We start from the raw sequence: 57,671 nt of genomic DNA on the forward strand, positions 1-57,671 counted from the left end.
TCGGCCATGCGCCCGGCCAGGCGAAGACCGTTGCCGGCGGTATGCCTGCGGTGCGTCCGGCCGCGCGCAAACAGACCGGGCCGGAGCCTGCGACCCGATTCTCTGCCGCGCAAGCAGCACCTGGCTCACGCCCCAGCCCCCTCCGGGAAGCCTTCACCGATTCTTGACCCGCCTAGGAGTACATGCATGAATCGTGACAACCCACCCATGAAGCTTTATTGGCCCATCGGACTGAGCAAGTCCATGCCCAACCGCACCTCGCGCGGTGAACTACTCGATGAAACCCTGCGCGACTACACGCGCCACGTCATGGGGCCCGACGTCGAGGTGGAAATCGGCTGGTTGGAAAAAACCACCTCGCTATTGACTTCGACCTACCTGGGCATGATCAACGATGTCCATGTCATCAACGACATCCTGAAGGCCGAAGCCCGCGGATTCGACGGTGCCATCGTCGGCGGCCATTGGGATCCCGGTCTATATGCCGCGCGGGAAGCCGCCGAGATTCCGGTGGCGGGGCCAGGTGAATCAGCCATGATGCTGGCCGCAACGCTAGGCCGGAAGTTCGCCATGCTGACCGTAATGGACGGCTACGTTCCCGTCATCGAAAACAACATCCGCACCTATGGACTAGAAGCCCGGGCGATCACGCGCAATCCCGTACGCAAGTTCGGCATGACCTACGAAAACTTCGTCCGCTGCCTGGAAGGCAAGGATGACGAGTTTTTGGTGGCCTTCGAGAAGACCGCCAGGGAGTGCATTGCCGACGGCGCCGACGTAGTGATTGCCGGAGGGCAGTTGTTCGGGCCGGCATTCGTGCGCCATGGCTTCCACACCATAGGCAACACCGGCGTTCCCGTGATCGAGACCACGGCTTGCGGCTTGAAATTCGCGCAGACCCTGGTGAGCCTGAAGCGCTCGATCGGGTTGAAAAAGAGTGAGCATATCCACGCACCGTTCCATACGCCGCCACGCGATGTGCTCAACGAAGTGCGTGCGACATTCGGGCTGAGCTGACCCGCCGGCCGGCCACCGCATCCAACAAGACAACGGAGCTATCCATGATCAAGAAACTGCTTGTCACGGCATCCGCAGCCGTGGCTCTGCTAGGCGGGCTGCCCGCCCACGCTGCCAGCAAAGACGCGCCCTCCAACGAGCCAATACGGCTGGTGCTGGGATTCGCCGCAGGCGGCTCCAACGACATCGTCGCCCGTATATTCGCCCATAAGGCAGGCGATATTCTCGGCACGCCGATCATTGTCGAAAACAAGCCCGGCGCCAACGGATCCATCGCTTCCGAATACGTAGCCAAGGCACCTGCCGACGGCCATACCCTGTTGCTGGGCAGCGCCAGCACACTGGCCATCAACCCCCACACCGTCGCCGGCCTGCGCTACGATCCACTGCGGGATTTCGTCGGCGTCGCGCGCATAGCCATGACTCCCGAAGTCATCGCCATCAACCCGCAGGTCAAGGCCAAGACGCTGGCCGATTTCGCGGCACTGGCCAAACAACGGACGGTGTCCATGGCGTCGTCGGGATATGGTGGCTTGCCTCACCTTGCCATCGAGCTGCTGAAAACATCGGCAGGCCTGAAAATCAACCACATCCCCTACAAAGGAGGCGCACCGGCCGCCACCGACACCGTCGGAGGCCATGTGGACGGCATCATCATGGATCTCACCCCCCTGCAGGCCTTCATCAAAGACGGGCGCCTGCGCGCGCTTGCCGTCGCCAGCAAGACACGCTCTACATTCCTACCTGACGTGCCCACCACCGCCGAGCTCGGCTATCCCAGCGTAGAGGCCGTCAACTGGTTTGCAATCGTCGCGCCGAAGGGAACCCCTGCAGCCGTTGCCGACCGCCTGCACGCCGTATTCAGCCAAACAGCCAAAGACCCCGGCGTCATGGCCCAGCTCGGCCAGTCCGGCATCGAGCCTTACACGACGCAAACTCGAGGCGAGCTCACTGCGTTTCTCAAGTCCGAGTCCGAGCGCTGGAAAGCCGTGGCGGCAGCAGCCGGCGTAGAAGCCCACTGACCTGGCATCCTCGCTGCCGGCCGGGCGGGTTCGCACCGCCCGGCACGCTACTCGGGCGTGGAGATCGAACGCCTGGGCGCCGACACCGCCGGCAGCGCACCGTTGCCTGGCATGCAAAGCCCAAGAAGTGAAAAACCCCGCGGCTTGCGCAGCGGGGTTTTTCGCATCAGACAGGCCCGCGGAACAACCACGGGTCTCGGTCGCATATTGGCCGGCGCTACGGCCAGGCTTCAGCCGTGCATCATGCGAGTATCGAACTGGCCCAGTTCAAAAGAGGGCTCGGCTGCCGCCCTGACCTCTTCTTCGTAGGCCGAATCGACCCGCTCGCGCAATTCCTTGCCGGCCTTGAAGTGCGGCACCTGTTTACCAGGCACCAGCACTTTCTCGCCCGACTTGGGGTTGCGGCCCACCCGCGGCGAACGCTCGGACAGGGAAAAGCTGCCGAAGCCGCGGATCTCGATGCGCTGACCGCTGGCCAGAGCCTGGGTCATCGCCTCGAGTACCGTCTTGACGGCGTAATCCGTGTCGCGCGCTGCCAGTTGCGGGTAGCGGCTTGCCAGTATCGCGATCAGCTCTGACTTAGTCACGCCTATTAACCATCGTCGCGTTGTTGATCGAGCTTGGCCTTCAGCAGGGCACCCAGGTTGGTGGTGCCCGACGAAGCACTGGCTTCGGACATACGTTGGATGGTATCGGCGGTCTCGGCGTTGTCGCGGGCGCGGATCGAAAGCTGGATCGAACGCGACTTGCGGTCGATGTTGACGATCATGGCTTCGACGTTCTCGCCGGCCTTCAGCACCGTGGTGGCGTCCTCGACGCGGCCCGCCGAGATCTCGGAGGCGCGCAGGTAGCCTTCGACGTCCACCGACAGGGTCACGACGGCGCCCTTGGGTTCGACCGACTTGATCACCCCCGGAACGATCGCGCCCTTGTCGTAGGTGGCCACGAAGTTGTTGAACGGATCGCCTTCGAGCTGCTTGATGCCCAGCGAGATGCGTTCCTTGTCGGTGTCGATGCCCAGAACCACGGCGTCGATCTCGTCGCCCTTCTTGAAGCCGCGCACGGCCTCTTCGCCCGATTCGGTCCAGGACAGGTCGGACAAGTGCACCAGGCCGTCGATGCCGCCGGGCAGGCCGACGAACACACCGAAGTCGGTGATGGACTTGATGGCACCGCGCACCTTGTCGCCGCGCTTGAAGTTGACGGCGAATTCTTCCCAGGGATTGGGGCGGCATTGCTTCATGCCCAGCGAGATGCGGCGACGGTCTTCGTCGATCTCGAGCACCATGACTTCGACTTCTTCACCCAGGGTAACCACCTTGCGCGGGTCGACGTTCTTGTTGGTCCAATCCATTTCGGAGACGTGCACCAGGCCTTCGATGCCGGCCTCGACCTCGACGAACGCACCGTAGTCGGTCAGGTTGGTGACCTTGCCGAACAGGCGGGTGCCTTGCGGGTAGCGACGCGCCAGGCCGACCCAGGGGTCTTCGCCCAGCTGCTTGACGCCCAGCGAGACACGGCTCTTTTCCTGGTCGAACTTGAGCACTTTGGCTTCGATTTCCTGGCCCACTTGCAGGACTTCGGAAGGATGACGGACACGGCGCCAGGCCATGTCGGTGATGTGCAGCAGGCCGTCGATGCCGCCCAGGTCGACGAACGCACCGTAATCGGTGATGTTCTTGACCACGCCCTTGACCACCGCACCCTCGGTGAGGGTTTCCAGCAGCTTCTGGCGTTCTTCGCCCATGCTGGCCTCGAGCACCGCGCGGCGCGACAGCACCACGTTGTTGCGCTTGCGGTCGAGCTTGATGACCTTGAATTCGAGGGTCTTGCCCTCGTAGGGGGTGGTGTCCTTGACCGGACGCAGGTCGACCAGCGAGCCGGGCAGGAAGGCGCGGATGCCGTTGGTCATGACGGTGAGGCCGCCCTTGACCTTGCCGGTGATGGTGCCGTTGACCAGTTCGCCGGATTCCAGGGCCTGTTCGAGCTGCAGCCAGGCCGACAGGCGCTTGGCGCGGTCGCGCGACAGGATGGTGTCGCCGTAGCCGTTTTCGAGCGAATCAATGGCGACGGAAACGAAGTCGCCGGCATTGACTTCGAGCTCGCCCTGATCGTTCAGGAATTCATCGATGGGAATAAGGGCTTCGGACTTCAGGCCGGCATTGACCACGACGAAATTGTGGTCGACGCGCACGACTTCCGCGGAAATGACCTCACCGGACTTCATGTCCTGGTTCTTGATGCTTTCAGCGAAAAGGTCGGCAAAACTCTCGCCGCCGGTAGCGGCGGCAATGGAGGGGATGGAAGACATTAAGTTGAATCCATGTGGCCGCAAGGGCCGTTAAATAACACGCCCAGGTATCGCGCATACCCGGCGGAGTGAACAAAACCCCGGCCCAGCCGGCGCCGCGAGCGCCTTCAGGTTCGGGTACCCAGGCTCGACCAGAGGTCGAGCACCTGCTTGACTGTTGCTTCGACGGATAGGTTCGATGAATCGATCGTCCGGGCGTCCGGCGCCGCGACCAGCGGCGCGTGGGCCCGGTTGCGATCGCGCGCATCGCGCTCTCGCATGTCTTGCAACAGATCCGCTAGATTAGCAGAAAACCCCTTTTCCTTCAACTGCTTACAGCGCCTCTGCGCTCGTGCCTCGACGTCCGCGACGAGAAAAATCTTCAGGGGCGCATCGGCGAATACCACGGTTCCCATGTCGCGCCCGTCGGCCACCAGCCCGGGGGGCCGGCGGAAGGCCCGCTGGCGCTCGAGCAAGGCCTGGCGCAGCGCCGGATAGGCCGCGATCTTCGAGGCCAGATTGCCCACTCTTTCTTCGCGGATGCGCGCCGCCACGTCGGCGCCGCCCATCCAGATGCGGTCTGCGTCGAAGCGCACGTCCAGGCCTTGCGCGGCCCTGGCCACCGCGGCCTGGTCGCCCGGATCGATGCCGCCGTCGATCACCGCCAGCGCCGCCAGCCGGTACAGCGCGCCGCTGTCCAATACCGCCCAGCCCAGGGCCTGGGCCACCCGGTGGGCGATCGTGCCCTTGCCCGAGGCCGTGGGCCCATCGATCGTGATCATAGGAATTGCGCTCATATCGGTCGTATCAGTCGTTTGCCGCGTGTCCGGCCCAAGTATTGACATTTCTTCGCGAGGCGGCCGACGCCGCATCAGGCGAGTACCAGGAACTCAGTAAACATCGTTCTAAACATCGTTCACTTCAATTCCGCCCAGGCGAAACCAGAGCCTGCTCACCCTAACAGAGCCGCCGCTTCTAGCGCGAACAACCCCTGGCGCTAATCCCGCAGCAGGCCCTGGAATACCGTGAAGTAATCGGGAAATGTCTTGCTGACACAGCCCGGATCCAAGATGGTGACCGGCACCGGCCCGAACGCCGCCAGCGAAAAGCACATGGCCATGCGATGATCGTCGTAGGTAGCGATGGAGGCCGGGCGCCACTGCCCCGGCTGCACCGGGTGCACGCGCAGCCAGTCCGGCCCCGACTCCACTTGCGCGCCGAGCTTGGCCAGCTCGGTATGCATGGCATGGATGCGGTCGGTTTCCTTGACGCGCCAGCTACCTATGTTGCGCAGGGTGCAGGGGCCGTCGGCATACAGCGCCAGCGCCGCGGCGGTCATGGCCGCATCGGGTATCAGGTTGAAGTCCAGGTCGAAGGCCCGCAGCCGGCCGCCCTCGGCCACGCAGACGCCTTCGGCCTCGATGGAATCGGCATCGCGGCGGATGCGCGCGCCCATGGCTTGCAGCGTATCGGCAAACGCAATATCGCCCTGGATGCTGGCGGCGCCCACGCCGCGGATGCGCACCGGGCCGCCCGCGATCGCTCCCAGCGCCATGAAATAAGAGGCCGAAGAAGCGTCGCCTTCGATCGGCAGCGTGCCGGGAGAGCGATAAGCCGCGCCGGCGGGTACGACGTAGCGGTTCCAGCCTTCGCGCCGCACCTCGACGCCGAAGCGCGCCATCAGGTTCAGCGTGATCAGGATATAGGGCTTGGAAATCAGTTCGCCCTCGACCTCTATGACGAGATCCACGCCCGCTTGGCTTGCCAGCATGGGCGCGGCCATCAGCAGCGCCGTCAGGAACTGGCTGGACACCGAACCCTTGACCCGCACCGGCCCGTCCACCCGCAGGCTGCCGCGGCCTATGGCCAGCGGCGGATAGCCTTCGTTGCCGGTATAGCGGATGTCGGCCCCCAGGGCGCGCAGCCCGTCGACCAGGTCGCCGATGGGCCGTTCATGCATGCGCGGCACGCCGGAGAGCCGGTAGTCGCCGCCCATCACGGCCAGCGCCGCGGTCATCGGCCGAAACGCGGTACCCGCATTGCCCAGGAACAGCTCGGCCTGGCGCGCCGGAAAGGGGCATACACCCTCGATCTCGACCTCGGTGGGGCCGATGCTGCGCACCGCCACGCCAAGCTGGCGCAAGGCGGCCAGCATGACGCGCGTGTCGTCGGAATCGAGCAGCCCCTGCAGCCGCGTGCGGCCCTGCGCCAGCGCGGCCAGCAGCAGCGCGCGGTTGGAAATGCTCTTGGAACCGGGCAGCACGACTGCACCCGCGGCACGGCGCGCCGGCGCCAGGGTCAGGCTCTCGGCCGTGGTCATTGCACTACTCTCCTGTCGCCACGCGACATTATTCCCAGGGAAAGGCGTGCGCCCTGCGTGCGGCCGCACGGCGTCTTTTGCAACGGCATCATGACAGTCCGCTCCGGCTGCCCCACAGCCGGCGCGCCAGCGCGGCGCGCTCGAGCCAGTCGTACAAACTCTGGCCGTCCTCGCGTTCCAGGGCCTGCTCGGCCTGTGCCAGGGCCTGCCGGATTTCAGCCAGCTCGGACAATACGGCGCTGCGGTTGGCCAGGAAAATATCGCGCCACATTTCGGCCGAGCCCGCCGCGATGCGCGTGAAGTCGCGAAAGCCGGTGCCGGCCAGGCTCATGCGCACATCGGAATCGCGCGCCGCAGCCACCTGCTCCATATAGACCGAGGCCAGGAAATGCGGCACGTGGCTGACCGAGGCCAGCACCACGTCGTGCGCCTCGGGCTCCATGGTCAGGACGCGGGCGCCGCAGCTTTCCCACAAGCCGGTCAGCCGCAGGCGCGCATCCAGGGAATTTTCCGCCAAAGGCGTAAGCACCACATTGCGGCCGCGGTACAGGGCCGCGTCGGCGGCTTCCGGGCCGGTGCGCTCGGCCCCGGCGATGGGATGGCCCGGCACGAACTGCGCGGCGCCTTCGCCCAGGACGGCACACGCCGTGCGCGCCACGTCGGCCTTGGTGCTGCCGACGTCGGTGAGCAATGTTTCCGCACGCAGATGGGGCTTCAGTTCAGACAATATGCGGCCCATCGCGCCCACCGGGGTGGCCAGCATGATCAGGTCGGCGCTCGCAGCCGCCTGGCGCAGATCGACGGCCTCGTCGATGAGCCCGAGGCGGCGCGCCTGCCGCAGTGTGTGGGCATGGCGCCCCACCCCGAGCACGCGCCCGACCTTGCCCGCGGCGCGCAGCGCCGCGGCGAACGAGCCGCCGATGAGCCCCACCCCGACGACCGCAAGCACCTCTACCCGGGCCGGCCCGGGAGCCTCGGCCGCGCTGCTCATTGGCCCGAGAGCACCGCGGCAAGCGCCTCGATGAAGCGGGCGTTCTCTTGCGGCAGGCCGATCGACACGCGCAGCCATTCGGGCAGGCCGTCGCCGGCCACCGGGCGCACGATGACGCCGCGCTTGAGCAGTTCCAGGTTGATGCGCGCCGCATCGCCCACGCGCACCAGCACGAAGTTGCCGTAGCTGGGCACATACTGCAGTCCGAGCTTGTCGAAGGCTTCGGCCAGCTGCCGCTTGCCCGCCTTGTTGGTCTCGTAGGCGCGCTGCAGGAATTCCTGGTCGTGCAGCGCGGCGATGGCCGCCGCCTGCGCCAGGGTATTGACGTTGAAGGGCTGGCGCACGCGGTTCAGCAGATCGGTCAGGCGCGGCTGCGCCATCGCGAAGCCCACGCGCAGCCCGGCCAGGCCGTAGGCCTTGGAAAAGGTGCGCACCACGATCAGGTTGGGAAAGCGCCGCACCCAGGCGGAACTGTCGAAACGCAGCTCGGGATCCAGATATTCGTTGTAGGCCTCGTCCAGCACTACGGTGACGCGCTCGCCATGGGCCGCGTGCACTGCTGCCAGGAAGGCCTCTACCCTGGCGGACGGCAGGAAGGTGCCGGTGGGGTTGTTCGGGTTGGCCACGAACAGCAGGCGGGTATCGGCATCGATGGCTGCCAGCATGGCATCGAGATCGTGGCCGTAGTCCAGGGCCGGCACCATGAGGTGGCGCGCGCCGCGCGCCTGGGTGGCCAGGCGGTAAACCGTAAAGGCATGCTGCGCATAGACGCAGGACGAACCCGGCGCCAGAAAGGCGAGCGAGGCAAGTTCCAGCAGGTCGTTCGAGCCGTTGCCCAGGGTCAGCCAGGACGCCGGCACCTGATAGTGCTCGGCCAGCGCGGCCTTCAGGTCGAAGCCATTGGGATCCGGGTAGCGGGCCAGCGTACCGGCCGCCTCTATCATGGCCCGCTGCGCCGACGGCGGCAGGCCCAGTGGGTTCTCGTTGGAGGCCAGCTTGACGATGCCGGCGGGGTCGAGCCCGAACTCGCGGGCCAGTTCTTCGATGGGCTTGCCGGCCTGATAAGGCGCGATGTCCAGAATGTACGAAGGCACCTGTGCATCCCGCCCCAGGTTTTGGGCGTCGTTGGCGTTCATTGCGTGCGTGTCCTTATTGGGCCGGATAGGAGCCCAGCACCTTGAAAAAGGCAACTTGTTTCTTCAATGCGGCCAGGGCCTGCGCCACCGGCGGATCGTCGCGATGGCCCAGCAGGTCGACATAGAAATAGTATTCCCACTGGCCGGTGCGCGCCGGCCTGGATTCCAGCCGCGTCATGGACACGCGATGCTCGGCCAGCGGCGCCAGCATCTCGTAGACCGCGCCGGCGCGGTTGGGCACCGCCAGAATCACGCTGGTCTTGTCGTGGCCGCTGGGCAGAGTGTCCATGGCGCCCACGGCCAGGAAGCGGGTGCGGTTCTGCGGGTCGTCCTGGATGCCCGAGGCGACAACGCCCAGGTTCCAGGCGGTGGCCGCCGTGGTGCCGGCGATGGCCGCCACGGTGGAATCGCCGGCAGCAACCCGCGCCGCCTCGGCATTGCTGGAGGCCGCGTCGCGCGCCAGCCCCGGGCAATGCTGCGTCAGCCAGGCCTGGCACTGCGCCAGCGCTTGCGGGTGCGCCATGACGCGCCGCACGCCTTCCAGCGTGCCGGTGCGCGTCATGAGGCAATGGTGAATCTTGATGGAACGCTCGCCCAGCACCTTCAGGGGCGAATTCAGCAGCAGATCCAGGGTGCGGTTGACGGCGCCTTCGGTGGAATTCTCGACCGGCACCATGCCGGCATCGGCCTGCCCGGCCTCGATGGCGCGGAACACCTCGTCGAAGCTATTGCAGCGCAGCGGGGTGATGATGCGCCCGAAGTGCTCGTAGGCGGCCTGTTCGGAAAACGAGCCCTGCGGCCCCAGGTAGGCCACCGTCAGCGCGCTTTCCAGCCCGCGGCAGGCCGAGATGATCTGCGTCCAGACGGCGTCCACGGCCTGGTCGGTGAAGGGGCCGGGGTTTGCTTCCTGCAGGCGGCGCACCACCATGGCCTCGCGCTCGGGTTTGAAGACCGGGCCGTCGGCGTCGAAATCGTGCTTGACTACGCCGACTTCCTGCGCGGCCCGGGCGCGCTGGTTCAGCAGCTCGAGTATCTGTTCATCCAGCGAGTCGATGCGCTCGCGCAGCGGCCGCAAGCGTTCGGTGAGGGAATCATCCATGGCGCCGTTCGAAGTCCTGCATGAAATTGATGAGGGCCCGCACCCCTTCCAGGGGCATGGCATTGTATATAGAGGCACGCATTCCGCCCACGCTCTTGTGCCCCTTGAGCTGCAGCAGGCCGGCGGCCTGCGATTCAGCCAGAAAGTCGGCATTGAGCGATTCGTCGGCGAGGAAGAACGGCGCGTTCATGCGCGAACGCCAGCGCGGATGCACCAGCGCGCGGTAGAACTGCGAACCGTCAAGGCTGGCATACAGTTCCGCAGCCTTGGCGATATTGGCGCGTTCCAGCGCCTGCACCCCGCCCTGGCGCTTGATCCACTTGAACACTAGCCCGGCGATATAGATGGCATAGGTGGGCGGCGTGTTGAACATGGACTGGTTCTTGGCCACATTGGTGTAGTCGAAGGCCGAGGGGCACATCGGCAGCGCGTGGCCGATCATGTCGCGGCGCGCGATGACTACCGTCACGCCGGCCGGGCCGGCGTTCTTTTGCGCCCCGGCATACACCAGCGCGGCCTTGGAAAAGTCGATGGGCCGCGACAGGAAGTGCGAAGACGCGTCCACCACCAGCGGCACGTCGGCGGCGCCCAGCGCGGCCATGTCGGGCCAGTCGGCGAATTCGACGCCGCCTATGGTCTCGTTGCTGCATACGTGCACATAAGCCGCATCGGCGCGCACGCGCCAGGTCTGCGGCTCGGGAAACCAGGTCCAGGCCTGCTGCTGGCGCCCGTCGATCTGCGCGGCCTCGCCGCTGGAAGCCGCCACGGCGATGTCGCCGTAGCGCTGTGCTTCTTTATGCGATTTGTTCGACCAGATGCCCGCCAGCACATAGTCGGCGCGGCCGCTGCCGGCCCGGCCCAGCAGGTTCATGGGCACGATGGCGTTCTCGGCGGTGGCCCCGCCCTGCATGAACATGACTTCGTAGTCGTCGGGCACGCCCAGCAGCTCGCGCAGGTCGGCCTCGGCCTCGTCGCGTATCTGCATGAACTGCTTGCCACGATGGCTCATTTCCATCACGGACATGCCGCAGCCATGCCAGTCGGTCATTTCGGCCGCGGCCTGTTCAAGCACTTCAAGAGGCAGGGCCGAAGGCCCCGCCGAGAAATTCCAGGGCCGCGTCATGAGGGCTCCTCGGTCGGTTCTGCACCGGCATCGCCGCCGGCCTGGCTGGCGTCCGTCTGCGCCTGTTCATCGGATTCGTCTTCGTCGGCATCGCTCTCGACCACGCGCCGCACGCCCGACAGCGTGCTGTCTTCGTCGACGTTGATCAGGGTCACGCCCTGCGTGGCGCGGCCCATCTCGCGGATCTCGGACACACGGGTGCGCACCAGCACGCCGCCGGTGGTGATCAGCATGATTTCATCATCCGGGCGCACCAGCACGGCGCCCACCACCTTGCCGTTGCGCGCGCTGGTCTGGATGGCGATCATACCCTTGGTGCCGCGCCCGTGGCGCGTGTATTCGACGATGGAAGTGCGCTTGCCGAAGCCGTTCTCGGTGGCCGTGAGCACACTATGGGTTTCGTCGCCGGCCACCAGCAGCGCGATCACCGACTGGCCGTCTTCCAGCGTCATGCCGCGCACGCCGCGCGCAGTGCGGCCCATGGGGCGCACGTCGTTCTCGTCGAAACGCACCGCCTTGCCGGCGTCGGAAAACAGCATCACGTCGTGCTCGCCGTCGGTAAGATCGGCGCCGATGAGGAAGTCGCCGTCATCCAGCGCCACCGCGATAATGCCGGCCTTGCGCGGGTTGGAAAAGTCGGACAGCGGCGTCTTCTTGACCGTGCCGCGCGAGGTGGCCATGAACACGTAGTGGTCGTCGCTGAATTCCTTGACCGACAGCACTACGGTGATCTTCTCGCCGTCGGCCAGCGGGAACATATTGACGATGGGCCGGCCGCGCGAATTGCGGGTGCCCTGGGGCACTTCCCAGACCTTCAGCCAATACACCCGGCCGCGATCCGAGAAGCACAGCAAGTAGTCGTGGGTATTGGCGATGAACAGCTGGTCGACGAAGTCGTTTTCCTTCATGGCCGTGGCCTGCTTGCCGCGGCCGCCGCGCTTCTGCGCCCGGTATTCCGACAGCGGCTGGCTCTTGATGTAGCCGGTCTGCGACAGCGTCACCACCATGTCCATGGGGGTGATCAGGTCTTCGGTGTCCAGTTCGGTGGCGTTGTGCTCGATCTCGGAGCGGCGCGTGTCCTTGGCGCTGGTGGAGAATTCGGCCTTGATGGCCAGCAGCTCGTCGCCGATGATGGTGGTGATGCGTTCGGGCCGCGCCAGGATATCCAGCAGGTCGGCGATCGCCGCCATCACGTCCTTGTACTCGCCGACGATCTTGTCCTGCTCCAGGCCGGTCAGGCGCTGCAGCCGCATGTTCAGGATTTCCTGCGCCTGTACGTCGCTCAGGCGGTACAGGCCGTCGTCCTGCAGGCCGTAGCTCGGATCCAGCCCGTCGGGGCGATAGGAGGCGCGCCCGCCCGGCGTCGTGCCGTCGTCGGCGCGGGCCAGCATCTCGCGCACCAGGGAAGAATCCCAGCTGCGCGCCATCAATTCCTGGCGCGCCACCGGCGGCGTGGGCGCCGCCTTGATGATGGCGATGAAATCGTCGATATTGGCCAGGGCCACCGCCAGGCCTTCCAGCACGTGGCCGCGCTCGCGCGCCTTGCGCAGCTGGAATATGGTGCGGCGCGTAACCACTTCGCGCCGGTGCGCCAGAAAATATTCCACCATCTGCTTCAGATTCAGCAGGCGCGGCTGGCCGTCGACCAGTGCCACCATGTTCATGCCGAAGGTATCTTGCAGCTGGGTGTTCTTGTACAGATTGTTCAGCACCACCTCGGGCACTTCGCCGCGCTTGAGCTCTATGACCAGGCGCATGCCGTCCTTGTCGGACTCGTCGCGGATGTCGGATATGCCCTCGATTTTCTTTTCGTTGACCAGCTCGGCGATGCGTTCCTGCAGCGACTTCTTGTTGACCTGGTAGGGTATGGCATCGACCACGATGGCCTGGCGATGCCCCTTGTCCATGTCTTCGAAGTGCGCCTTGGCGCGCATGACCACGCGGCCGCGGCCGGTGCGATAGCCCTCGCGCACCCCCGACATGCCGTAGATGATGCCGCCGGTGGGAAAGTCGGGCGCCGGGATCAGCTCGATCAGCTCGTCGACCGTGCACTGCGGGTGGCGCAGGCAGTACAGGCAGCCGTCGATCACCTCGGCCAGGTTGTGCGGCGGAATATTGGTGGCCATGCCCACGGCGATACCCGAGCTGCCGTTGACCAGCAGATTGGGCAGGCGCGACGGCAGCAGCAGCGGCTCTTGTTCGCTGCCATCGTAATTGGGGCCGAAATCCACGGTTTCCTGGTCGATGTCGGCCAGCAGTTCGTGGGCGATCTTGGACAGGCGGATCTCGGTATACCGCATGGCAGCCGGGTTGTCGCCGTCTACGGAGCCGAAATTGCCCTGGCCGTCGACCAGCATGTAGCGCAGGGAAAAGTCCTGGGCCATGCGCACGATGGTGTCGTACACCGCCGAGTCGCCGTGGGGGTGGTATTTACCGATGACATCGCCGACGATACGCGCGGATTTCTTGTAGGCCCGGTTCCAGTCATTGTTCAGCTCGTGCATGGCGTACAGCACGCGCCGGTGCACGGGTTTCAGGCCATCGCGCACGTCCGGCAGCGCCCGGCCGACGATGACGCTCATCGCGTAGTCGAGGTAGCTGCGGCGCATCTCCTCTTCCAGAGAAATCGGAAGAGTCTCCTTGGCGAAGGAATCCATAGGCATCCAAACGTTGTAACGGTGTTTCGGTAAAAAACCGGGGTCGGGCGAATAGGAAATTCTAGCATCCCGCCCCCCGGGCACCGACTGGGGCCGCCACTCCGGTTCCGGGGCGCCGCGCCCGCCGCCGCCCCCCTTTTCCGATCGAGCCAGGGCCCGCCCACACCCAAAGCGGCACCGCTACTTACCCCGTAGAGCGGACGGGCCTTACGGGCGGGTCTTACACGGACGGGTCTTACGGGCGGGTCTGACTTAGGGCGGGCCTTACGCTTTACGGGGCGGGTCTTACTTAACTTAATTACCTGCTGACTTACCTGCTGACCCTAGGTATTCCGTAAGACTTGCCCGCTGGCCCACGGTATTCCCTAAGACGCACTGCACAAGAACCATTTCGGCCGGCCTGGGCGGGATGCCGCAGGGCATTGCCCACGCGCCGCGCCGAGCCTGTTCCCTCTACGACTTCAGAAACCACTTTAAAGCCGTGAGCCTTGTTGTCAAAAACCAACAATAACCGGCCGACAGACGTAGAAATCCGAATATCTATGCATCCAGCGTAAAACCCGCTTAACTAAGCACATGGAAATGCCTTAAGATTCCCTCAACACGCATGAAACCCAGCGCGATTATTTGATTGACTTCACGGCGTTGCTATACTGGCTACGTTTTCCTGATATGCGGCGGGGGTTCGCTGCGGTCACTTACCAGCATTAAGCTCAACGAGGAGAAATATGAACAAACCCTCCAAATTCGCACTAGCGTTTGCCCTTGCCACAGTCACGGTCTCTGGTGCTGTATCCGCTCAAACCGTAGACAACTGGCGTAATCCGTTCGGCGACGTCTGGAAAAACGGTACCCGCGAACTCTGCTGGCGCGACAACTTCTGGACGCCCGCCACGGGTATCGCCGGCTGCGACGGCGTGCCGGTTGCCCAGGCTCCCGTTGCCGCCCCGACCGCAACCAAGGTGGTTTTGAACGCCGACGCCTTCTTCGACTTCGACAAGGCTACCCTGAAGCCGGCCGGCCGTCAGATGCTTGACCAAGTCGCCGACCAGGTCAAGTCCATCAACCTCGAAACCCTCATCGCCACCGGCTACACCGATTCCATCGGTAGCGTTGCCTACAACCTGAAGCTGTCGCAGCGCCGTGCTGACGCTGTCAAGTCTTACTTGGTCAGCCGTGGTGTGGATCCCAACCACATCTACGCCGAAGGCAAGGGCAAGACGAACTTCGTCGCCAGCAACAAGACCGCTGCCGGCCGTGCGAAGAACCGTCGCGTGGAAGTCGAAATCGTCGGCACCCGCAAGTAATTACGGCCGTTTCAATAGCCGTTACAATGAAGGCCCCGTTCGCGGGGCCTTCGTTTTTTGGCCGGCGGGCCGCGGGGCTCACAGCCAGGCAGCGTAGGCATTGCAACAATAGTACTGTTCACCGTTCCCGCATATTTCCTGCTGCATCGGTTACAGTGCCTGCGAGTATTTCATCATGACCACTGCGACATCCACCTCCGGTGCAGCCTCCGCCGGCTCCGCGCCCCCCTCCAGGCCCCAGGGGGCCGCCAACGTCGACCAGGCCGAGATCGACAAGTTCAGCGCGCTGGCGGCACGCTGGTGGGATCCCAACAGTGAATTCAAGCCCCTGCACGCCATCAACCCGCTGCGCCTGGACTGGGTGCGCGGCCTGGCCGGCCCGCTGGCCGGCAAGCACGTGCTGGACGTAGGCTGTGGCGGCGGCATATTGGCCGAGAGCATGGCCGCCGACGGGGCCGTGGTCACCGGCATAGACCTGGCCGAGAAATCACTGCAGGTGGCGCGCCTGCACGGGCTGGAATCCGGCGTCACCGCCACCTACCGCGCAATCAGCGCCGAGCAGCTGGCGGCCGAAGAGCCAGGCGCCTACGACATCGTCACCTGCATGGAAATGCTCGAGCATGTGCCCGAGCCCGCCTCGGTGGTGGCGGCCTGCGCACAGCTGGCCAAGCCGGGCGCCTGGGTGTTCTTCTCTACCTTGAACCGCAACTTCAAGTCTTTCGTACAGGCTATACTGGCGGCCGAATACGTGCTGCGCCTGCTGCCGCGCGGCACCCACAGCTACGAAAACTTCATCAAGCCCAGCGAGCTGGCCAGCTGCGCCCGCCATGCGGGGCTGGACGTGTTGCGCATGACGGGCATGCGCTACAACCCCGTCACCGAGCACTACAGCCTGGGCAGCGACACTTCGGTCAATTATCTGCTGGCCACGCGGCGCGTAGCCTAGTACCCTTTTTGCCTGATTCGCATCAAAAGGATGCTGGCGGCCAGCCGTACCTCCTGAAATTTCATGAAAAAACTCATACTGTTCGATTTCGACGGCACCCTGGCCGACACCGCGCCCGACCTGGCCGCCGCCGCCAACAAGCTGCGTGTCCGGCAGGGCCTTGCGCCCCTGCCCTACGAGGCGCTGCGCCCCATGGCCTCGCAAGGCGCGCGCGGCCTGATCAAGGCCGGCCTCGGCATGGATCCCGATCATCCCGAGTACGCGCGCTGGCGCCAGCAATTCCTGGACGACTACGAACAGGACATGACCTCGCGCACCGAGCTGTTTCCCGGCGTCACTGCCTTGCTCGACACTTTGAAAAACCACGGCTACGCCTGGGGCATCGTCACCAATAAGGTGGAATACCTGGCCCTGCCGCTGGTGCGGCACCTGGGCCTGGATCGCGATTCCGCCGTTACCGTGGGCGGCGACACCACAGCACATACCAAACCGCATCCCGAGCCCTTGCTGCACGCGGCGCGCAGCGCCGGCGTCGACCCCGCGCGGTGCGTTTACGTAGGCGACGACCAGCGCGACATCATCGCCGGCCGCGCCGCCGGCATGCGCACCATCGTGGCGGCCTACGGCTACTGCGGCCAGGGCTCCGCCACCGACGACTGGAACGCCGACGCCATCGCCCACAGCCCGGCGGAAATCTGGCCGGCCGTGCAGCAGCTGACTGCGATGGCCTGAGGCCCTGCGCGCGAGCGCCCGGTAGACAGGCCCCACCCCCAGCGAGGCTATGGTTCTCGCGACAGGTGGGCTCATTACCCTACGCTAGCGCATTTTCGGCTCAAAATGTTTACGGATTTGCCGCGATACTTGTCCGAGCCCACGCCTCGACGGGTGTAAAGGCCTGAGCCAAACATGCTCTAGCGCGTAGGCGGCTTACACCAGTAGCATCTCGGGCACCAGCCCGGACAGATCCGCATAGCCTTCCTGTTCGCGCGCGCGCGTATTAGTGATCAGCAAGCCCATGCGCTGGGCCGGGCAATAGCTGATGCGGCTGCGCCGGCCTATTTTGCTGTAGTCGGCCAGTATCCATGTGGCGGCAGCGCTTTCGACCATGGCCTGCGCGATTACCGCTTCGTCGTGCTCGAAACTGGTGGCGCCGTAGGCGGCGTCCACAGCCACCGGCGACAGCAGCGCCAGATCGACGCTATAGCGACCGATCTCGGCCACGGTGGCGGCACCGCAAGTGGCGGCCAGGTGCGGACTGAGTTCGCCGCCCAGCAGGGTGACACGATTGCCGTGCGCCGCCCCCTCGCCCTGCGCGTTGAAGCAGAGCGCCGCATCCAGGGAATTGGTAATGACAGCCAGATTGGACAACTTGGCCAGCTCCTGGGCCACCAACGTGGTAGTGCTGCCCGCATCGATGAACAGCGTCATGTCGCGTTCGACGCGCTGAGCCACGGCGCGCGCAATGGCCTGCTTGTACTTGACACGCGTAGCCAAGCGCTGGCCGATGGGCGGCTCGGACGAAATACGTATCGCGCCGCCATGCACGCGCTTGAGCACACCGCGCGCCTCGAGTTCGACCAGGTCGCGGCGCACCGTCTCACGCGACACGCCCAGTTCTTCGACGATGCGGTCAGTGGTAACGCGCCCCAGCCTGTCAAGCAGCGATTGAATTCTTTGATGGCGGGCTTCCAGCCACATTCACTGCACCTCCGTACTAGTGCCTGGCTTGACCCGAGCGAGCACGATCTTCATGGTGACCAGTGCCCCCATCGCCACCAGCATGATAATAATGGGGGAAAATGCCGCCGCCTGCGATACGAAGCCCGCCTCGTTCAGATGCATTACCAAGGCAGTGGCCAGGGCCAGCAGGTGTCCAATCTTCATTTCTTCTGCTTTTTCCGAAAAAAACCGGAAGGCCTCAGCCTCCGGCAATTGGGTGGATTTTGTTATTTTGTGGATATTTGCATATTTTTGCAAGTGTGTATAGACTGAGCGCCATGGCAGCGCCGGGAGCGCGATTGCCGCGGGGAGCCGGAGCTGCAAAAATCTGGGCTCTCTCTACTCGACACATCTGCAAGAAGCCCGTATGAACCAGCCCTCCATCGATTCCGCGCAACTGGCCGACATAGGCCGCTATGCCGAAGAGCTCGCCACCGAGGTGCGCAAGATCGCCCTGAAATGGTTCCGCCACCCGCTGGCCATAGACACCAAGGCCGACGAAAGCCCCGTCACCATTGCCGACCGCGAAGTCGAACAAGCCTTGCGCAAGGCCATAGGCCAGCGCTACCCCAAGCACGGCATTCTGGGCGAAGAATTCGGGCTCGACCACACCGACGCCGAATTCGTCTGGTCCATAGACCCCATCGACGGCACGCGCAGCTTCATTTCGGGCAACCCTTTGTGGGGCTCGCTGCTGGCGCTATTGCATTACGGCAGCCCGGTCTTCGGCATGATCGACATCCCCGCCACCGGCGAACGCTGGATCGGCATGCAGGGCCGCGAAGCCACTTTCTGCGGGCAGCCCTGCCACACTCGCGATACGGCAAAACTCGACCAGGCCATCCTTTACGCGACCGCGCCCGAGATCTTCAATGCCGAAGAGTTCCGCGCTTTCGAAACCCTGTCGGGATCCGTGTACCTGCGCCGCTACGGCGGCGACTGCTACAGCTACGGACTGCTGGCCGCCGGGCACATCGACCTGGTCATGGAGGCCGGGCTGCAGCCCTATGACTACCTGGCGCTGGCCCCGGTCATCGATGCCGCCGGGGGTGTGATCACCGACTGGCAGGGCCGCCCGCTGCACATGGGGTCCGGCGGCCAGGTGCTGGCCGCGGCCAACCGCACACTGCATGCGCAGGCACTCGAGCGCATCGCCGCATAGCCACCCCGTCCCGCACAGGAAAAGATCGCTAACTGCACCCGCACACCTCATCGCCAGGATCAGGGGACTACACATGCAAGAGCGTGCCATCCGCAGTACCGAAGACGCCATCAATCTCGTGCAGGCCAGCGGCCTGTCGCATTTCAAGATCGGCCTGTCCGATATCGATGGCGTCATGCGCGGCAAGTACATGCGCAAGGACAAGTTCCTGTCGGCACTGAAGTCGGGCCTGGGCTTTTGCGACGTGGTCATGGGCTGGGACTCGAACGATGCCATGTACGACAACGTGCAGTTCACCGGCTGGCACACGGCCTACCCCGATGCGCAGGTACGCATAGACCCAGCTACCTGCCGCCGCCTGCCGCTGGAACGCGGCGCCAACGGCGAGGACATGCTGTTCTTCATCGCCGAACTCGACGGCAAGGCGGCCGCCATCTGCCCGCGTCGCCTGCTGCATCGCCTGATCGCCAAGGCGCGCGACATGGGCTTTGCCGCCGACGGCGCGCTGGAATACGAGTTCTTCATGTTCAACGAAACGCCCAAGTCGGTGCGCGAGAAGAACTACCGCAACCTGGAAACCTGGACACCCGGCAATTTCGGCTACTCGGTGCTGCGCAGCACCGTCAACTCTGATTTCTATACCCAGCTGGTCGAGCTTACCGAGCACATGGACATGCCCATCGAAGGCCTGCACACCGAGACCGGGCCGGGCGTACTGGAAGCCGCACTGGAAGTCGACGGCGTCGCCAACGCCGCCGACAAGGGTTTTCTGTTCAAGACCTTCTGCAAGGCGCTGGCCGAGCGCAACGGCCTGATGGCCACCTTCATGGCCAAATGGTCGGCCGAACACTCGGGCCAGAGCGGCCACATCCACCTGTCACTGCGCGACACGGCTAGTGGGCGTAATGTGTTCCATGACCCGCAGGGCGAGCGCGGCATGAGCCGCATCCAGCGCCAATTCCTCGCCGGGGTACAGCGCTACCTGCCGGAATTCATGGCCATGTATGCCCAGACCATCAACAGCTACTCGCGCCTGGTGCCAGGCTACTGGGCGCCGCTGGACGCCACCTGGGGCGTAGAGAACCGCACCACGGCGCTGCGTGTCATACCTGGCTCGGAAAAATCGCAGCGCATCGAGGTGCGCATCGGATCGGCCGACGCCAACCCCTATCTGGCGCTGGCGGCCGCCCTGGGCTCGGGCCTGGCGGGCATAGAACAGGGGCTCGACCCCGACCCGATGGTCACGGGCAACGCCTATACCCAGACTTTCCCCGCGCACCAGAGGCTGCCCGCCACGCTCTGGGAAGCCGCGCAGCGCCTGCGCCAGTCGCAGACCGCGCGGGCGCTGTTCGGCGATGACTTCGTCGAACACTACGCCGCCACCCGCGAATGGGAAGAACGGCAGTTCCGCCAGCACGTCACGGACTGGGAACTGGCGCGCTACTTCGAGATTATCTGACCCGTCCGTCCCTTACGGGAAGGCGCTCCAGAACCACCCGGCTACACAGAGAATCCCATGTCCTCCGAACTCATTACCATCAGCCCCATTGACGGGCGGGAATTGCTGCGCCGCGCCTATACCTCCGAGGCCGATATCGCCGCCGCGCTGACCCGCGCCCGCAATGCCCAGCGCGCCTGGAAACATGTGCCGCTGGCCGAACGCTGCATCGCCGTCGGCGCCGCGGTCGAACGCTTCGTACGCGACAAGGATCAGATCGCCGAGGCCATCACCAGGCAGATGGGCCGGCCGCTGCGCTACACGCCCGGCGAGGTCGCCGGCTTCGAAGAGCGCGCGCGCCACATGATCGCCATTGCACCGCAGGCCCTGGCGCCGCTGGATCTGCCGCCCAAGCAAGGCTTCAGGCGCTACATCGCGCGCGAGCCCGTGGGCGTGGTATTTACCATCGCGCCCTGGAACTACCCGCTGCTGACCGCCGTCAACAGCATCGTGCCCGCGCTGGTGGCGGGCAATGCCGTGATCCTGAAACATTCGGATCAGACGCCGCTGTGCGCCGAGCTGATGCACCGGGCATTCGTCGACGCAGGCTTGCCCGAGGGGGTGTTCCAGTACGTGCATGCCACGCACGCCACGGTACAGCGCCTGATCCAGGCGCCCGAAGTGGATTACGTTTCCTTCACCGGTTCGGTGCCCGGCGGCAAGGCCGTCGAGGCCGCGGCGGTGGGCCGGTTCATCGCTTGCGGCCTGGAACTCGGCGGCAACGATCCAGTCTATGTGCGCGCCGACGCCGACCTGGAGCAGGCTGTCGACACTGTGGTCGATGGCGCCTACTTCAATTCGGGGCAGTCGTGCTGCGGCATCCAGCGCATCTACGTCGACCGCCGCATATACCCGGAATTCACGGAACGCGCCGCCGCACTGGTGAACCAGTATGTGCTAGGCGACCCCATGGATCCGGCCACCACGCTGGGCCCGGTGGTGCGCGCCACTGCCGCGCGCGAGATTCGCGGCATGGTGCGTGAGGCCCTGAACAAAGGCGCGCGCGATCTCGTCGACACGGCGCGCTTCGGCATGGCCCGCGACGATACGGCCTATGTGGCGCCGGCCCTGCTGGTGGACGTGGATCACGGCATGCCGGTCATGAACGACGAGTGCTTCGGGCCGGTGGCCGGCATCATGCCGGTCGACAGCGACATCCAGGCGGTCGAGCTGATGAACGACAGCCCCTACGGCCTGACCGCCGCAGTCTTCACGCGCGATACCGAGACGGCGCTGCGCATTGGCCAACAGGTGGAAGCCGGCACCTTCTTCATGAACCGCTGCGATTACCTGGATCCGGCCCTGGCCTGGACAGGCGTCAAGAACAGCGGCCACGGCGTGTCCCTGTCCGCGCTGGGCTACGAGGCCCTGACCCAGGCCAAATCTTTTCATCTACGCCTGCTTTAGAGTCCCGCCCGATCGAAACCAATCGACAGGATACAGGCAAGCCAAACAACCCATCCGCCATGACTTCCGACTACCGCTCGCTGCACGCCAACTGGAACTACCCCACCGCCATCAAGGCCGGCCCCGGCCGCAACGCCGAGCTGCCCGCGCTGTGCACTGCGCAGGGCATGCGCCACCCGCTGCTGGTGACCGACCCGGGGCTGGCCTCGCTGCCCATGGTAGAGCAGGCGCTGCAATGCTGTCGCGCGGCGGGGCTCGAGACCACGCTGTTCTCGTCCATCAAGGGCAACCCGACCGGTACCAACGTCGAGGACGGCGTACAAGCATACAAACAAGGCGGCCACGACGGTGTCATCGCCTTCGGCGGCGGCTCGGCCCTGGACGCGGCCAAGGCGATCGCGCTGCTGGCCGGCCAAAGCCGCCCGCTCTGGGACTTCGAAGACATCGGCGACAACTACCTGCGTGCCGACGCGGCCGCGATGGCCCCGGTCACCGCCGTGCCGACCACCGCGGGCACCGGCTCCGAGGTGGGCCGCGCCTCGGTCATCACCGATGAGCAGGCGCACGTCAAGCGCATCATCTTCCATCCACGCATGCTGCCCGGCGCCGTCATACTCGACGCCGAGCTATGCACCGGGCTGCCCGCGAAACTGACCGCGGCCACGGGCATGGACGCCCTGTCGCACAATCTCGAGGCCTTGTGCTCGCCCGTGCATCACCCCATGGCGCACGGCATCGCGCTGGAGGGCATACGCCTGGTGCAGCGCTATCTGCCCGACGCGGTGCGCGATGGCTCGAATATCGAGGCGCGCCACCATATGCTGGTGGCATCGTGCATGGGCGCCACCGCCTTCCAGAAAGGCCTGGGCGCCATGCACGCGCTGGCCCACCCCCTGGGCGCGCTGTACGACGCGCACCACGGCATGCTCAATGCCATACTCATGCCCTATGTGCTCAAGGCCAACCGCCCGGCCATCGAGCATCGCATCGCCGAGCTGGCGCGCTACATGGACTTGCCCGCCGCCGGCTTCGACGGCTTCCTGCAATGGGTACTGGATCTGCGCGCATCGATAGGCATCCCGCACGCCCTGGCCGACATCGGTATTCCCGCCGACCGCTGCGCCGAAATAGGCGCGATGGCAGTGGCCGACGGCTCGGCGGCCACCAACCCCATCGCCTATAGCGCCGAACAATACGCACACATTCTGGAAAATGCCCTGGCTGGGGCTCTCTGAGCACCGATCACCCCCGTACCATCCGCAAGGCCCTACCCATGGCACTGATAGGCGTCGCAGGCTTCCTGCACGAAACCAATACCTTTGCACCCGAGCCCACGCCCATGGCGCGCTTCGTCGAAGCCGACGCGTGGCCCGGGCTGCTGCGCGGCGCCGAGATCGCGCCAGCCACCCGCGGCATGAACCTGGCCATCAGCGGCTTCATCGAAGCCGCCGAGCGGGACGGGCATTGTCTGGCGCCTCTGCTGTGGTGTTCGGCCAACCCTTCGGGGCCGGTACAGCGTGAGGCCTATGAACAGGTGGCCGGCGAACTGGAAGCCATGCTGTCGCGCCAGCCGGCCCTGGATGCCTTGTTTCTGGATTTGCACGGTGCCATGGTGGCACAGCATCTGCAGGACGGCGAAGGCGAGCTGCTGCGGCGCCTGCGCCGCGTGCGGCCCGGGCTGCCCATCGTTGCGGCCCTGGATTTCCACGCCAACCTGAGCCCGGCCATGCTCGAGCACAGCGACGCGCTGGTGGCCTACCGCAGCTATCCGCACGTGGATATGGCCGAGACCGGACGGCGCGCCGGCGCCATGCTGCGGCGCCTGCTACAGGGGCACCGGCCGCACGCAGCCCTGCGCCGGGCACCCTTCATCATACCCATGGCCTGGCAAAGCACCCTGGCCGAACCCGCCGCGGGCCTGACGGCGGCAGCGCTGGCGCTTCAGGATGAACAGGTCTGGGAGGTGCAATTCATTCCCGGCTTTCCGCTGGCCGACATCCACGACAGCGGCCCGTCGGTACTGGTATACGCCGCCAGTGCGGCGGCAGCGGAGCGCGCCGCCGATACCTTGTATACACAAGTGCTGCGCGCCCGCGACGCCTTCCGCGGCACCCTGTATTCCCCCGCAGAAGCGGTAAGCAGGGCGTTGCAGCGTCAATCGCACATGCTTGTTGCGGCGCCGGCGGGCAGCCGGGCCGGCGAGCCCGTGTGCGGCGGGCCAAATGCCGTGGAGCACATGAATGCTGGCAACGCAGCTACGCCGCCGAGTCACGCCGGCCACACCGTGATACTCGCCGATACGCAGGACAATCCGGGCGGCGGCGGCAGCGGCGACACCACCGACCTGCTGCACGAACTGCTGCGCCGCGGCGCACGCAAGGTGTGTGCAGGCGTAGTGTGCGACCCCGGCTTCGCCGCCGCGGCGCATGCCGCGGGTGCCGGCGCCGTGCTGGCGCACCCGCTTGGAGCCGGCAGCGGCATAGGCGCGGCGCCTCTGCCCGGCCCCTATACCGTCATGGCGCTGGGCGACGGGCGCCTGGTAGGCAGCGGCCCCTTCTACCAGGGATGCCGCATGGATCTCGGCCCCATGGCGCGGGTGCGCGTGCAAGGCCTGGACATCGTGGTGTCGAGCCGCAAGCAGCAGGCCGCCGACCAGGCCATGTTCCGCCACGTCGGCGCACAACCCGCGGACTACGACACCCTGGTATTGAAGAGCTCGGTGCACTTCCGCGCCGACTTTGCCGCCCTGGCCGACGAGATCCTGGTGGTGGCCGCGCCGGGCCTGAATACCGCCGACCTGCATACCCTGCACTACCGGAACCTGCGGCCGGATATGGAAATCCTGTAAGCGGGAAGACACGGACATGCCCGGGCCCGGCCTCACAACAGTTGCGGCTGTCGCTGCGGCTTGCGCCTTGCCCTGTATACGAATCCATCAACCTCATCATGGACGCGAACTTCGGCGACACGGTGCTGGCGCAAACCTTGCTTGCAGAATTTCACAATATGCCGGATGCGGCTCCGGCGCCGAAACGGCACCGCTTGTGCAGCCTTGTGCGACCGGCCCGTGCCCCGGGCCGGCTTGGCAGGCCCCCAGAGGCATACCACTGCGAGTAAAGTAACGAGGCCCGCAACAGACCACCGCCAGCCATGCCTCGACCTCGATTCAGATCCACGCCTGCCGCAACCGCGCGGATGCCGCAGCGCGTGCAGGCCGACCGTATGACGCCGGGCATGGGCAAGCCAACGTGCGGGGCGCACCTGGCCGCCGCCCTGCTATGCGCCTGGCTTGCGGCCGGCTGCGCGCAGGCGGCCACGACATCGCCTCCCGCGTCATCCCCCGCCGCGGAACCCAGGAGCGAGCCGCCTGCCCCGCCCGAAGCCTCGCATCCGGGCCCGGCCGAGGCGGCCGAACGCTCTGCGTTCCGACAGGCGCTGCGGCATGCCGCCGATGCCGCGAGAGCCGGAAAATTCGACCTCGCCGCAGCCTCGGTGCAACAAGCCTACGCGGCAGCAGCCAACCCATACGAGCGCATCAGGGCGGGCGACTGGTACGCCTCGATACGCGAGGAACAAGAACGCTACGACCTGGCGCGCCGGGCGCTGCACACCATCCGCCCCCTGATCCGCTGCGCGTATGGCGTGCACGACACGGCCCGCTCGATGGCGCAGGAGGCACGCTTGGCATTTCTACAGCAGCGGCGCAGCGAGGGCTATGCCCTGCTCGCCGAGATTCCCGGCCTGCCGCTTGCCACCGAGTCTGTCACATGGGGCCAGCCGGATCGGGACAACTGGATCATCGACGGCAGCCAGGCACGGTTGCGCGACCGGCTCGCCGGCATGAGCTTTCCCGCCACCGCCGGCGGACTGCTGCGCGTAGACTACGAAACGGCCGACGATCGCTCGGGCCCGTCGACGCTGGTCTACAGGCCGATTGCACTGCAAGGCCAGCTCGAGGCAATGCAAGTGCGGCTGCGGATCGGGTCGCGCGACCGGCATGGAACGACGGTCGGGCAAGAGCTTGCACACCAGCTGTCCTACGAGCGCGAGCTATACGGCGACCAAGGGCACGACGCCGAGGCTGACAAGGCGCCGCGGCCCGCGGCCGTTCCCGCCCGTTTCATGCCTGCCGGAAGTGCGCACGCCGCCGGCGCCATACATATCTCCGACGAGCACGGCAAGGACGAAATACATGGTGTCTGGATCGCCCGCAAAGGCGTATGGCAGATCGTCGTCCGGGCCAGTTGGGCGCCATCGCGCCAGGCCGCCGCCGGCAAGGCGCTGCAAGCGCTGTTCGCGGACATCGGCTGGCAGGCCGACAAGGCGTTTTATCGCGGGCTGTCGCCCCAGGCCCAGGCGCTGGATCGCGAATTCGACACGGCGCTGGCCCAGCGCCAATGGGCCCGGGCATCCGCCCTGGCCGTACGCACTCTGCCCAGTGCCGTCTTTCCCGCTCGCCAGGCACGCCTGTATACGGCCATGGGCGTAGCGGCTGCGCGCGACGGCCATGTCGCGCAGGCCATGCCGCTGCTGCGCAAGGCATTCGCCAAGTGGCGCTACAGCAAGCTCGGGCACGACTCGGAACGGCTCTTCGACACGCTGCTGCTGCAGGCGGCCGATGCCGCCTTTCGCGCCGGCGACACGCAGCAGGCCGTGACGTGGCTGAACGCCCACACCCGCGACGAACTCGACCCCGATTGGAAGCTGGATGCAGGCAGCGGCGCGGTGACTTACCTGCCCATGAGCCTGAGCCTGCCGGCGCGGCTCGGCGGCTTCCTGCTGGTAGGCCACGACCGCAACCTGGCCCGCTACCTGCGTGTCGACTCCCATCAGGCCATAGGCGTGACGCTCATGCGGCAGGCGCCGGGCAGCAGCCCCAAAGACACGGAAGACTTGCTGCACGGCTGGATGGCGCACGATCTGCGGCTGCAGGTCGGGCAGTTGTCGCAACACCCCTACCCGCAAGCCACCCACGGCGCCGCACACGGCCTGCTGCTGCAATACGCGGTGACGCGGCCGGCCGCAAGCCAGGCGGGCGTGCTCGACATCGGGCCCGGCAGCCCGCCGCCGACGGGGCCAAGGCAAATGACGTTCTGGCTCTCGCGCATCGGCGACAAGCAAGTCGTGCTGCGCACCGAAACCGCCCCGCAGGACACGGCGGCGCTTGCCGCCGCCAGCGCAGCCGCCGCGGCCTTTCCCTGGCCGGCCTCGGCCGACGCGTTGCAACCGGCCGCCCACGGCCCGCACGAGCTGGCCTGCAGCGCGGCGGCCATGGCCGCGACGCCTGGATTGCCGTGAGCGGCGCCCGAACCCACGGCTACGAACCGCTGTAGGTCACGAACCGCTTTAGCGCGTTTTTGGTTCAGATGTTTACACCCGCCGCGCCTTTAAAGGCGCGGCATCAGGTGTGCCGTGAAAATTCGGTAAACATTTGCACCGAAGTTGCTCTAGCTTTAGTCTACGAGACGTTTTAGGCCACGAACCGCTTCAGCTTTAGTCCACCAGATGTTTTATTAGGCTGCGAACCGCTACGGCCGCAAACAGTCATGGCCACGAACCGCTACGATCGCAAGCCGTCTTGGCAAACCGTCTTGGTAAACCGTCTTGGCAAGCTGCCTTGAATACAAGCCGCCATGAATACGGGCCGCATCAGGGCATTACGCAGCCCGAGCCATCGGGCGGCGGATAGCGGGGCTCCTCCGGCTGCGCCAGCAGCTTCTGTAGCTGCGTCTTTTCCTGCGCCGACAGCAGGCCGGTCTGCGCCCCCGCGTCCAGCAGCAGCCTGGCGCTGCGCTGCTCATGTGACCCGACGGCCTCTTCCAGGGGGGTCTTGCCGCGGGAATCACGCGCATCGATGTAGGCGCCGTGCTGCACCAGCATGGAAAGGAACGGGGCGATGCGCGGCGAACCCGGTACTTCCGACGCATAGCTCATCAAAGCCTGCACAGGGGCCGTGCCCGGATACGGATCGGGGCCACTGACTATGGCGTCCACGGGCATGTGCTGGGTCTCGATCAGCCACTGGCCTACAGTCAGCGCAGCGCCGCGGGCCGCCGCCACCAGCAGGGTATCGTTTTGCGGCAGCACCGGCCCGCGTATGGACAGCGGCACGCCCTTGGCCGACAACACCTGCACCAGGTCGAGATGATCGAGCCGCGCCGCCAGCCATAGCGCCGCGCGGCGCGCGCCTTGGTCGCTGGCGGGGAACAATATGTCGACCATGGCCAGGTCATGGCGTGCCACGGCAACACCGAGCGCATTCAGGCCGGGCAGGAAGCCGCCCTCGCAGGTGCGCAGATCCATGGATTCCCGACCCAACTGGCTCGACACCACGGCATGCTGGCCGACCAATGTACTGGCCACGACTTGTGCGCCCGCATCGGCGGCATCCAGCAACTGCGCATTCACCAGGTACTGCGCCGCACAGCGCGCGCCGCAATCGTGCTGGGCGGCCAACAGGCGCTGCGCATCGTCGGCGCGGATGGCGCGATAGACGGCCGCGCGTTGATCTGCGGCCCGGCTGTCCTGCCAGTTGCCGTATAGCTGCATGCCGGCCAGCACCAGCGTGGCCGCGGCCGGCACGGCCTGTACCACGACCACCCACCTCAGCCAGCGCGGCGCCCCGTACAAGCGCCAATACAGCAGGTTCAGGGCCAGCACCAGCAAGTTGCCGGCGGCCAGCACCAGCCAGCCCAGCGCCGCAGCCAGGCCGGGGAACATGCCGCCGTGGCTTTCCGACAGCAGCAGCGCGCCGCCCAGGGCAAGCGCGGCCAAGGCGACAAGAGCGATCAGGGCGCCAAGAACGGCTTTCATATTGCTGCGGCGCCCTCAGGGGCCGGACGGCACGGAAAATGCAACATGCACCGACAATACCATAGCCCGGCAGAGGCGGCGCAAGACGGCGCCACAAGACGCCGTATGGCCGTACGCATGGCCGCACGTACGGCTTAGGGCCTGTTCTGCTTTTAGCGTGAACCGGCCCTAGCGCGCCCTGCAGCCCGGCGCATACCAGCTGTGATTCTGCACGTCCAGGCGCGCGCCCGGCGTCGTGGCGCTGCATACGGGGTATCTCTTGTCGCCGCTGCGGCGCAGGCTCATCGTACGTATGTATTCGTTTTGCATCTGCTGGTTGCGCTGCGCCTCTTGGTTGCGCTGGGCTGCGTCCTGGCGGCGTTGCGCGGTCTGCATCATGCAGTTGGCAAAGCTTTCCGAGCCTGGCTGGAAGCCATAGCCCATGCAGGTCTGCTGATCCGCGGCACGGCGTTGTTCAGGGGTGAGGCCGGCAGCGGCACAACCGGCGAGCAGGCAGCTCAACAGCAAGGTCGAAACGAGCGGAACGCGCATGACGTCTCCAGAATGACAGGATGGGCGCATATCTTGCACTCGCACGGCCAAGTTTGCAAACAACTGTAACCTCGAAAGCTGCAACTTCGGCAACCATAATTACACATCCCCCAAGCCGCGGCTTCCTGCCTTTTGCGGCAAGCATACAGGTTTCCGTACAATGGAATTTTCGGGCTGCGCGATGTGCATCGAGCCGGCGATTCCGAACGCTTACAGACCTAGACCCAGGATGGACGGCATGAATGGCGCGGCTCGCCCGGACGAAACCGGCGTACTGGAACGCAGCATCCAGCTGCTGAAACTGCTGGCGGCCGCGGGCAAGCACGGCATGGCGCTGACCCGGCTATCGGCCGCCACCGGCCTGGCGAACTCCACGGTGCATCGCCTGCTGGGCCAGCTCTGCGCGCAGGGCATGGTGGTGCAGCACGACCCCAGCAAGCGCTATGCCCTGGGCCCTCTGGTCTTCGAACTGGGCCTGGCGGCCTCTTCGTCCTTCGACCCGCGCGATCGCTGCGCGCCGTTCCTGCGCCGGCTCGCCGAAGAGGTCAGGGACACCGTGTACCTGACGATGCGCAGCGGCTCCGATGCGGTGTGCGTGGATCGCCACGAAGGGCCCTCGCCCGTACGCGTATTGACCCTGGACGTGGGCAGCCGCCGGCCGCTGGGCATGGGCGCGGGCGGCCTGGCCATGCTGGCCTACGCCCAGGACTCCGAGCGCGAAGAACTGATCCAGAAGCTGTGCAAGCGCAGGCTCGGGCGGCGCGAGCAATTCGAGGCGGAACTCAGGACGGCGGTGCAGGCTTGCCGGCGCAATGGCTATGCATTTATCCGCAACAGAGTGAACCCGGGGGTTTCGGCGGTCGGCGTGCCGCTGCTGAATTCTCTGGATCAGCCCATCGCCGCCGTCAGCGTGGCGGCAATCGACGCTCGCATGCGCCCGGCGCGCGTCACGGCGCTGGCCGCGCTGCTGCAGCAGCGCGTACGCGTCATCCGCCAGTCCATGCTGGGGCACGGAGCCTGACCGGCACCGGCGGGCCGCAGAAAGGCCCGGCAGGGACAAGCCTCGCAGGCATACGCGGGGCAGGCTCAGAGCCCGCAGATCAATTCCGTTCAACGGAAATCCAGGCTTGCCGCCGCCCCCTCCTTTCTATAGTGCACTTCTCAGGCACCTATTTCAGGAGGGAATAAAAATGGCAAACCTATTCAAGCGCACGGCAACGGCGCTGCTGTTCGCATCCGTATCGATGGCCGCCGCGGCGGCCTACCCCGACCACCCCATCAACCTGATGCACGGCTTCGGCGCCGGCGGCAACGCCGACTCGGTGGCGCGCGTCATCGCCGACGCCATGGGTAAACGGCTGGGCCAGACGGTGGTGGTCGAGCCGCGCACCGGCGCGGGCGGCACGATCGCCTCGGCTTACGTCGCCAAGGCCAAGCCCGACGGCTACACACTGATCATGCTCACCGGCGGGCATACGGCTTCCGCGGCAGTGCGCAAAGAGGTTCCCTACGACCCGGTAGGCAGTTTTTCGATGGTCTCCACGGTCTCGCGCTTTCCCTTCGTCATCTCCGTAAAGGCCGACAATCCGGCCAAAGATCTGAAGCAGCTGCTGGATCAGGCGCGCGCGCATCCCGGCACCGTGACGTATACCTCCGTGGGCGTCGGCTCGACGCAGCACCTGACCGGGGAACTGCTGGCCGCCAAGGCCGGCGTGTCCATGGTGCACGTGCCCTATCGCGGCGGCGGCGCCCCCGTGCAGGCGGTATTGTCCGGCGACGTGAACGTGATGGTCGACACGCCGACGGTTACCGCCCCGCAACTGAAATCGGGCAAGCTGCGCGCCCTGGGCGTAACCAGCCCGCAGCCCTGGCCGCTGCTGCCGGGCGTTCCGACCGTCGGTTCGGTGATCCCGGGCTTTACGGTGATGTCCTGGCTGGGCATCGCCGGGCCCGCCGATATGCCGAAAGACGTGGTCGACACCCTGAACCGCACCCTTAAAGACGTGCTGGCAGACCAAGCCGTGCAAAAGCGGCTGCACGCCATGGGCAGCGAGGCCTGGTACGGCACCCCCACAGAGATGCGCGACATGATCGCCACCACGACCGAGCAATGGAAACAGGTCGTGAAAGCCGCCAAGATCCCCTTGCAATAAGGCCCGCGCGGCAGGTTTTCCCACTATCCGATTTTCGTACATGAAGAGGCATCAATGAAGTTGGCATCCTTGCGCCGCGATCGCGACGGCGCCCTAATAGTCGTCAGCCGCGACCTGGCAAGCGCGGTCAGCGCGGCCGGTATCGCCCCCACCCTGCAGTCAGCGCTGGATCGCTGGCCGCAGGTGGAAGGCGCCCTGCAGGCGCTATATGAAAAACTCAATGCGGGCCAGGCGCAGGATGCCTTCGCGCTGCGGCTGGAAGATCTGGACGCCCCGCTGCCGCGCGCCTATCAGTTTCTGGACGGAGCGGCCTACCCCAGCCACATCACCCGCAACCGCAAGGCCCGCGGCGAGACCTTGCCGGCCGACTTCTACGAGAAGCCCCTGGTCTACCAGGGGATCTCGCACGGCTTCATGGCCTGGAACGAAACGGTACGGCTGCCCTCGGATGATCTGGGCATCGATTTCGAGGCAGAAATCTGCGCCATCACGGACGACGTCCCCATGGGGGTTTCGGCCGAAGACGCCCCTGCCCACATCAAGCTTTTCGTGCTGGTCAACGATATTTCCCTGCGCAAGCTGATTCCGCCCGAACTCAAGCGCACCTTCGGCTTCCTGACCGGCAAGCCGGCTTCCAGCATGGGCCCGGTGGCCGTCACCCCCGACGAACTCGGCGGCCTGTGGGACGGCAAGCTGGTGTCCGGCACCATGAACTGCTGGGTGCGGGGCGAACGCGTGGGCACCATCGAAACCGGCAAGGACACACCGTTCCACTACGGGCATCTTATTGCCCACGTGGCGCAAACGCGCAATTTCGAGCCCGGCACGCTGGTCGGCCTGGGCACTGTGTCCAATGACGACGAAAGCGCCGGCTGCGGCTGCATCGGCGAGATCCGCGCCCTGGAGGTGCTGCGCGACGGCGCGGCCAAGACCCCTTTGTTCGCCTTCGGCGACGAAGTGCGCATCGAGCACCTGGATCGCAACAGCAACTCGGTATTCGGCCGCATCCAGCAGACCTTCGCGCCCTTGGACGCCGCGTGACACATCGCCAGGCGCGACCGGCAACCCACGCACACAGGAGATAAACCATGCTTTGCAAAAGCCTGCACCACGCGGCGTTCCGCTGCAAAGACGCGCGGCAGACCGTTGATTTCTACACCCAGGCGCTGGGGCTGAAATTCATCCACGCCATGGGTGAAGACCACGTACCGTCCACCGGCGCATACAGCCCGCACATTCACGTATTCCTGGAAATGGAAGACGGCAGCTGCATTGCGTTCTTCGAACTGCCCCACGACAAAGGAGAGCCTTCGGGGCGCGATGCCGAAACCCCGGGCTGGGCCCAGCACTTCGCCTTCCGCGTCAAGGACGAAGCCACGCTGCTGCAGGCCAAAGAGAAACTCCAGGCCCGCGGCATCGAGGTGCTGGGCCCCGTCAACCATGACGACTTCCTGCTTTCCATCTACTTCCACGATCCTTCGGGCCACCGCCTCGAGCTGGGGGTGAACATCTCCACCCCCGAGCGCGACGCCCTGTTTCGCAACGAGGCCGAATCGGTGCTGGCGCTGTGGGATCAGACCCACGACTGGTCGCGGCGCGCCGAGCTATACGGCGCGGCCAGCGGCTACCAGCGCGCCGATTGAAGCGGGGCCGCGCTCAACAAGAAAACAGGGCGCGAAGCCGGAGAACAAGGCAAAAAGCACGGCAAGGCGAAGCAGCCCTCACCTTGTCGATCGCGTACCCGTGTGAAGCGCAGATAGGCGGGCCGCCGGGGCCCGCCGACATGCCGGATCCCACCCATTACAATAAGAAAGGGACCCCATTCACGATACCCATGCCCAGAAAAATTCCTCCGATGAACCCTTTGCGGGCGTTCTACGTGGTCGCTCGCACCAAGAGCCTGACCAAGGCCGCCCAAGAACTACACGTCGGCCAATCGGCCATCAGCAAGCAGCTGGACGTGCTGGAGAAATATTTCGGCGTGAAGCTGTTCCGGCGCGAACAGCGCGGCATCAGCCTGACAGACATAGGCCAGGAACTCGCGCAACGCATCGTGCCCGCCTTCGACCAAATCGCGGACGCCGCCGCCGGCATTGCCGAACGCAGCGACGGCAACAAGATCCGGGTTCACACCTACACCACTTTTGCCGCCAAATGGCTGATTCCCAGGCTGGAAGATTTCCACACGCAATACCCCCGGCTTTCGGTGCAGATCATCGCCTCGGTCGACGAGATGGACTTCGAGAACGACCGCATAGACTTCAGCATCCAGCTCGGCCGCGGCGCCCGCGCCGGGCTGGAGGTCGATCTATTGTTCGACGACATCATCGAGCCGGTATGCAGCCAGGGCTTTCTACTGCAACACGCGCCCGAAACCGCCTATCCGCAGGCGGTGCTGCGCACGCGCCTGCTGGATTCCCATTACCGCCCCAAGAGCGACTGGCAGGCCTGGGCCCAGGCCTGCCACTACGAAAAAGAAATCGCCGATACGCCGCACATGAACTTCAGCAGCTCGGTGCTGACGTGGCAGGCGGCCATGGACGGCCTGGGCGTCGCCATCGGCCAAATGGCGCTGCTGACTGAAGACATCGAAAAAGGCAAGCTCGTCGCCCCGTTCAAGCAGCCGGTACGCACGGGGCTTTCGTTCCGCCTGCTGCGGCCCAAGGCGCAGCGCGAGGAACGCAAGATCGTGCTGTTCCGCGACTGGATACTGGCGCAGGCCGCGACAACCCGGCCTTACCTGCCGGCCTGCTGAAGCCGTGACCGCGCCCCAGACACGCTATTGGGCCGCAGGCTTGGGCGGGCGCTGCGAGAAAGTCCGGCCGAACACGCCTTCGGCGATGCGGTTCTTGAGCATTTCGATGGAGCCGCCCGCGATCATCCAGCCGCGGGTGCGGCGCACGCAGTATTCCACCAGCGACTCCTGGCTGAAGCCCATGCCGCCCATGACCTGCATGGCCTCGTTGGAAGCCTCCCAGCCGGCAAGATTGCAGGCCAGTTTGGCCATGGCGGTGGATTGCGCGCTGGGCAGGCCATGCTCGCCCTCCAGGGCCGCCCTGTAAAGCAGCATCTGGGCCTGTTCCAGCTTCATCCACATGTCGGCGAACTTCCACTGCAGGCCCTGGAATTCGCACAGCTCGCGGCCGAACTGCTTCCTGACCATGGCGTGCTCGCGCGCCGTATTGAATGCGTAGCGGCCCAGGGCCAGGGCGCGCGAGGCATTGCCCAGGCGCTCGACGTTGAACCCGGAGATCTGCTTCTTGAAACCGCCGGCGCCCAACAACAGATTTTCTTTGGGTACACGGCAGTTGTCGAAATACAGCTGCGACCACTGCTCGCCGTTCATGAAGTTCGACGGCGTACCGACCTGGAAGCCCGGCGCGCCCTTTTCCACGAGTATGGATCCTATGCCCCCCACGCCCGGCCCGAAACGCACGTAGATCAGGAACAGCTCGGCCTCGGGGCTGTGCGTGGAAAACACTTTGCTGCCGTTGATGACGTAGTCATCGCCATCGAGCACCGCCGAGGTCTTTAGGTCGGTGGCCGCGGAACCGGCGTCGGGTTCCGTCATGCCCAGCGAGATCAGTTTCTTGCCCGCCAGCAAATCAGGCAGGAAACGGGCCTTCTGTTCCGCATTGGCATACTCGACAAAGGTGCGGATCGGGCCGAAATTGCCGGCCTGCACGATATCCGCGCTACGCGGGCAAACCAGGGCCACCTGCTGGATGGCCAGCACGGCGTGCATCAAAGAGCCGCCCTGCCCGCCATCCTCTTCGGGAAAGGCGATGCCCAGCAAGCCCTGGCGGGCCATCATCTGCGCATCGGCCCAGGGGTAATGCGGCGAATGGGCACGCGCAAGCGCCCCGGCTGCCAGCTTGTCCTGGGCGAAGCGTGCCACGCTGTCGGCAAATGCCTGGTGTTCTTCGGAAAGAGTAAAGTCCATATAAGCCTCTGCTATACCTTGCAATGCTGCGACGGGCAAAGTCTATCAATCCCGCGCGTGCAGCAGCACACACATTTTCTCTGTCTGATATTCCATAAAAGACTAACAAAGCATTCCGCGGCGACCCTATTGCGCCGCATGCCTTGCATGGCCGCGCAAAGCCGGAAGCTCGGGCTCGCAACGCTGCGGGCTCAAACGCATGGATCAAGCAAACGGGGCGGGAACTACCAGTATCAAAGCGAGCGCTATCGAGCGTCGCGTTGAACCGCTTGCACACCGCCGAAGTTTCCATACTCGGAAATCGAGTCCATCAGCGCGTCCAGCAGCCTTTCCGCGCACAGCGCCGCGGTTCGCAACGGGCGCGTAACCACGCAGACCTCACGGCACATGACGGGTTCGACCAAACGCCGAAACTTGAACACGCTCAAGGGATGGGCGTGAGCGGTGAGCGCCGGCAGCACGGAAATACGATCGTCCATGCCCAGCATGGCATAAAGCGCATTGGTGCTCGATACCGTATCGCCGCTGGAGAAATTCCGCCCGAATATGGTTTCGGCCTCATCCTCCATGAAAGCACCAATGCCCGTATCGCGGCTGAGTTTGATGTGGCGATATTTCTTGAGTGAAGCCCAAGTCAGCGGCCCCGACGTTACCGCCAACGGATGCTCGTTCGGAAAAACCACGCCAAACTCGTCAGTCAGCAGAGGGGTGTAATCCAGTTCTTTGTAGTTGTTCAGGCGGCTGCATATGCCAAAGTCCGCATCGCCATTCAGAACCGTTTTTTCAATTTTGTCCACGCTGCCATCCGTAATCGAGACTGTGACTTCGGGATGGATCTTGCGAAAAGAAGCCAGCGTCGGCCTTAAAAAAAGAATAATCAATGAAGGAAGGGCGGCAATGCGGATATGGCCCTTCTGGCCTTTCGAGATGGCAGACAGATCGGATACCGCGTTATCGAAACCCGCCAACACCCGCTCGGCCACGGGAAGGAAACTTTCTCCGACCGTGGTTAGCGTGACCTTGCGTGTGGTTCGGTCGAACAGTTTGACCCCGACGCATTCCTCAAACTGCTGGATCGTCGCAGTCAGTGCCGATTGCGTTTGAAAAAGCCGGGAGGCCGCCTCGGTAAAAGAACCGCTTTTCGCAATCGCAACAAAAATACGAAAATGGCGCAAAGATATGGGGATCATATGGCCTGGCTGTCCTGCCTACCTCTCATTTATCCAACGGTTACCGGCCTTGGAATCTCCCAAGACCCGACTGGCCGGCTTTCCGGCCTCGGTCATCGATCGAAAACGAGCGCCTACGTGGGCCCATGCCTGATATTTCCGGCATCCGATGCGTGGCCCAAGTAGCGCCCGTGCTGCGCCTGCGAGGCGCCGCTTCTGTCATGCCACGGCGGCTGCGACCGATATTTCCACGAGGCATGCGGGATCGTTCATTTCCACTTTTCCGCAGCTGCGAGTGGGTGTCTGGCCCGGTGTGACCCAGGCATCCCACACCGCATTGAACGATTCGAAGTCATCCATTGTTCTGAGCCAGACGGTCGCGCTCAGGATACGCGATTTGTCTGTTCCCGCCTCTCGCAATAACGAGTCTATTTTATCCAATACCTGCCGTGCTTGTTGCTGAACGTCGTTCGGCCGCTGGGTCGGCACCTGCCCCGACAGATACACGATACCGTTATGAATCAGGGCGCGGCTGCGCCGGGCGCTTTGATCCAGGCGCTTGATTTCATTCATGACCGATTGCTCCCTGTTTTCCATACCCACCGCCTCCGGCGGTTTCCATCAACACCCGATCTCCGCCTGCCAGGATCTTAGGCTCGGTCGGATCCACCGCCACGCCGTTGATCAGCAGCCGCCCCGGAGTGCCCTGGCCGCCGCCCGCGAGCCCTTGCGGCGACGATTTCATTTGCGTCATCAGGAACGAGGCGGCCACGCCGTCGGCATCGGGCCGAATTTCGAATTCGAAACTCAGGCCATTGCCACCGACGTGCTGGCCCGCACCGCCGCTGTCCTTGCGTATGCTGCGGCGCAAAACGCGGATCGGCGCAAGCGTCTCCATCATTTCCACCGGAGTATTGCCAAGATTTCCGGGAAAGCTCAGCACCGAATAGCCGTCACGGCGCGCATTGGCTCCCTGGCCAGCGTTCAAAAAATTCACCACGCCAAAGCGCTTGCCTCGATATTCACCGGACATGGTGACTGACGAGTTCGGCGATCCCGAGGCCCAGACCTTGCCGGGCAGAACGCCGGCCAGCGCCTTGAACACGGCGGCGGGCAACAAGTGGCCGATCGCGCTTCTTCCGCCCGACGCCGCCGGGTAGGTGGGATTCAGCAGCGAGCCCATCGGCGCTGTAGTGGAAATCGGCATAAAGCTGCCCTCATTGTTCGGCACGTCCGGACACAGCAGCGATTTCAAACCGAAGACCGTATAGGCAAAGGTATAAATGGGCACCACGTTGAGGGCGCGCGGCAGTTGCGGACTCGTACCCCGGTAATCAATGTCGATACGGTCACCCTCGACTTTCAGTGAGCACTTGATGAAGATCGGCTCTTCAAATCCGTCATGCTGGACAACCGATACGTACACGCCATCGGGAATCCGGCTGATGGCTTCACGCATCGCCAGCTCCGAGCGCCGGCGCACCTCGGCGCCCAGGGCATTCAGATCAACGGTCTGCAACAGCCCTTCCAGGCGCTCGCCCATTTTCTTGCACGCGGAAACCTGAGCCCAGATGTCGCCCATACCCTGCTCGGGCACACGGATGTTCTGGCTCATCATTTCGATGAGAACTTCGTTTTCTTTGCCCGCTTCCAGCAGTTTCATCATCGGGATCTGCAGGCCCTCCTCGTAGATCTCGCGGCTGCTGTTGCTGCGCAGCCTGCCGCCGATATCCGTAAGATGAGACACCACGGCGGCAAAGGCCACGAGCTTGCCTTCGAAGAACAGCGGCGTCGCGGTCGTCACATCATGAATATGGCCCGACCCCTTCCAAGGGTCGTTCGTGATGTATACGTCGCCCGGCTTCATGGTGTGCGCTGGATATTTGTCCAGAAAATGCCTGACTGTGGCGGGCAGGCATCCGATAAAACCCGGCAGGCTCATCGATGACTGCGCCAGAGAACGTCCTTGCGCGTCGGTCAGGACAATGGCGAAATCATTGCCGTCGCGCACCAATGTGGAAAAGCAGGTTCGCACGAAAGCCGCCGACGCTTCGTCAACGACGCTGATCAGGCGTTTCCACAAAATCTCGAGTTCGATGGGATCAAAATGCGTTTTGCGCTCCGCCGTGGCGACGGAGGCGTTCTTTTCTGCGACGGCAGTCATTTACTCGAACTCCTGGATGGTTACGCTGATCGTCAAGTCGTCCAGCACCCGCACTTCCGACTTGACCGCTACGGCGATGGTGGACTCCCGCTCCTCGAGAATCAGCGGGCCTTGAAGCACGGTGCCTGCCGGCAGCGAATAACGGTCGTACACGGCCGACTTCTGGAACGTACCGCTGACAGGCTGGTAGACGTCCCGCGATTCACTGATTTTGATTTGCGGCTTAATGCGCGCATCGCCCCATTCAAAATGGTGGCCTCTGGTTTCGTTTTTCCCGGTCAAGCGCCACGTCATGACCTGGCTGCGGGCATTAGGCACCAAATGGCCGTAGAGTTTTTCATAGACCCGCTCGAATTCCTGCTGAATCAGCATCTCGGGCTCTTCCTGCTGCAAAACTCCGTAGGGCAGGCCGACCGATACGTTCGCGCCCTGCCCCGCATAGCGCATTTCGATGCCCAGGATCCACTCGACTCGATCCGCCCCGGCCGCTGCCAGCTCTATCTCGCTTTCCGCTTTCAACGCCTGCAGGCGAGCACGCACGTCGTCCCAGTGCACATCGGACAGCAGGCTGGGGCGCGTCCATGCCTTGTCGGCGCGAGCCGGTGCCGCCAACATGCCCAGGCAAGACCCCGCGCCGGCCGCGATGGGAATCAATACACGAGGAATGCGAAGTTTTCTGGCGACGTCGACGGCATGCAGCGGGCCGGCGCCTCCGGTAGCAACCATGGTGAAGTCACGGGGATCGTAGCCATTTTCGGCGATATGGATACGGGCTGCGCTGGCCATATTTTCGTTGACCATATTGCAGATGCCCGCAGCCGTCTCCACCGTTTTCATGCCGAGCTCGCCGGCCAGCCTCGCCATGGCGGTACGCGCCAGCTCCAGGCTCAGCGTCATCTCGCCCCCCAGGAAATTACTTGGATTGAGATAGCCCAGCATGAGATCGGCATCGGTGACGGTCGGATCTGCCCCACCCTGGCCGTAGCAGGCGGGCCCCGGCACAGAGCCCGCCGATTCCGGCCCGATATTGAGCAAGCCCATTTTGTTGCGGTAGGCGATAGAGCCGCCGCCAGCGCCGATTTCGATCAATTCAATGCTGGGAATCAGAATCGGCAGGCCCGAACCGCGCTTGAAACGTTCTACACGGGAACATTCAAAGCTGTGAGCGACGGGAGGCTCGCCGACCGAGACGCATGCCTTGGCAGTCGTACCGCCCATGTCGAAGGCCAGCACATTATCGACACGGTTCTGGCGAGCCGTATTCAGGGCAGACAACACGCCGGCGGCAGGGCCCGACTCCAGTAAGAAGATAGGCGATTCCGCCGCAGCGCTGGCCGATGTGAATCCGCCGCTCGATACCATGATGCGCAACGGAATGTCTGCGCGGATACGCTCGATGCGGTCTTCCAGCGCGCGCAGGTACTCGGCCACGATCGGCTTCACATACGCGTTGGCGACCGCGGTCGACGTACGCTCGAACTCATTGATTTCGCTGGCCAAGCTGGAGGATACCGAAACAGCCACGCCGGGCAGCGCCTGCTGCAGGATGCGCTCGATGTGCTGCTCGTGCTCGGGGTTGACATACGAGTGCAGCAATGAAATCGCGACCGACTCAATACCCAGGCTTCGCAACTGCGTTGCGATTTCCTGTATTTGTTCGGCGCGGATCGGCGTGATGACTTCGCCAGAGGCGGCCAACCGTTCCTCGACCTCGAGGCGGCATGAGGCATCAACCAGCGGTTGGGGCAGAACGATATCGAGATCATAGATGTCGTATCGCCATTCTCTGCCTATGTCCAGCACGTCGGCCATACCTTCTGTCGTGACGAGCGCCGTCTTGGAGCCCTTTCTTTCGATCAGGGTATTGGTGATCAGCGTCGTGCCATGTACGACTTCTCCCAGAGACGGCGCGTGTTCCCCGAGCGATTCCGATACCTGCTTCAATAGATTCAGAACGACGGTCGATACCGCCACACCAGGATCATGAGGCGTGGTTGGTGTTTTCCCGACCCAGATCCGGCCCGCAGGGGCGAGGATCGCCACGCCATCGGTAAAAGTTCCGCCAATATCGGCGGCGATTCTAAGTATTTCCTTGGATACACCGTGACTATTCACTTAGCACTTCCTTTGTTCAATTCCTATTCTTAGTACGAGACGGTAATGAGCCGCTCTTCTGTCATTTCCTGGACAGCAAAGGCGGGGCCTTCTCTACCAAAGCCACTGTCTTTGACGCCGCCAAACGGCATCACGTCCACGCGGGCGCTGGATGCTTCATTAATGTGCACCCCGCCGAAAGCCAAACGCTGCGCAGTGCGTATCGCTTGACTCAGGTCTTTCGTGAATAACCCCGCGGCCAGTCCGTATTGCGTGTCGTTGGCGCTGGCGATGGCTTCATCCAGAGAATCGAACTCGATGATGGAAAGCACCGGTGCGAAGATCTCCTCGCAATACACCTTCATGGTCTTCTGGATGTTGGCGAGAATGGTCGGCTCGATGACGTTTCCAGTGCGCGTTCCCCCCGTCAGGATTTCCGCCCCCTGGGCAACAGCTTGTTCTATCCAGGCATGGGCGCGGTCAGCGGCTCCGGTGGAAATCATCGGCCCGATCACGACCGTGTCGTCCGACGGATCCCCCGCCTTCATCCTGCGTGCGGCGGCGACGATTTTCGGAATGAAAGTAGGCGCCAGGCGACGATCCACGTACAGGCGCTGCACCGAAGTGCAAACCTGCCCCGCCTTTCTGAAACCCGCATTGAGTATCTTGGGAATGGCCAAATCCACATCCGCGTCGTGGCACACGATCGTGCTGGCAATGCTGCCCAGTTCCAGCTGCGTACCGCGCAGCCCTGCCTGCTTTTGGATTTCTTTACCGACACGGGTACTGCCCGTAAAGGCGTAAAAATTGATACGCGGATCTTCCAGCAATTGTTGGCCTATGGTGCCGCCGGGCCCATTGACCAAGGTGACACGAGAAGGCGGCAATCCCGCATCGAGCAAGGATTTGCACAGCTCTACCGCGGCAAGAGGCGTCAGATCCGACGGCTTGATGAGCGCCGCGTTCCCGGCGGCCAGAGCAGGCCCCACCTTATGCGTCAACGTGTTCAAGGGAGAATTGAACGGGGTGATGGCACAGACGACGCCTCGCGGCACGCGTACGGTGTAGCCAAGGCGGTTGGCGGAACCCTTTGCCGCCTGCATAGGGATCAATTTTCCGTTCAGGTGCTTGGCTTCTTCGGCGGAAAGCTGCAGCGTCTGCACGCATCGGGCGACCTCGTTTTCACCATCGGCCTTGGTAAATCCGGCTTCGTCTTTCAATAAATCAACGAATTGCCGCGTGCGGCTCTCGACAATGCGGGAGGTCTCGAGCAGGATGCGGTACATGTCGTAGGGCGAGACGGCGCCGCCAGTAACCGCTCGCACAGCGCCTTCGACGGCGTGGTCGACCTGCTGCGCAGAGGCGATCGCCATTTCTCCGTATATACGATCGTCATACTTGGCGCGCAGTTGCTGCGTGCCGGCATCACCGTCCACCCACAGGCCATCGATCAAAAGTCTGGACATGGTTTTCCTTAGCTGGCGATCGCTTGCATGAAGCGTTGGCGAATTTTCGAGGGGTCTCTCTCGGTGACGCCTGCCGGCTTTTCGCCATCGGTACGTACACCGATGAGCCAGGGGCCGTCTTCGACCCGGGTTTGCTCGATGATCCGGGAAAAGCTGTCTTCATCCTTCGCCCAATAGCTCTTGCCGATGCCGCACGCTCTGGCCACACCGACCAGATCGACGAACCCGGAGGTCAGCGTTTGCTGTGAGCCGGTAATTTGATAGACACCGTTGTCCCACACGATTACGGCCAGATTTTTTGCCTTGGAAGCCGCCAGCGTCCCCAGCGTGCCAAGCTGCATGAGCAACGATCCGTCGCCTTCAAGAACGTATGTGCGCCGCTCGGGCTGGGCGATGGCAACGCCCATGCCTATCGCACTGGCCAAGCCCATGCTACCCAGCATGTAAAAGTTGCGCTCACGTTGGCCGCTGGCCCACAGGTCAAAATTAGTGTTGCCGATGCCGCCGATCACCGCATCCCGATCCGACAACTTTTCTACCAACAACTGCGTCATGCGGAACCGATTCAATTCGGCACAATCGCGCCTTTCCGTCGAGAGCATGTTCGTCAGGCTCATCACAACTCCTTGGATCGTTTCTTGGTCAATAGCGGCGACAGCAGCATGGCTGCGGCTTCTTGGGTGGAGTACGCCTGCCGGATCATGCCATCGGCCATGAAATCCAGGTCTTCCAGCGACACCATGCGGTGCGTCTCGATTCCCATCGAATTCAGGATAGGCACCATCGTGCGGCACACCATGGCCTGGCCGAGCTGATGGTCGCCCATCGTGCCGCGTTCGGAGATCATCATCAACAAAGGGATCTGGTAAGGCCTGACCAGCGATGCCAGGACATTCGGCAACGTGGCGAATCCACTGGTCTGCATCAATACAATGCCCCGCATGCCCGCCATATAGGCGCCGGTCACGATGCCTACGGCTTCCTCTTCCCTAGCCGGGCCGAGTGTGGTGAAGAACGGGTCTGCGCGCAGCCGCTCGATGAGCGGGGAAAGTACATTGTCCGGCACATAGGTCACCAATTTGACCTTGTGACGTTTCAGTACCTCTACAACAATGTCATACCATGCTGGCGTATTCATTTTTACTCCATTGACGCCCAGTAATAGTTGCCTCGGCCTGTACTGCGCCAGAGGCAATAGAAAATCCCGAGGGACTCAGTCGATCTTGATGCCGGCCTGCGACACAACGGATTCCCATTGCGCAACATCGTGGGAAATCAAGTCCTTGTATGCCTGCGCATCCTTCAACGTCGGCGTGACCTCAATTCTTTTGAGCTGATCTTTCACTTGCTGGTTGTCGAGCACTTGCCGCGCGCCGTCGTATAGCCAGTCGACGATGTCTTTGGGCGTGCCGGCAGGAGCGATCAAACCCCACCAATTAACCGCGTATACGCCGTCGACGCCCAGTTCCGCGAAGGTGGGAACATCCGGATAGCCGGGCAGGCGGGTGTGATCGGCCACAGCCAGCGCCTTGAGCGTGCCGTTTTGAACCATGCCCATGCCAGAAGCCGTGCTGCCAAACATTGCGTCGACCTGCCCTCCGACCGTAGCCGTCATGGCGGGGCCGGCCCCTTGATAGGCCACGCTAATGATTTTCCTGTGGGTTTTTTGCTGCAAGAGCTCCGCAGCCAAGTGGCCTAGCGAACCGACACCGGAGTGCGCAATCGTACGATCCTTTCCATTTGGCGCGAGAAAGTCATTGAGCGTTGCCGGCCCTGAAGCGGGAACATAAAGAACAAATGCCCCGGTTCCCAGTAGCGCTATCGGCGAAAAATTTTTTTCGACGTTGTAGGGAGTCGCCTTACGCAAGATAGGATTCAGTGCGATGGCAAGGTCGGCCAACAGGATTCTCGACCCATTGTGTTCCGAGCGCGCGACATAGGCGCCGGCGATGGCGCCATTCGCGCCCGGTTTGTTGACCACGACAATTTGCGACCCGGTCGCTTTTTGCAGCGCGGGGGCAATGACCCGGGCCATCGTATCGGACGCCCCGCCGGGCGAATACGGCACGATCAGTTCAACAATGGGCGGAGCGGAGGCCGGCTTGGCGCTTGCACCCGAGACAAAGAAAAAACTACAGGCCAGGGCACCGAGTGTTTTATAGATGGAAACAGAATTCATGGCTTTTTCCGGATAGGTATTGTTATCGACAAAAACTGCTGTGCTGGTTTGCTGCAGCAATGGTAGGCGGGCGAATCCATTGCTACAAATCATTAGTTTTGATCGATTAACAAATGCAGATCATTAATGCCGGAACGACATAGGCTGCCCAATGCACGACGCCCATATCATTCGGTTCGGATGGCGACAGCGTGATCGCTGCCAAGGTCTGGGCCCGGCCGGCCCCGACGACATCGCCGCCGCGCCCTGCATCGGGAGCTGAGCGGCCCGCTCGCACCGACGCGAAACGAACGGTGCGTTCATATCGACAGCCACGAATTAGCGGGGCGCTTTAGAGCAGCGACTGCTGTGCGGCCGGGTAGGCGATGGTTCCCGAGGCCTGCGTAACAGCGCCCAGGGTGATGCGGGCGGGTTCGATGCGCCCCGGCCCCATGATGTGAAAGACGTTCGCCCCGCGGGCCATCAGGTAATCGGCGACGATGCGGCGGTGGCAGCGCCACCATACGGCTTCCGAGCACATGATGGCGCAGCGCCGCGCGCGTCCTTCTTTCAACAGATGCTCCAGGCCCGCCTGGAACTGCGCCGAAAATGCATAATCGGCGTAATTGTGGAAACTGGCATTCGTCCAATAGCCATTGGTGTCCGCGGGCAGGCCGCGAGCCTTGCCGCGCAGGCCGCCCAGTGCGGCGATATGCTCATACGCAATGCCGTACGGCGCCAGCTCGTCGGGCAGCACATCGGTGTTGAATTGCGGGTTGGCCCTGGACATGGGCATCTTGCGGATGTCCGCCAGCAGCGCGACTCCAGCCTCGACCAGCAGTCCGGCAAATTCAGCGAGGCTGCGGTTGGAATGGCCGATGGTGAAAAACGACGGCATGCCCTGCCCGCCGCCGTCCTGCGCGGCGGGGTGCGAAGCCGGCTTGGCGGTCATGTCACGCCTCCGTCGCCATCGCCCTGCCGGTTCGGCCCCGAGCCTTGGATCGGCATGAGCGCGGCAAATTCATACATGCGCATCAGGCGACAGCGCACTATCGCAGCAACTGCAGCGCCTTGCCCTTGTGGGCGGCGATGTGGTCGGTCTTGTCGCTCTTGATTTCGTACTGCGGCTCTTGTTCCGAGGCACGGTGCGTATGGCCCTTGTAGTCGAAATCACGGGTATGAATGGCGATGATGGTTCCCGACACCCGTCCGGCCTCGGAATTCCAAGCCACATGGTCGCCGATCTTGAATCTATCGCTCATTGCACGGGCTCCTTTTCGTCAGGAAAAATTTCAGATCCACACAACACATCATCACGCGTCCGCCGGCGGCACCGCCAGGGTCTGCGGCGCCGCCTGCCGGATACGGGTCAGCAGCCAGGCTCGCTGGCGTTCGTTGCGCGCTTCGATGTCCTGCAGGGCGCGCTGCAGATCGTGGTCGCCCAGCGCGCGGGCGCCCTGCGCCAATACGGCCGCCGAGACGGTGCTTTCGTTGGCCATCAACCATAAGTCCTGCAAATCGCGCAGCAGGCCGAAGGCGGTCGCGCGGCGCTGGATCAGCAGCGCCTGGTCGAGCGCCTCGGGTTCGCCCTCGAGGCGCTCGCCGTACTTGCCCGCATAGGCCTGGATGGCAGCCGCATTGTCGCGCGACCAGCCCAGAAACAGCGCGCCTTGCGCGCCGATGTCCGGTGCCAGCGGATGGCTGGCGCAGAGCTTTTCCCAGCCGTGCGCCAGGCGCTCTTCGCTGGCCTGCAACAAGCCGATGTAGTCGGCGATATGCGTGCGGCCGGCGCCGGCTTCATTGCCGCCGGCGGCTGGCGGCACGGCTGCCTGCTTGGATTCGTCGGGCTGCGCCAGCAGCTCGCCTTCGACCTTGGCCAGCTTGACCGCGGCATACTTGAAATGCGGCTGCTTGCTGACTGGATCCCAGTCGAACAGGGTCAGTTCGTTGGCGGCGCGGGCACGGCCCGGGTCGTCCCAATAGCCGTAGTGGAAAGGCATGAACAAGGTGCCCGGTTCAATATCGCCGACGCGCGCCGGCGCCTGCGCCGCGCCGCGGCGCGAGGTCACGCACAGCATGTCGCCCGGCTTTATGCCCAGGCGGCGCGCATCGGCCTCGCTTACCTGGATGTAGGCGTCGGGGGCCGCGTCGCGCAAGGCCGGCGCGCGGCCCGTCTTGGTGCGGGTATGGAAGTGATAGACCACCCGCCCCGTGCTCAGGAAATAAGGGTATTCCTCGTCCGGCTCTTCGCGCGGCGGAACGTATTCGACCGGGCGCAGGAAGGCGCGGCCGTTGGGCCGCCTGGCCTTGTATTCCTGCGCCGTGACGGCCGCCCCAGTTATTAGATCGTGGCCGAAGCTTTCGCAATAATCGGGATCGGTGGCGAACTTCAGGTCGGTGTAATAGCGGGTGGAACCTTGCGGATGCCGCTCGTTGACGGGCCACGGCACGCCCGAGCCCTGGCTGAGCTGCGCATACGATAGTCCGGAATAATCGCAGGGCCGGCCTCGCGTGCATTCGCGCCAGGCATTGAAGGCGCCTTCGGCGTCGTGCCACTTGATGAGCGGCGCGCCGTCCTTGTCGCGAAAGTCCATGCGCCGCGCAAAATCCAGGAAAATATCCAGATCAGACCGCGCTTCGCCCGGCGGCTCGACCGCTTTGCGGTTCAGGTGCACGACCCGGTTCACATTGGTCGAACAGCCGGTCTTCTCGCCCCAGATTGCGGCCGGCAGCACCACGTCGGCCATTTTCGCCGTCTCGGTCATGAAGGCGTCCTGCACGATCACGAACAGGCCCTGCCTGCGCAGGATCGCCCGCAGCCGGCCCAGGTCGGGGATCGACACCGCGGGGTTGGTGCCCACGATCCACAACACCCGGATCGACCCCGTCTCGGCGTAGCGGAAGATCTGCAGCGCATGGGTGGGCGGGCCCCAATTGGGCAAGCTGGCCGGCTCGACATTCCACAGCCTGGCAACCTCTTCGAGATGGCGCGGATTGCCGAAATTGCGAAAGCCCGGCAGGTCGCCGCCCGTGCCGCTCTCGCGATTGTTCTGCGCCGTGGGCTGGCCGTTCATCTGCAGTATGCCGCAACCGGGCCGCCCGATGCGCCCGAGCACCAGGTTGACGTTATTCACCTGCACCGCGGCGGCCGTGCCCTGGTTGGACTGATACACGCCCTGCAGACAGGTGGTCAGCAGCATGCGCGAGCTGCCGATCAGATCCGCGGCCTGCCGCAGCTGGTCGGCGGGAATGCGCGCGATCCCGGCGACCCGTTCCGGCGTGTAGCCCGCAACCGTGCGGGCCAGGTCGTCGTAGCCCAGCGTATGCGCCTCGACGAAGGCGCGGTCTACATGGCCGCGCTCTATCAGTTGCTGGATCAGGCCGTTCAGCACGGCCACATTGGTGCCCAGGCGCGGCTGGATATGGATGTCGGCTTCGGCGGCCGTGGCCGTGCGCCGCGGGTCGATCACCACCATGCGCGAGGGCTCGGCCGCGCGCCGGCGATCCAGCACCCGCGCCCACAGCACCGTGGCGGTCGCCGCCATGTCGTGCCCTACCAGCAGGAAACAGTCGGTGACGTCCACATCTTCGTAGGTGCCGGGCTGGCCATCGGCGCCGAAGGTTTCTTTCAAGGCCGCCCCAGCCGTGGCCGTGCACAGTCGCGTGTTGCCGTCCATGTGCAGCGTACCGACGCCAGCCTTGCCGATGACACTGAGCGTGTAGTTTTCTTCGGCGTACAGCTGCCCCGAGCTGTAGAAGGCAATCGAGCCGGCCGTATGCAGCCGCTTGGCCTGCTGAATGCGGCGCACGATCAGCCCCATGGCCTCGTCCCAGCCCGCCGGCTCGAGCTGCGCGCCGCGGCGGATCAGCGGGCGCGTCAAGCGCCCCGGGTCGGCATTGACGACCCAGCTGTGCATGCCCTTGGGGCCGAGGCGGCCGCGGTTGACCACGTCAGTCTCGCAGCCGCGCACACCGACGATACGGCCGCCGGGCGTATCGTCCTTGACGCCGATGTCGAGCCCGCAGCCATTGGAACAGAGGAAACAACAGGCCTGCACCCAGCGATCCGGATCTTCCAGCAGATTCTGATCCACCCGCGCGGGCCAGTGCGGCCCCGCCTGCGGCGTGCGCGGGCCCCAGATATCGGTGATGCTGTCGCGAGTACTGGCCATGCCGTCCTCCGAGTCGCAACCCGGTTCGGAAGCAGCCGGGTTGCAGCGTGCCTTGTGTACGATGAAAAGTACGATGAGAACGCCGGCGGCTGCAGGCGCCCTCGCTTCATCATACGCCCAACACGCCGCGGCACGGCGCTACGCATCACCGCGAGCCATGCCGCATCGAGGACGAACCGGCAATCGGCCGTAGCGCCGATTTTCTTTGACCTCTCGCGAAACGCGCCGTACCACTCTTTTTCGCCCCTTTCCGCCGGCCGTATACCAAGCGTATGATCTACATCATCGCCGGCGGCGGCGACAGGCATACACACTAGTTTCAGCTAATAGAAAGGTAAGGCCATGAATGCTTTGACTTCGGCTCTGGACGGTGACGCCAAGGAATTGCTTCCCGAACTGGAGGCCATATACAAAGATCTGCATCGCAACCCCGAGCTGTCGATGCAAGAGACCCGCACCGCCGGCATTGTCGGCGATTTTCTGGACAAGGAAGGCTACGAGGTGGCCCGGCAGGTGGGCGTCACGGGCGTGGTCGGCGTGCTGAAGAACGGCGACGGCCCGACAGTCATGCTGCGCGCCGACATGGACGCCCTGCCCGTGACCGAAGACACCGGCCTGCCCTACGCCAGCACCGTGCGCGCCAAAGACGAAGACGGCGTCGACGTGGGCGTGGGACACGCCTGCGGCCACGATATGCACGTAACCTGGCTGCTGGGTGCGGCACGGCTGCTGGCGCGCCACCGCGATGCGTGGAAAGGCACGGTGCTGGCGGTTTTCCAGCCCGGCGAAGAAGTCGGGCGCGGCGCGCAAAGCATGATCGACGGCGGCATGCTGGAACGCTTTCCCAAGCCCGACATCATTCTGGGCCAGCACGTCATGGTGGGCGAGGCGGGCACCGTAAGCTATCGCAGCGGCGTGATTCTGTCGGCGGGCGACAGCATCAAGATCAAGCTGTTCGGCCGCGGCTCGCACGGCTCGCAGCCGCAAACTTCCATCGACCCGGTGATCATGGCGGCATCGACCACCTTGCGGCTGCAAACCATCGTCTCGCGCGAAATCGCGCCGCTGGACAGCGCGGTATTGACCGTCGGCGCCTTGCAGGCCGGCACCAAAGAAAACATCATCCCCGACGATGCTACGCTCAAGCTGAACATCCGCACCTATGACGAAGACGTGCGCGCCACCATGCTGTCGGCCGTCAAGCGCATATGCTGCGCCGAATGCGCCGCTTCGAACGCGCCGCGCGAGCCCGAATTCACCAAACTCAGCACCTACCCCCTGACCCGCAACGATGTCGAGGCCACCGAAACCGTGGCCCGCGCCTTCGAGGCGCAGTTCGGCGAACGCTCCCAGGAAACCAAGCCGGCAGGCGCCAGCGAAGACTTCAGCGTATTCGGGCAAACCTGGAAGGTGCCCTACGTATTCTGGTTCGTGGGCGGCACCGACGCCCAGGCCTATCGCAAGGCCGTGCAGGCCAAGCAGGCCAACGCCATACCCAGCAACCACTCTCCCAAATTCGCGCCGGTAATCGACCCCACCCTGCGCACCGGCCTGGAAGCCATGCTGACGGCGGCGTCGCCGTGGCTATGCAAGGGCGGGCCGGCCCGATAAGCCCGCGCGGCGCCCGCGCTTTGCCACGGCGCACTCGGGCGGCACTCCCGCCTCTGCACGCCGCGGGGCGCTGCATGCTGGTCAGCAAATCGTGGGAGACTCCTGCATCAGCCATTTCCGGAATGCCAGGAGCTTGGGCAGCGCGGCGCTTTCTTCGCGGTAGACGATGTAGTAGGCAAGCTCTGACGCAAGCTTCATTTTGGGAAAGAGCCGGATCAGCCGGCCTGCGGCCACGTCGTCGCAAGCCATGACGCTGCGCGCCAGGGCAATGCCATGGCCGTCGATGGCCGCCTGCAGCACCGCTGCGGAATTATTGACGCGCATGCCGCGGCTGGTATCGACTTCGGGCGCTCCGGCGCGCGCGAGCCAATCGGCCCATGACGCAAAGCCGATGTGCGTATCGACCGACAAATCGTGTATCAAGGCCTTCCCGGCCAGGTCATGCGGGCTGGCCAGCTTGCCATTCCTGGCCAGCCAGGCGGGCGAGCACACCGGGAAGATCTGCTCGTCCATGAGTTTTTCCACAATCAGCCCCGGCCAGGAACCGCGCCCATACCGCACACCGACATCGATGCCTTGTGCGGCGAAATCCACCAGCCGCAGGCTGGTGTCCAGGCGCACGTCGGTGCCGGGACAGAAAGCGTGGAAATTTTCAATGCGCGGCAATAGCCATTTGGCCGCAAAGGCCGGACTGACTGTTACCGTCAGCACGCCCTCTCTGGAACCTTCGCGCAAGCGATTCAAACCCAGCGCAAGCCGGTCGAAACCGGCCCGAATGTCCGGCAAGGCCCGTTCCGCGGCTTCGGTCGGGGTCAGGCGGGAGCGGCCGCCCGAGCCGCGATGGAACAGCGGCGTACCCAGCCAGTCTTCCAGCGAGCGGACGAGCTGGCCGACCGCGGCCGGCGTCACGTTCAGTTCCGCCGCCGCCGCAGAGAAGCTCTGGTGGCGGGCACTGGCTTCGAAGGCCCGCAGCGCATTCAAATAGACAGGCGTCTTCATGAGTAAAATTTTTTATTTCAATGCAGCATAGATTATCTCACTTGCCCTTGACACGCGAAGAGCTTGAAAATAAGGCAAGTTGCGATGTGGTGTAAGGGCCGACGCTGCCGCTCTCCCAGAGCCGCCCGGCGCCGTGGCCCATGCATGGAATCAGCGGCGGCCAATAGTTTTTCTTGCATATTTCCAAACCGCAGGATTCCGTAAACCGCAGGATTCCGTTCATGGCCCGTGTGCGCACCGTATCGGAAAATCGACCAATGACGATGGAATGGCAGGCATGAAGACCACCTACCGCGCGATGCAAGTCGCCCGCCCCGGCATCCTGGAGCTGGTGCGGCGCACGACCCCCGCGCCAGGCGCCCAGGAAGCGCTGATCGAGGTCGAGGCCTGCGGTATTTGCGGCGCCGATGCCGGCGACATAGAAAAAGCCGACCCGGCACTGCAGCCGCCGCGGGTGCCGGGCCATGAGGTCGTGGGCCGCATCGCCGCCCTCGGCGCCGGGCTTGCCTCTTTATGGAAAATAGGCCAGCGCGTCGGCGTGGGGCGGCTGGGCGGCCACTGCAACGAATGCGTGCAATGCCGCCAGGGCCGGTTCCAGCTCTGCCGCAACCAGCCCTTCGTCGGCTCCACCTGCGACGGCGGCTACGCCGAAATGATGCTGGCGCGCGGCACGGGGCTGGTGTCCATCCCCGACGAGCTGGCGTCCGAACAGGCCGCGCCCATCCTATGCGCCGGCATCGCCACCTTCAACGCCCTGAAGAAATGCGGCGCCCAGGCCGGCGATACCGTGGCCGTATTCGGCGTGGGCGGCCTGGGCCATATGGCTCTGCAATACGCGCGCCGCATGGGCTTCAAAGTCGTGGCCATCGGGCGCGGCGGCGATATCGCCGCAGACGCGCTGGCTCTGGGCGCGCACGTCTATATAGACACCCGCAAGCAAGACGCCGCCGCCGCGCTGCATGGCATGGGCGGCGCGCAAGCCATACTCGCCACCATAGGCGATTCCGCGGCGGTGTCGGCCCTGATGCCCGGGCTGTCCCCCGAGGGACGGCTGGTGCTGCTGGGCATAGGCAAGGATCCCTTGCAGATCTCTACGGGCTACATGGTGTCGGGCGAACGCAGCATGCTTGGCTCGATCACCGGCACACCCTACGAAAACGAAAAGACGCTGGACTTCAGCGTGCTGGCCGGCGTACGGCCGATGATCGAGGTGATGCCGCTGGAACGGGCCAACGAGGCCTACCAAAGAATGAAATCCGGCGACGTCAAGTTCCGCATGGTGCTGACCATGAACGATGCGCCAGGCCAGGACTAGGCGCGCTGCCGTTCACCGGCATGAATAAAAAAGCCTTCATGCCGCAGCGTTTCGGCGGCGCGCCGCGGCAGCTCATTCCGGTTTGATCGACATCGACTTGATGATGCCCGACCACAACTTGCGATCGGCTTCCAGCATGGCATGCATTTCGGCCGGCTTCAGCGGGTCGCGCACCATGCCCAAAGTCTTGTAGCGCTCGGCGACATCGGGCAGCGCAGTGATCCGGTTGATCTCGTCGTTGAGCAGTTCCGTGCGGTCGGCCGGCATGCCCTTGGGGCCCATGACGCCGTACCAGTTGGTGACCTTGAAGCCCTTGATGGTTTCCGAAACGCTGGGAACGTCCGGCAGCCCTTCGTAGCGCTGCGGTTCGGTCACGGCGATCAGGCGTACCTGGCCGGACTTGGCATAAGGCAGGAGCAACGAAGCGCCGCCGGCAAACATGTCGCATTCCCCGCGCACCAGCGCGGAAACGGCCGGGCCGCCGCCTTTGTACGGCACGTGCACGATGTCCAGATTCGCTACCTTCGCCAGCAGCGCCAAGGTCAGGTGATTATGCGAGCCGATGCCACCCGAGGAATAATTGACCTTGCCCGGATTGGCGCGGATATAGGCCAGCAGCTCATCGAAATTCTTCACCGGCAGCTTGGAAGATACCGCGATCACGTTGATGACGAAGGCCAGCATGGCAACGGTCTGGAAATCGTCGACGGGGTCGAAGGCAAGATTGTGATACAGGCCATCGTCCATGGCATGCGTCGACATGCTGCCGATTTCCAATGTGTAGCCGTCGGCGGGCGCGCGCGCCACCTGGGCCGCGCCGATGTTCCCCCCTGCCCCGGGAACATTTTCAACCACCACTGGCTGGCCGGATTTCGGGAACATGTGGCGGCCGACGATACGGCCCAGCAGATCCGTCGAGCCGCCCGGCGCGAACGGGACGACGAAGCGGATGGGCTTGACGGGAAAGCCCCCCGCTTCGGCGGCAAAGATGCGATTCGACATCGCCATGGCGCCCAAACCCCATCCGAGCATATGTCTGCGGGAAATACCACGATTCATGAAAGATCCTCGATTGTTCTGTGAACTGGATTGTGTGCCCCAGCTTGCATTTACTGGGCTTCTGTCTATTGATGGGCCAATCGGCCTATGCCGATTGGCAGGCCTTCTTGCGCTCGACGGCTACGGGCCTACGCGGCTTCAGGCGCAGGGTAATCGTCGGCATTGCGCACCATGCCGGGCCGCGCGGCGAAATCGCGCCTGGGCGGGCAGAACAGATCCACCAGCAGCGCCGGCCCAGGGCCGATGTTGCGCGTGGTGTGCACCAGGCCCGGCGGGATGACGGTGACCGAGGGATAACCGACCTCGGCGTCGACGTCGGGACGCCAGGTTCCCAGATCCGAGTTCCAGGGCGTGCGCAGGTGGTGCACGTGCGTGCCCTTCAGGGTGATCGAGCCTTGCTCGAAGTCGACGTGCGAATGGGGCGACATGGTGCGCGTGTCACGCGGCTCCTGCCGCTCGCACAATACATTGATCATCAAGTTCGACGAGCGGTAGACGCGCGTCTTGTCGTTTTCCCGCACGCCTTGCGCCAGGTCATAGGCACGCAAGGTGTAGCCCCCGGCGGGCGCGGGCCAGTCGGCCATCGGCGCCACGTCGTCTCTGGGAACAAGATAAGAGCTGGCATTGCCGGCCAGGGTAAGCAATGCTTGCACGCGCGCCGAAAAACAGCGCACGATCCAGCCCTCGGCGTCCGCTGTCACAGTCACGCCGCCGGGCGGCACGATCAGCAGGTGATTGCCGGCGACGGGGCGCGGCGCCTGCTTGCCGCACACGATGCTGACGCCCGTGTCCGGCAGCAGCACCATGTGTTCGTCGGGCACATCGCCCACGCTCAGCGTGGTGCCGGCACGTACGCGAGTAATTGCAATAACGAAATTCGCGCCACGGGTGATCCAGGTCGGAGAGCCGTCGGACTCCCGGAAATCCGGCTTGTCGACGGAATGGTCGGCCACACAGGCGCGGTGTATGAGCTTAGACATGATTCAGTGTCCTGTTCGAGGAAGTTGAGACACGCAGCGGGGTCAACCGCGTGGAAAGTCGGCGCGCAATTTCTTTGCGGCATTGCGCAGCATGGATTGATCGGAACCGACAACGAATACGCTGGCGCCTTTGGCGGCGAACTCCTGCGCTTCGGCGCGATTCGCGCACACCATCACCACCGGCAGGCCGTTGGCGCGCGCGGCGGCGACGATGCGGTCGACGGCCGCCATGATGACGGAGCCGGCGGGGTCGTCTTCCCCCATCGACAGCGCCAGGTCGGAGCGGCCGATCAGCAAGGCGCCCACGCCCGCAACCGCGGCAATCGCCTCGACATTCTCCAGAGCGGCGGCGCTTTCGATCTGGCAGACGATCATGTTCTGGTCGGCCTCGGCGATCGCCTCCTGGCGGCTACGTGTGCCGTAGCCACCGAAACGCGCGGACAGCGAGATGCCCCGCCGGCCGCCGATGAAGCGCGCCGCGGCGACCACCTCGCGAGCGTGCTCGGCACTGTCCACGTGCGGCACGACGATGCCATCGGCCCCCAAGTCCAGCACATTGAGTATCGTCGCATCACGCTGATCCGGCACGCGCACCAGCATGGGAACGTCCAGAGCACGCGCGGCGAACAGCATTCGGTCGAGCGAGGCCCGGTCGAACGGCGCATGCTCGGCGTCGAGCACCAGGAAATCGAGATCGGCCAATGCCAGCACCTCGATGACTTGAGGGCTGTCCGTCTTGATGAAAATGCCTACGCTTTGATAAGAAGGAAAAGACGCCAACATGAAAATCACATCCCGATAAAAATAAATTGCACACAGCGCCCGGCTGCATGACCGGCGCGGCCACCCGCGCCCGCAGCGCCCGCATAGGCGCATAGGGAATGGCCGGCGCAGTGCAGCGTGATACGCGGCAACGCCGCAGCATGCCTAGCGACTGAGCTTCCCGCCCAGCGGCAGGCCGCCGCCCTCGTTGCGCCGCGGATTGCGGAAAATCCAGGTGACCTTGCGCAAGGCGAAGCGCCACCTGCCGTCCGCACCCAAGGCGTACTCGTCGTCATAGTCCGCCACCAACAGCGGCTCGGCGGGCAGCGGCGGCACGCCGTTCGCGGCGTACAGCGTCAGAATGCAGCTGCCTCGCACCTTTTCGGCCGAGACCTGCTCGAAGCGGAAATTGGTATAGATATGGCGGCTCGTGCGCGGGCCATTGGCCAGGCGCCCGGCATAAGCCTCGCGCAGCGCGGCCCGGCCGCGGCTCGCTTCCCCCGTCGAGCGCTCGTATGCGCCGTCCTCGGTGAACAGCTCGGCCACCAGGCTGGAATCGCCGCGGTCTATCAGCCAGGCGAATTCCGCATTCAGGGCCTCCAGTTCAGCGCGAATCGAAACGTCCATGTACAGCTCCTATTTCTTTTTCAGGGTGGCCGCAAGCTGCATGGGCGCCAGGCAGGCAATCGCCGCCGTAAAAACAACGCCACGAACCATGGCTCTCCCCTTATTTCCTGCGAGAGCCTTGCACCCCCAAAGGAGTGCTTTACGGCGACGAACAAGCCGGCCCCGCGTACAATCGCCAGCCACGCCAAGATCGGTACAATTGTAGGAATCGGAATGGAGCGGAAGCCGGAAAATTCTGGCTTCGTTTCGCCGCACGAAACGACCGGCGGACTAGATGAGCACATCCATGAACCTGATCGTCCGTACGCTGGACGTACTGCAGGCTCTGAACAAGCAGACGCATTGCTCGCTGCGCAGCCTGCACGAAGCCACGGGCATACCCAAGCCCACGGTGCACAGGCTGCTGCAGACACTGAAAAACGAAGGCTACGTACGCTCCGACATCGCCAAGGGCATCTACTCCCTGACCGAGAAGGTACGCCTGCTCAGCGAAGGCTACACAGAATGCGAGCTGGTGGTGGAACTGGGCGGCCCCATACTGCGCCGCATAACGCGGAGCACCGGCCTGCCGCTGGCCATCGGCATCGCCGAGCGCGGCCAGATCGTCGTGCGCTGCAGCAGCATGCCCTACAGCCCTATCGGCCCCTCCCACACCACAATAGGCAACGCCCACGAAATGACCGTCTCGGCCATGGGCCTGGCTTTTCTGGCATTCTGCAATGCCGACGAGCGAACGAACCTGGTGAAATCGATCGAACAGGCGTCGGATCCCGCCGAGTGGAAGGCCTCGTCCGCCAAGCTGCGCGCTGACATCACGCTGGTGCGCAAGCGCGGCTTTGCGCTGCGCCAACCCAGCCCGCAGCACCCCAGCACCACACTGGCGGTGCCCATCCAGCACCAAAAACAGATATTGGGCGTGCTGTCGCTTACCACCTTTCCCTCATTGCTCAAGCGCGGCACCGCCATCACCGACTTCACCCGCACCCTGATCGAGGCCAGCCAGGAAATCAGCAAGGCCGTGGCAGCGCATCAGGGCGGTACGGCTGGCGCGTCCCCGCGTAAATCCTGAGCCTGGATCGAATCTTACGTGAACAGTTGCTCGGCTATGTAGTGGCCGGGCCGCGGCGCGGGAGGAACGAAGAAAATCGCCGAGCCGATGTGGGCGATGTATTCATTCAGCGCATCGGACGCGCCCAACTTGGTCTGCAGCGCTTCAAAATGCGCCGGGTCGTTCTGGTAGCAGATGAACAGCAGACCTGCATCCAGTAGGCCATAGCGGTTGATGCCATCGGTGTAGTTGTATGAACGGCGCAGGATCTTCAAGCCGCCATTGTTTTCATGGGCCGCCAGCCGTATGTGGGCAGTGGCCGGAATGAGCAATTGCCCTTCGCTGTCGCGCTTGTGGAAATCGGGCGTATCGAACTCTTTTTGCCCGGTCAGCGGCGCGCCGGACTCCTTGTGACGGCCGAAGACAGCGTTCTGATCGCTGACCCGGTCGGTGTCCCAGTTTTCGATGTGCATCTGGATCTTGCGCACGACCTGATAGCTGCCGTGCCGCTGCCAGGCGGGCCCGTCCTTGACCCAGACGTGGTGGTCGAAATCCTCCGCCGCCTTGATGTTGCGCGTGCCGTCGCGGTAGCCGAGCAGGTTGCGCGGCGTGGACTGGCCCTTGCCGGCCGAGGCACGGCCGAAGCCGAGCACCGCCCAGCGGGTCGACGCCGCGCCGATGTCCTTGGCGATACGAGCCAGATCGCGGATGGCGTGGTAGGCCACCTGAGGGTCGTCGGCGCAAGCCTGCAGCGAAAGATCGCCGCCGGTCAGATCGGGCTGCAGGGAATCGCTGGGCAGCTGCTTCAAGTCACGCAGCCGGGCCGGCCGCTTGTCCGCCAGCCCGTATGCATCGGTAAAGATATTCGGGCCGAGGCCCACGGTGACGGTCAGCGAAGCCGGGCCGAGGCTCA

At 64.2% G+C, this 57,671-nt stretch carries 50 protein-coding genes (1 of these 50 cut by a window edge); 19 read left to right on the forward strand and 31 right to left on the reverse strand.

The window, feature by feature from the left end; translation table 11 throughout:
* Window positions 1-186: 186 nt before the first annotated feature.
* Complete coding sequence (locus tag CEY11_RS03500; RefSeq protein ID WP_143322673.1) at window positions 187-1,017, forward strand: aspartate/glutamate racemase family protein; 831 nt, start codon at window positions 187-189, stop codon at window positions 1,015-1,017.
* Window positions 1,018-1,061: 44 nt separating this feature from the next.
* A complete protein-coding gene (locus CEY11_RS03505) occupies window positions 1,062-2,039 on the forward strand; it encodes a Bug family tripartite tricarboxylate transporter substrate binding protein (RefSeq protein ID WP_088601954.1) in 978 nt (325 codons plus the stop codon).
* Window positions 2,040-2,269: 230 nt separating this feature from the next.
* Here CEY11_RS03505 and CEY11_RS03510 read toward each other — a convergent pair whose 3' ends face one another.
* The 9 genes from CEY11_RS03510 to gyrA form a co-directional block, all read right to left on the reverse strand.
* On the reverse strand, window positions 2,270-2,626 hold the full coding sequence (locus CEY11_RS03510; protein ID WP_088601955.1) for an integration host factor subunit beta: 357 nt from the start codon (window positions 2,624-2,626) through the stop codon (window positions 2,270-2,272).
* Window positions 2,627-2,631: 5 nt separating this feature from the next.
* A complete protein-coding gene (gene rpsA / locus CEY11_RS03515; protein ID WP_088601956.1) occupies window positions 2,632-4,350 on the reverse strand; it encodes a 30S ribosomal protein S1 in 1,719 nt (572 codons plus the stop codon).
* Between the two features lie 107 nt (window positions 4,351-4,457).
* A complete protein-coding gene (gene cmk / locus CEY11_RS03520) occupies window positions 4,458-5,111 on the reverse strand; it encodes a (d)CMP kinase (RefSeq protein ID WP_269845247.1) in 654 nt (217 codons plus the stop codon).
* A gap of 215 nt (window positions 5,112-5,326) precedes the next feature.
* Window positions 5,327-6,649 (reverse strand): 3-phosphoshikimate 1-carboxyvinyltransferase, encoded by a 1,323-nt coding sequence (gene aroA / locus CEY11_RS03525; RefSeq protein WP_088601958.1) that lies wholly within the window; start codon window positions 6,647-6,649, stop codon window positions 5,327-5,329.
* Window positions 6,650-6,737: 88 nt separating this feature from the next.
* Window positions 6,738-7,640, reverse strand: a complete 903-nt coding sequence (locus CEY11_RS03530; protein WP_088601959.1) for a prephenate dehydrogenase — start codon at window positions 7,638-7,640, stop codon at window positions 6,738-6,740.
* A complete protein-coding gene (gene hisC, locus CEY11_RS03535; RefSeq protein ID WP_088601960.1) occupies window positions 7,637-8,776 on the reverse strand; it encodes a histidinol-phosphate transaminase in 1,140 nt (379 codons plus the stop codon). The genes CEY11_RS03530 and hisC overlap by 4 nt, the downstream gene beginning before the upstream one ends.
* Window positions 8,777-8,789: 13 nt before the next feature.
* Window positions 8,790-9,875 (reverse strand): prephenate dehydratase, encoded by a 1,086-nt coding sequence (gene pheA, locus CEY11_RS03540; protein ID WP_088601961.1) that lies wholly within the window; start codon window positions 9,873-9,875, stop codon window positions 8,790-8,792.
* Complete coding sequence (serC, locus tag CEY11_RS03545; protein ID WP_088601962.1) at window positions 9,868-10,998, reverse strand: 3-phosphoserine/phosphohydroxythreonine transaminase; 1,131 nt, start codon at window positions 10,996-10,998, stop codon at window positions 9,868-9,870. Before serC ends, pheA begins: the two co-directional genes overlap by 8 nt.
* Window positions 10,995-13,655: a DNA gyrase subunit A gene (gyrA, locus tag CEY11_RS03550; RefSeq protein WP_088601963.1), complete on the reverse strand. Its 2,661-nt coding sequence runs from the start codon at window positions 13,653-13,655 to the stop codon at window positions 10,995-10,997. The genes serC and gyrA overlap by 4 nt, the downstream gene beginning before the upstream one ends.
* Before the next feature lie 728 nt (window positions 13,656-14,383).
* Between gyrA and ompA the strand changes: the two genes are divergently transcribed.
* The 3 genes from ompA (at window position 14,384) to gph (ending at window position 16,640) form a co-directional block, all read left to right on the forward strand.
* Complete coding sequence (gene ompA, locus CEY11_RS03555) at window positions 14,384-14,962, forward strand: outer membrane protein OmpA (protein ID WP_088601964.1); 579 nt, start codon at window positions 14,384-14,386, stop codon at window positions 14,960-14,962.
* A 175-nt stretch (window positions 14,963-15,137) separates the two neighbouring features.
* Complete coding sequence (gene ubiG, locus CEY11_RS03560; RefSeq protein ID WP_088601965.1) at window positions 15,138-15,908, forward strand: bifunctional 2-polyprenyl-6-hydroxyphenol methylase/3-demethylubiquinol 3-O-methyltransferase UbiG; 771 nt, start codon at window positions 15,138-15,140, stop codon at window positions 15,906-15,908.
* A gap of 63 nt (window positions 15,909-15,971) precedes the next feature.
* On the forward strand, window positions 15,972-16,640 hold the full coding sequence (gene gph / locus CEY11_RS03565) for a phosphoglycolate phosphatase (RefSeq protein ID WP_088601966.1): 669 nt from the start codon (window positions 15,972-15,974) through the stop codon (window positions 16,638-16,640).
* A gap of 195 nt (window positions 16,641-16,835) precedes the next feature.
* Here gph and CEY11_RS03570 read toward each other — a convergent pair whose 3' ends face one another.
* Window positions 16,836-17,606: a DeoR/GlpR family DNA-binding transcription regulator gene (locus tag CEY11_RS03570; RefSeq protein WP_088601967.1), complete on the reverse strand. Its 771-nt coding sequence runs from the start codon at window positions 17,604-17,606 to the stop codon at window positions 16,836-16,838.
* On the reverse strand, window positions 17,607-17,792 hold the full coding sequence (locus tag CEY11_RS03575) for a hypothetical protein (protein WP_088601968.1): 186 nt from the start codon (window positions 17,790-17,792) through the stop codon (window positions 17,607-17,609). It lies immediately after the preceding gene.
* A 202-nt stretch (window positions 17,793-17,994) separates the two neighbouring features.
* Between CEY11_RS03575 and hisN the strand changes: the two genes are divergently transcribed.
* The 6 genes from hisN (at window position 17,995) to CEY11_RS03605 (ending at window position 26,992) form a co-directional block, all read left to right on the forward strand.
* Complete coding sequence (gene hisN, locus CEY11_RS03580) at window positions 17,995-18,789, forward strand: histidinol-phosphatase (protein ID WP_088601969.1); 795 nt, start codon at window positions 17,995-17,997, stop codon at window positions 18,787-18,789.
* A 73-nt stretch (window positions 18,790-18,862) separates the two neighbouring features.
* Window positions 18,863-20,248 carry a glutamine synthetase family protein gene (locus CEY11_RS03585; protein ID WP_088601970.1) on the forward strand — a complete coding sequence of 462 codons (1,386 nt, stop codon included), beginning with the start codon at window positions 18,863-18,865 and terminating at the stop codon, window positions 20,246-20,248.
* Between the two features lie 57 nt (window positions 20,249-20,305).
* The gene (locus CEY11_RS03590) at window positions 20,306-21,694 is read left to right on the forward strand and encodes an aldehyde dehydrogenase family protein (RefSeq protein ID WP_088601971.1); all 1,389 of its coding nucleotides are present in this window, start codon (window positions 20,306-20,308) and stop codon (window positions 21,692-21,694) included.
* 59 nt (window positions 21,695-21,753) lie between these two features.
* Window positions 21,754-22,929 (forward strand): iron-containing alcohol dehydrogenase, encoded by a 1,176-nt coding sequence (locus CEY11_RS03595; protein ID WP_088601972.1) that lies wholly within the window; start codon window positions 21,754-21,756, stop codon window positions 22,927-22,929.
* A gap of 38 nt (window positions 22,930-22,967) precedes the next feature.
* Window positions 22,968-24,542 carry a M81 family metallopeptidase gene (locus CEY11_RS03600; RefSeq protein WP_088601973.1) on the forward strand — a complete coding sequence of 525 codons (1,575 nt, stop codon included), beginning with the start codon at window positions 22,968-22,970 and terminating at the stop codon, window positions 24,540-24,542.
* A gap of 347 nt (window positions 24,543-24,889) precedes the next feature.
* Window positions 24,890-26,992, forward strand: coding sequence for a hypothetical protein (locus CEY11_RS03605; protein ID WP_088601974.1), 2,103 nt, complete (start codon window positions 24,890-24,892; stop codon window positions 26,990-26,992).
* 351 nt (window positions 26,993-27,343) lie between these two features.
* On the opposite strand, the gene CEY11_RS03610 is transcribed toward CEY11_RS03605, so the two are convergent.
* Both CEY11_RS03610 and CEY11_RS03615 read right to left on the reverse strand, forming a co-directional pair.
* Complete coding sequence (locus CEY11_RS03610; protein ID WP_088601975.1) at window positions 27,344-28,507, reverse strand: ankyrin repeat domain-containing protein; 1,164 nt, start codon at window positions 28,505-28,507, stop codon at window positions 27,344-27,346.
* A gap of 168 nt (window positions 28,508-28,675) precedes the next feature.
* Window positions 28,676-29,038 carry a hypothetical protein gene (locus tag CEY11_RS03615; protein ID WP_088601976.1) on the reverse strand — a complete coding sequence of 121 codons (363 nt, stop codon included), beginning with the start codon at window positions 29,036-29,038 and terminating at the stop codon, window positions 28,676-28,678.
* 238 nt (window positions 29,039-29,276) lie between these two features.
* Between CEY11_RS03615 and CEY11_RS03620 the strand changes: the two genes are divergently transcribed.
* The 5 genes from CEY11_RS03620 (at window position 29,277) to CEY11_RS03640 (ending at window position 33,946) form a co-directional block, all read left to right on the forward strand.
* Window positions 29,277-30,059 (forward strand): IclR family transcriptional regulator, encoded by a 783-nt coding sequence (locus tag CEY11_RS03620; protein ID WP_158215174.1) that lies wholly within the window; start codon window positions 29,277-29,279, stop codon window positions 30,057-30,059.
* A gap of 169 nt (window positions 30,060-30,228) precedes the next feature.
* Window positions 30,229-31,191, forward strand: coding sequence for a Bug family tripartite tricarboxylate transporter substrate binding protein (locus CEY11_RS03625; protein WP_088601978.1), 963 nt, complete (start codon window positions 30,229-30,231; stop codon window positions 31,189-31,191).
* Window positions 31,192-31,245: 54 nt separating this feature from the next.
* Window positions 31,246-32,232 (forward strand): fumarylacetoacetate hydrolase family protein, encoded by a 987-nt coding sequence (locus tag CEY11_RS03630; protein WP_088601979.1) that lies wholly within the window; start codon window positions 31,246-31,248, stop codon window positions 32,230-32,232.
* A 47-nt stretch (window positions 32,233-32,279) separates the two neighbouring features.
* Window positions 32,280-32,834 (forward strand): VOC family protein, encoded by a 555-nt coding sequence (locus CEY11_RS03635; protein ID WP_088601980.1) that lies wholly within the window; start codon window positions 32,280-32,282, stop codon window positions 32,832-32,834.
* Between the two features lie 191 nt (window positions 32,835-33,025).
* Window positions 33,026-33,946 (forward strand): LysR substrate-binding domain-containing protein, encoded by a 921-nt coding sequence (locus CEY11_RS03640; protein WP_088602043.1) that lies wholly within the window; start codon window positions 33,026-33,028, stop codon window positions 33,944-33,946.
* A 24-nt stretch (window positions 33,947-33,970) separates the two neighbouring features.
* Here the strand turns inward: CEY11_RS03640 and CEY11_RS03645 are convergent, their stop codons facing one another.
* From CEY11_RS03645 to CEY11_RS03700, 12 genes are all read right to left on the reverse strand, one after another.
* Window positions 33,971-35,134, reverse strand: coding sequence for an acyl-CoA dehydrogenase family protein (locus tag CEY11_RS03645; protein ID WP_088601981.1), 1,164 nt, complete (start codon window positions 35,132-35,134; stop codon window positions 33,971-33,973).
* A gap of 245 nt (window positions 35,135-35,379) precedes the next feature.
* Window positions 35,380-36,324 (reverse strand): LysR family transcriptional regulator, encoded by a 945-nt coding sequence (locus CEY11_RS03650; RefSeq protein WP_088601982.1) that lies wholly within the window; start codon window positions 36,322-36,324, stop codon window positions 35,380-35,382.
* A 198-nt stretch (window positions 36,325-36,522) separates the two neighbouring features.
* Window positions 36,523-36,876: a RidA family protein gene (locus CEY11_RS03655; protein WP_088601983.1), complete on the reverse strand. Its 354-nt coding sequence runs from the start codon at window positions 36,874-36,876 to the stop codon at window positions 36,523-36,525.
* Window positions 36,869-38,467 (reverse strand): hydantoinase B/oxoprolinase family protein, encoded by a 1,599-nt coding sequence (locus tag CEY11_RS03660; RefSeq protein ID WP_088601984.1) that lies wholly within the window; start codon window positions 38,465-38,467, stop codon window positions 36,869-36,871. Before CEY11_RS03660 ends, CEY11_RS03655 begins: the two co-directional genes overlap by 8 nt.
* Entirely contained in the window at window positions 38,468-40,582 is a 2,115-nt protein-coding gene (locus CEY11_RS03665) for a hydantoinase/oxoprolinase family protein (protein WP_088601985.1), read from the reverse strand.
* A 29-nt stretch (window positions 40,583-40,611) separates the two neighbouring features.
* On the reverse strand, window positions 40,612-42,027 hold the full coding sequence (locus CEY11_RS03670) for an aldehyde dehydrogenase family protein (protein ID WP_088601986.1): 1,416 nt from the start codon (window positions 42,025-42,027) through the stop codon (window positions 40,612-40,614).
* Window positions 42,028-42,035: 8 nt separating this feature from the next.
* The gene (locus CEY11_RS03675; protein ID WP_233154699.1) at window positions 42,036-42,644 is read right to left on the reverse strand and encodes a thiamine pyrophosphate-dependent enzyme; all 609 of its coding nucleotides are present in this window, start codon (window positions 42,642-42,644) and stop codon (window positions 42,036-42,038) included.
* Complete coding sequence (locus CEY11_RS03680) at window positions 42,644-43,165, reverse strand: thiamine pyrophosphate-binding protein (RefSeq protein ID WP_088601987.1); 522 nt, start codon at window positions 43,163-43,165, stop codon at window positions 42,644-42,646. The genes CEY11_RS03675 and CEY11_RS03680 overlap by 1 nt, the downstream gene beginning before the upstream one ends.
* 75 nt (window positions 43,166-43,240) lie before the next feature.
* A complete protein-coding gene (locus CEY11_RS03685) occupies window positions 43,241-44,266 on the reverse strand; it encodes a Bug family tripartite tricarboxylate transporter substrate binding protein (protein WP_158215175.1) in 1,026 nt (341 codons plus the stop codon).
* A gap of 271 nt (window positions 44,267-44,537) precedes the next feature.
* Window positions 44,538-45,083 (reverse strand): DUF488 domain-containing protein, encoded by a 546-nt coding sequence (locus CEY11_RS03690; RefSeq protein WP_088602045.1) that lies wholly within the window; start codon window positions 45,081-45,083, stop codon window positions 44,538-44,540.
* A 151-nt stretch (window positions 45,084-45,234) separates the two neighbouring features.
* On the reverse strand, window positions 45,235-45,447 hold the full coding sequence (locus CEY11_RS03695) for a hypervirulence associated TUDOR domain-containing protein (protein ID WP_088601989.1): 213 nt from the start codon (window positions 45,445-45,447) through the stop codon (window positions 45,235-45,237).
* A gap of 51 nt (window positions 45,448-45,498) precedes the next feature.
* Entirely contained in the window at window positions 45,499-48,357 is a 2,859-nt protein-coding gene (locus CEY11_RS03700; RefSeq protein WP_088601990.1) for a molybdopterin oxidoreductase family protein, read from the reverse strand.
* 342 nt (window positions 48,358-48,699) lie between these two features.
* Here CEY11_RS03700 and CEY11_RS03705 point away from each other — a divergent pair, with 342 nt between their 5' ends.
* Window positions 48,700-49,968: a M20 family metallopeptidase gene (locus tag CEY11_RS03705; RefSeq protein ID WP_088601991.1), complete on the forward strand. Its 1,269-nt coding sequence runs from the start codon at window positions 48,700-48,702 to the stop codon at window positions 49,966-49,968.
* A gap of 81 nt (window positions 49,969-50,049) precedes the next feature.
* Here CEY11_RS03705 and gcvA read toward each other — a convergent pair whose 3' ends face one another.
* Entirely contained in the window at window positions 50,050-50,967 is a 918-nt protein-coding gene (gcvA, locus tag CEY11_RS03710) for a transcriptional regulator GcvA (protein ID WP_088601992.1), read from the reverse strand.
* Between the two features lie 277 nt (window positions 50,968-51,244).
* On the opposite strand from gcvA, the gene CEY11_RS03715 reads away from it, so the two are divergent.
* Window positions 51,245-52,282: an alcohol dehydrogenase gene (locus tag CEY11_RS03715; protein ID WP_088601993.1), complete on the forward strand. Its 1,038-nt coding sequence runs from the start codon at window positions 51,245-51,247 to the stop codon at window positions 52,280-52,282.
* Window positions 52,283-52,354: 72 nt separating this feature from the next.
* Here the strand turns inward: CEY11_RS03715 and CEY11_RS03720 are convergent, their stop codons facing one another.
* From CEY11_RS03720 to CEY11_RS03735, 4 genes are all read right to left on the reverse strand, one after another.
* Complete coding sequence (locus CEY11_RS03720; protein WP_088601994.1) at window positions 52,355-53,341, reverse strand: Bug family tripartite tricarboxylate transporter substrate binding protein; 987 nt, start codon at window positions 53,339-53,341, stop codon at window positions 52,355-52,357.
* Window positions 53,342-53,469: 128 nt separating this feature from the next.
* Window positions 53,470-54,321 (reverse strand): cupin domain-containing protein, encoded by an 852-nt coding sequence (locus CEY11_RS03725; RefSeq protein ID WP_088601995.1) that lies wholly within the window; start codon window positions 54,319-54,321, stop codon window positions 53,470-53,472.
* Window positions 54,322-54,363: 42 nt separating this feature from the next.
* Window positions 54,364-55,104 (reverse strand): HpcH/HpaI aldolase family protein, encoded by a 741-nt coding sequence (locus CEY11_RS03730; protein ID WP_158215176.1) that lies wholly within the window; start codon window positions 55,102-55,104, stop codon window positions 54,364-54,366.
* A gap of 144 nt (window positions 55,105-55,248) precedes the next feature.
* Window positions 55,249-55,710, reverse strand: a complete 462-nt coding sequence (locus CEY11_RS03735) for a nuclear transport factor 2 family protein (protein WP_088601997.1) — start codon at window positions 55,708-55,710, stop codon at window positions 55,249-55,251.
* Window positions 55,711-55,984: 274 nt separating this feature from the next.
* Between CEY11_RS03735 and CEY11_RS03740 the strand changes: the two genes are divergently transcribed.
* Window positions 55,985-56,779: a helix-turn-helix domain-containing protein gene (locus CEY11_RS03740; protein WP_088601998.1), complete on the forward strand. Its 795-nt coding sequence runs from the start codon at window positions 55,985-55,987 to the stop codon at window positions 56,777-56,779.
* A 14-nt stretch (window positions 56,780-56,793) separates the two neighbouring features.
* Here the strand turns inward: CEY11_RS03740 and efeB are convergent, their stop codons facing one another.
* Window positions 56,794-57,671 carry the 3' portion of an iron uptake transporter deferrochelatase/peroxidase subunit gene (gene efeB / locus CEY11_RS03745; RefSeq protein WP_088601999.1) on the reverse strand. Its footprint extends 400 nt past the window's final position, so 878 of the gene's 1,278 nt are visible here — the last part of the coding sequence; the start codon falls outside the window, past its right edge — the gene reads right to left on this strand; the stop codon is at window positions 56,794-56,796.

Source organism: Candidimonas nitroreducens (genome assembly GCF_002209565.1).
GTDB classification, from domain to species: domain Bacteria; phylum Pseudomonadota; class Gammaproteobacteria; order Burkholderiales; family Burkholderiaceae_B; genus Candidimonas; species Candidimonas nitroreducens.

Bases quoted from the DNA above. Each gene is read 5' to 3' on its own strand.
- CEY11_RS03645 (WP_088601981.1), bottom strand. From the start codon at position 35,134: ATGGACTTTACTCTTTCCGAAGAACACCAGGCATTTGCCGACAGCGTG.
- CEY11_RS03740 (WP_088601998.1), top strand. From the start codon at position 55,985: ATGAGCACATCCATGAACCTGATCGTCCGTACGCTGGACGTACTGCAG.
- CEY11_RS03700 (WP_088601990.1), bottom strand. From the start codon at position 48,357: ATGGCCAGTACTCGCGACAGCATCACCGATATCTGGGGCCCGCGCACG.
- CEY11_RS03600 (WP_088601973.1), top strand. From the start codon at position 22,968: ATGGCACTGATAGGCGTCGCAGGCTTCCTGCACGAAACCAATACCTTT.
- aroA (WP_088601958.1), bottom strand. From the start codon at position 6,649: ATGACCACGGCCGAGAGCCTGACCCTGGCGCCGGCGCGCCGTGCCGCG.
- CEY11_RS03655 (WP_088601983.1), bottom strand. From the start codon at position 36,876: ATGAATGAAATCAAGCGCCTGGATCAAAGCGCCCGGCGCAGCCGCGCC.
- CEY11_RS03590 (WP_088601971.1), top strand. From the start codon at position 20,306: ATGTCCTCCGAACTCATTACCATCAGCCCCATTGACGGGCGGGAATTG.
- CEY11_RS03730 (WP_158215176.1), bottom strand. From the start codon at position 55,104: ATGTTGGCGTCTTTTCCTTCTTATCAAAGCGTAGGCATTTTCATCAAG.
- gph (WP_088601966.1), top strand. From the start codon at position 15,972: ATGAAAAAACTCATACTGTTCGATTTCGACGGCACCCTGGCCGACACC.
- CEY11_RS03605 (WP_088601974.1), top strand. From the start codon at position 24,890: ATGCCGCAGCGCGTGCAGGCCGACCGTATGACGCCGGGCATGGGCAAG.
- gcvA (WP_088601992.1), bottom strand. From the start codon at position 50,967: ATGAAGACGCCTGTCTATTTGAATGCGCTGCGGGCCTTCGAAGCCAGT.
- CEY11_RS03620 (WP_158215174.1), top strand. From the start codon at position 29,277: ATGAATGGCGCGGCTCGCCCGGACGAAACCGGCGTACTGGAACGCAGC.
- CEY11_RS03670 (WP_088601986.1), bottom strand. From the start codon at position 42,027: ATGTCCAGACTTTTGATCGATGGCCTGTGGGTGGACGGTGATGCCGGC.
- CEY11_RS03585 (WP_088601970.1), top strand. From the start codon at position 18,863: ATGCAAGAGCGTGCCATCCGCAGTACCGAAGACGCCATCAATCTCGTG.
- CEY11_RS03610 (WP_088601975.1), bottom strand. From the start codon at position 28,507: ATGAAAGCCGTTCTTGGCGCCCTGATCGCTCTTGTCGCCTTGGCCGCG.
- CEY11_RS03650 (WP_088601982.1), bottom strand. From the start codon at position 36,324: ATGATCCCCATATCTTTGCGCCATTTTCGTATTTTTGTTGCGATTGCG.
- CEY11_RS03625 (WP_088601978.1), top strand. From the start codon at position 30,229: ATGGCAAACCTATTCAAGCGCACGGCAACGGCGCTGCTGTTCGCATCC.
- serC (WP_088601962.1), bottom strand. From the start codon at position 10,998: ATGACGCGGCCCTGGAATTTCTCGGCGGGGCCTTCGGCCCTGCCTCTT.
- CEY11_RS03695 (WP_088601989.1), bottom strand. From the start codon at position 45,447: ATGAGCGATAGATTCAAGATCGGCGACCATGTGGCTTGGAATTCCGAG.
- CEY11_RS03705 (WP_088601991.1), top strand. From the start codon at position 48,700: ATGAATGCTTTGACTTCGGCTCTGGACGGTGACGCCAAGGAATTGCTT.
- CEY11_RS03715 (WP_088601993.1), top strand. From the start codon at position 51,245: ATGAAGACCACCTACCGCGCGATGCAAGTCGCCCGCCCCGGCATCCTG.
- CEY11_RS03690 (WP_088602045.1), bottom strand. From the start codon at position 45,083: ATGCCGTCGTTTTTCACCATCGGCCATTCCAACCGCAGCCTCGCTGAA.
- rpsA (WP_088601956.1), bottom strand. From the start codon at position 4,350: ATGTCTTCCATCCCCTCCATTGCCGCCGCTACCGGCGGCGAGAGTTTT.
- CEY11_RS03675 (WP_233154699.1), bottom strand. From the start codon at position 42,644: ATGAGCCTGACGAACATGCTCTCGACGGAAAGGCGCGATTGTGCCGAA.
- CEY11_RS03530 (WP_088601959.1), bottom strand. From the start codon at position 7,640: ATGAGCAGCGCGGCCGAGGCTCCCGGGCCGGCCCGGGTAGAGGTGCTT.
- CEY11_RS03595 (WP_088601972.1), top strand. From the start codon at position 21,754: ATGACTTCCGACTACCGCTCGCTGCACGCCAACTGGAACTACCCCACC.
- pheA (WP_088601961.1), bottom strand. From the start codon at position 9,875: ATGGATGATTCCCTCACCGAACGCTTGCGGCCGCTGCGCGAGCGCATC.
- CEY11_RS03615 (WP_088601976.1), bottom strand. From the start codon at position 29,038: ATGCGCGTTCCGCTCGTTTCGACCTTGCTGTTGAGCTGCCTGCTCGCC.
- CEY11_RS03680 (WP_088601987.1), bottom strand. From the start codon at position 43,165: ATGAATACGCCAGCATGGTATGACATTGTTGTAGAGGTACTGAAACGT.
- CEY11_RS03660 (WP_088601984.1), bottom strand. From the start codon at position 38,467: ATGACTGCCGTCGCAGAAAAGAACGCCTCCGTCGCCACGGCGGAGCGC.
- hisC (WP_088601960.1), bottom strand. From the start codon at position 8,776: ATGAACGCCAACGACGCCCAAAACCTGGGGCGGGATGCACAGGTGCCT.
- CEY11_RS03735 (WP_088601997.1), bottom strand. From the start codon at position 55,710: ATGGACGTTTCGATTCGCGCTGAACTGGAGGCCCTGAATGCGGAATTC.
- CEY11_RS03635 (WP_088601980.1), top strand. From the start codon at position 32,280: ATGCTTTGCAAAAGCCTGCACCACGCGGCGTTCCGCTGCAAAGACGCG.
- CEY11_RS03640 (WP_088602043.1), top strand. From the start codon at position 33,026: ATGCCCAGAAAAATTCCTCCGATGAACCCTTTGCGGGCGTTCTACGTG.
- CEY11_RS03500 (WP_143322673.1), top strand. From the start codon at position 187: ATGAATCGTGACAACCCACCCATGAAGCTTTATTGGCCCATCGGACTG.
- gyrA (WP_088601963.1), bottom strand. From the start codon at position 13,655: ATGGATTCCTTCGCCAAGGAGACTCTTCCGATTTCTCTGGAAGAGGAG.
- CEY11_RS03570 (WP_088601967.1), bottom strand. From the start codon at position 17,606: ATGTGGCTGGAAGCCCGCCATCAAAGAATTCAATCGCTGCTTGACAGG.
- CEY11_RS03725 (WP_088601995.1), bottom strand. From the start codon at position 54,321: ATGTCTAAGCTCATACACCGCGCCTGTGTGGCCGACCATTCCGTCGAC.
- ompA (WP_088601964.1), top strand. From the start codon at position 14,384: ATGAACAAACCCTCCAAATTCGCACTAGCGTTTGCCCTTGCCACAGTC.
- hisN (WP_088601969.1), top strand. From the start codon at position 17,995: ATGAACCAGCCCTCCATCGATTCCGCGCAACTGGCCGACATAGGCCGC.
- cmk (WP_269845247.1), bottom strand. From the start codon at position 5,111: ATGATCACGATCGATGGGCCCACGGCCTCGGGCAAGGGCACGATCGCC.
- CEY11_RS03505 (WP_088601954.1), top strand. From the start codon at position 1,062: ATGATCAAGAAACTGCTTGTCACGGCATCCGCAGCCGTGGCTCTGCTA.
- CEY11_RS03720 (WP_088601994.1), bottom strand. From the start codon at position 53,341: ATGAATCGTGGTATTTCCCGCAGACATATGCTCGGATGGGGTTTGGGC.
- CEY11_RS03630 (WP_088601979.1), top strand. From the start codon at position 31,246: ATGAAGTTGGCATCCTTGCGCCGCGATCGCGACGGCGCCCTAATAGTC.
- CEY11_RS03575 (WP_088601968.1), bottom strand. From the start codon at position 17,792: ATGAAGATTGGACACCTGCTGGCCCTGGCCACTGCCTTGGTAATGCAT.
- ubiG (WP_088601965.1), top strand. From the start codon at position 15,138: ATGACCACTGCGACATCCACCTCCGGTGCAGCCTCCGCCGGCTCCGCG.